The sequence below is a fragment of the Curtobacterium sp. PhB142 genome, from assembly GCF_004341255.1.
Taxonomy (GTDB): domain Bacteria; phylum Actinomycetota; class Actinomycetes; order Actinomycetales; family Microbacteriaceae; genus Curtobacterium.
This window is the reverse complement of sequence record NZ_SLUT01000002.1, coordinates 457933-515096: the sequence shown is the minus strand read 5'-3', so window position 1 is coordinate 515096 and position 57164 is coordinate 457933. Positions and strand designations below refer to the sequence as shown.

At 71.9% G+C, this 57164-nt stretch carries 52 protein-coding genes and 1 tRNA gene (2 of these 53 only partly in view); 17 read left to right on the top strand and 36 right to left on the bottom strand.

The genetic code is table 11. The features are described 5' to 3' along the window. The 5 genes from EDF31_RS05790 to EDF31_RS05775 form a co-directional block, all read right to left on the bottom strand. Positions 1–225 carry the start of an FAD:protein FMN transferase gene (locus EDF31_RS05790; RefSeq protein WP_207896041.1) on the bottom strand. It extends 735 nt beyond the left edge of the window, so the window shows 225 of its 960 coding nt (coding positions 1–225); the start codon lies at positions 223–225; its stop codon lies beyond the left edge, outside the window. Beyond that, positions 222–581 carry a hypothetical protein gene (locus EDF31_RS20150; protein ID WP_207896042.1) on the bottom strand — a complete coding sequence of 120 codons (360 nt, stop codon included), beginning with the start codon at positions 579–581 and terminating at the stop codon, positions 222–224. The genes EDF31_RS05790 and EDF31_RS20150 overlap by 4 nt, the downstream gene beginning before the upstream one ends. A 126-nt stretch (positions 582–707) precedes the next feature. After that, a complete protein-coding gene (locus tag EDF31_RS05785) occupies positions 708–1325 on the bottom strand; it encodes a CE1759 family FMN reductase (RefSeq protein ID WP_131845474.1) in 618 nt (205 codons plus the stop codon). A 137-nt stretch (positions 1326–1462) separates the two neighbouring features. Further along, complete coding sequence (rpsO, locus tag EDF31_RS05780; protein ID WP_070416523.1) at positions 1463–1732, bottom strand: 30S ribosomal protein S15; 270 nt, start codon at positions 1730–1732, stop codon at positions 1463–1465. A 102-nt stretch (positions 1733–1834) separates the two neighbouring features. Continuing rightward, positions 1835–2281, bottom strand: coding sequence for a VanZ family protein (locus EDF31_RS05775; protein ID WP_123293926.1), 447 nt, complete (start codon positions 2279–2281; stop codon positions 1835–1837). A gap of 143 nt (positions 2282–2424) precedes the next feature. On the opposite strand from EDF31_RS05775, the gene EDF31_RS05770 reads away from it, so the two are divergent. The 3 genes from EDF31_RS05770 to EDF31_RS05760 are packed head-to-tail and all read left to right on the top strand — an operon-like array spanning position 2425 to position 4885. After that, positions 2425–3480, top strand: a complete 1056-nt coding sequence (locus EDF31_RS05770) for a glycoside hydrolase family 6 protein (protein ID WP_165901336.1) — start codon at positions 2425–2427, stop codon at positions 3478–3480. A 41-nt stretch (positions 3481–3521) separates the two neighbouring features. After that, positions 3522–4571 carry a M4 family metallopeptidase gene (locus EDF31_RS05765; RefSeq protein WP_131845472.1) on the top strand — a complete coding sequence of 350 codons (1050 nt, stop codon included), beginning with the start codon at positions 3522–3524 and terminating at the stop codon, positions 4569–4571. A gap of 38 nt (positions 4572–4609) precedes the next feature. Further along, positions 4610–4885: a protealysin inhibitor emfourin gene (locus EDF31_RS05760; RefSeq protein WP_111084572.1), complete on the top strand. Its 276-nt coding sequence runs from the start codon at positions 4610–4612 to the stop codon at positions 4883–4885. A 155-nt stretch (positions 4886–5040) separates the two neighbouring features. On the opposite strand, the gene EDF31_RS05755 is transcribed toward EDF31_RS05760, so the two are convergent. The 3 genes from EDF31_RS05755 to EDF31_RS05745 form a co-directional block, all read right to left on the bottom strand. Continuing rightward, a complete protein-coding gene (locus EDF31_RS05755; RefSeq protein ID WP_243649878.1) occupies positions 5041–7284 on the bottom strand; it encodes an AAA family ATPase in 2244 nt (747 codons plus the stop codon). 89 nt (positions 7285–7373) lie between these two features. Next, positions 7374–8210: an aldo/keto reductase gene (locus EDF31_RS05750; protein ID WP_123341052.1), complete on the bottom strand. Its 837-nt coding sequence runs from the start codon at positions 8208–8210 to the stop codon at positions 7374–7376. Then, the gene (locus tag EDF31_RS05745; protein ID WP_123293932.1) at positions 8210–8581 is read right to left on the bottom strand and encodes an FKBP-type peptidyl-prolyl cis-trans isomerase; all 372 of its coding nucleotides are present in this window, start codon (positions 8579–8581) and stop codon (positions 8210–8212) included. The genes EDF31_RS05750 and EDF31_RS05745 overlap by 1 nt, the downstream gene beginning before the upstream one ends. Before the next feature lie 69 nt (positions 8582–8650). Here EDF31_RS05745 and EDF31_RS05740 point away from each other — a divergent pair, with 69 nt between their 5' ends. Both EDF31_RS05740 and EDF31_RS05735 read left to right on the top strand, forming a co-directional pair. Next, entirely contained in the window at positions 8651–9970 is a 1320-nt protein-coding gene (locus EDF31_RS05740) for an MFS transporter (RefSeq protein WP_123293933.1), read from the top strand. A gap of 237 nt (positions 9971–10207) precedes the next feature. Further along, complete coding sequence (locus tag EDF31_RS05735) at positions 10208–11293, top strand: YihY/virulence factor BrkB family protein (RefSeq protein ID WP_131845471.1); 1086 nt, start codon at positions 10208–10210, stop codon at positions 11291–11293. Positions 11294–11320: 27 nt separating this feature from the next. Here EDF31_RS05735 and EDF31_RS05730 read toward each other — a convergent pair whose 3' ends face one another. From EDF31_RS05730 to EDF31_RS05720, 3 genes are all read right to left on the bottom strand, one after another. After that, a complete protein-coding gene (locus EDF31_RS05730; protein ID WP_131845470.1) occupies positions 11321–12811 on the bottom strand; it encodes an aspartate ammonia-lyase in 1491 nt (496 codons plus the stop codon). A 314-nt stretch (positions 12812–13125) separates the two neighbouring features. Then, positions 13126–13422, bottom strand: coding sequence for a hypothetical protein (locus tag EDF31_RS05725; protein ID WP_123293936.1), 297 nt, complete (start codon positions 13420–13422; stop codon positions 13126–13128). Beyond that, positions 13422–14678, bottom strand: a complete 1257-nt coding sequence (locus EDF31_RS05720) for an inorganic phosphate transporter (RefSeq protein WP_123938824.1) — start codon at positions 14676–14678, stop codon at positions 13422–13424. Before EDF31_RS05720 ends, EDF31_RS05725 begins: the two co-directional genes overlap by 1 nt. Positions 14679–14795: 117 nt before the next feature. Between EDF31_RS05720 and EDF31_RS05715 the strand changes: the two genes are divergently transcribed. From EDF31_RS05715 to EDF31_RS05705, 3 genes are all read left to right on the top strand, one after another. Further along, positions 14796–16484: a sodium:proton antiporter gene (locus EDF31_RS05715; protein WP_131845469.1), complete on the top strand. Its 1689-nt coding sequence runs from the start codon at positions 14796–14798 to the stop codon at positions 16482–16484. Positions 16485–16715: 231 nt separating this feature from the next. Next, a complete protein-coding gene (locus tag EDF31_RS05710) occupies positions 16716–18122 on the top strand; it encodes an ABC transporter permease (protein ID WP_131845468.1) in 1407 nt (468 codons plus the stop codon). A gap of 158 nt (positions 18123–18280) precedes the next feature. Then, on the top strand, positions 18281–18568 hold the full coding sequence (locus EDF31_RS05705) for a hypothetical protein (protein ID WP_111084562.1): 288 nt from the start codon (positions 18281–18283) through the stop codon (positions 18566–18568). A 30-nt stretch (positions 18569–18598) separates the two neighbouring features. On the opposite strand, the gene EDF31_RS05700 is transcribed toward EDF31_RS05705, so the two are convergent. Then, the gene (locus EDF31_RS05700; protein WP_159573127.1) at positions 18599–19117 is read right to left on the bottom strand and encodes an 8-oxo-dGTP diphosphatase; all 519 of its coding nucleotides are present in this window, start codon (positions 19115–19117) and stop codon (positions 18599–18601) included. 64 nt (positions 19118–19181) lie between these two features. Between EDF31_RS05700 and EDF31_RS05695 the strand changes: the two genes are divergently transcribed. Both EDF31_RS05695 and EDF31_RS05690 read left to right on the top strand, forming a co-directional pair. After that, the gene (locus EDF31_RS05695) at positions 19182–19532 is read left to right on the top strand and encodes a tryptophan synthase subunit alpha (protein WP_131845467.1); all 351 of its coding nucleotides are present in this window, start codon (positions 19182–19184) and stop codon (positions 19530–19532) included. Positions 19533–19595: 63 nt separating this feature from the next. Next, positions 19596–20486 carry an aminodeoxychorismate lyase gene (locus EDF31_RS05690; protein WP_131845466.1) on the top strand — a complete coding sequence of 297 codons (891 nt, stop codon included), beginning with the start codon at positions 19596–19598 and terminating at the stop codon, positions 20484–20486. Positions 20487–20597: 111 nt separating this feature from the next. On the opposite strand, the gene EDF31_RS05685 is transcribed toward EDF31_RS05690, so the two are convergent. Beyond that, on the bottom strand, positions 20598–21797 hold the full coding sequence (locus tag EDF31_RS05685; protein WP_131845465.1) for an amidohydrolase: 1200 nt from the start codon (positions 21795–21797) through the stop codon (positions 20598–20600). 74 nt (positions 21798–21871) lie between these two features. Here EDF31_RS05685 and EDF31_RS05680 point away from each other — a divergent pair, with 74 nt between their 5' ends. After that, positions 21872–23179: a Fic family protein gene (locus EDF31_RS05680; RefSeq protein WP_131845464.1), complete on the top strand. Its 1308-nt coding sequence runs from the start codon at positions 21872–21874 to the stop codon at positions 23177–23179. Positions 23180–23219: 40 nt separating this feature from the next. Beyond that, complete coding sequence (locus EDF31_RS05675) at positions 23220–25364, top strand: S9 family peptidase (RefSeq protein ID WP_131845463.1); 2145 nt, start codon at positions 23220–23222, stop codon at positions 25362–25364. Positions 25365–25454: 90 nt separating this feature from the next. Here EDF31_RS05675 and EDF31_RS05670 read toward each other — a convergent pair whose 3' ends face one another. Genes EDF31_RS05670 through EDF31_RS05665 form a run of 3 tightly spaced genes read right to left on the bottom strand, consistent with a single transcriptional unit; the run spans position 25455 to position 28143 of the window. Beyond that, positions 25455–26984 carry a CYTH domain-containing protein gene (locus tag EDF31_RS05670; RefSeq protein WP_165901335.1) on the bottom strand — a complete coding sequence of 510 codons (1530 nt, stop codon included), beginning with the start codon at positions 26982–26984 and terminating at the stop codon, positions 25455–25457. Next, positions 26981–27820, bottom strand: a complete 840-nt coding sequence (locus EDF31_RS19875; protein WP_165901334.1) for a hypothetical protein — start codon at positions 27818–27820, stop codon at positions 26981–26983. Before EDF31_RS19875 ends, EDF31_RS05670 begins: the two co-directional genes overlap by 4 nt. Further along, positions 27817–28143: a helix-turn-helix transcriptional regulator gene (locus EDF31_RS05665; RefSeq protein ID WP_131845461.1), complete on the bottom strand. Its 327-nt coding sequence runs from the start codon at positions 28141–28143 to the stop codon at positions 27817–27819. The genes EDF31_RS19875 and EDF31_RS05665 overlap by 4 nt, the downstream gene beginning before the upstream one ends. Before the next feature lie 68 nt (positions 28144–28211). Here EDF31_RS05665 and EDF31_RS05660 point away from each other — a divergent pair, with 68 nt between their 5' ends. Next, complete coding sequence (locus EDF31_RS05660) at positions 28212–28484, top strand: mycoredoxin (RefSeq protein ID WP_123293947.1); 273 nt, start codon at positions 28212–28214, stop codon at positions 28482–28484. Positions 28485–28606: 122 nt separating this feature from the next. Here EDF31_RS05660 and EDF31_RS05655 read toward each other — a convergent pair whose 3' ends face one another. Both EDF31_RS05655 and EDF31_RS05650 read right to left on the bottom strand, forming a co-directional pair. Continuing rightward, positions 28607–30733 (bottom strand): DEAD/DEAH box helicase, encoded by a 2127-nt coding sequence (locus EDF31_RS05655; RefSeq protein ID WP_165901102.1) that lies wholly within the window; start codon positions 30731–30733, stop codon positions 28607–28609. Positions 30734–31354: 621 nt separating this feature from the next. Next, entirely contained in the window at positions 31355–32599 is a 1245-nt protein-coding gene (locus EDF31_RS05650) for an aminoglycoside phosphotransferase family protein (protein WP_111084551.1), read from the bottom strand. 80 nt (positions 32600–32679) lie between these two features. On the opposite strand from EDF31_RS05650, the gene EDF31_RS05645 reads away from it, so the two are divergent. After that, on the top strand, positions 32680–33753 hold the full coding sequence (locus tag EDF31_RS05645) for an aromatic acid exporter family protein (RefSeq protein ID WP_123938833.1): 1074 nt from the start codon (positions 32680–32682) through the stop codon (positions 33751–33753). Between the two features lie 68 nt (positions 33754–33821). Here the strand turns inward: EDF31_RS05645 and EDF31_RS05640 are convergent, their stop codons facing one another. Continuing rightward, positions 33822–34160 (bottom strand): hypothetical protein, encoded by a 339-nt coding sequence (locus tag EDF31_RS05640; RefSeq protein ID WP_131845460.1) that lies wholly within the window; start codon positions 34158–34160, stop codon positions 33822–33824. A gap of 225 nt (positions 34161–34385) precedes the next feature. Here EDF31_RS05640 and EDF31_RS05635 point away from each other — a divergent pair, with 225 nt between their 5' ends. Further along, entirely contained in the window at positions 34386–35063 is a 678-nt protein-coding gene (locus tag EDF31_RS05635) for a response regulator transcription factor (protein ID WP_131845459.1), read from the top strand. Beyond that, positions 35060–36571 (top strand): HAMP domain-containing sensor histidine kinase, encoded by a 1512-nt coding sequence (locus EDF31_RS05630; protein ID WP_123293948.1) that lies wholly within the window; start codon positions 35060–35062, stop codon positions 36569–36571. The genes EDF31_RS05635 and EDF31_RS05630 overlap by 4 nt, the downstream gene beginning before the upstream one ends. A 56-nt stretch (positions 36572–36627) precedes the next feature. On the opposite strand, the gene EDF31_RS05625 is transcribed toward EDF31_RS05630, so the two are convergent. From EDF31_RS05625 to rplU, 15 genes are all read right to left on the bottom strand, one after another. After that, a complete protein-coding gene (locus EDF31_RS05625) occupies positions 36628–40053 on the bottom strand; it encodes an error-prone DNA polymerase (RefSeq protein ID WP_131845458.1) in 3426 nt (1141 codons plus the stop codon). Positions 40054–40075: 22 nt separating this feature from the next. Continuing rightward, on the bottom strand, positions 40076–41704 hold the full coding sequence (locus EDF31_RS05620; RefSeq protein WP_131845457.1) for a DNA polymerase Y family protein: 1629 nt from the start codon (positions 41702–41704) through the stop codon (positions 40076–40078). Positions 41705–41738: 34 nt separating this feature from the next. Further along, positions 41739–42599 (bottom strand): hypothetical protein, encoded by an 861-nt coding sequence (locus EDF31_RS05615; RefSeq protein ID WP_131973728.1) that lies wholly within the window; start codon positions 42597–42599, stop codon positions 41739–41741. A gap of 66 nt (positions 42600–42665) precedes the next feature. Beyond that, a complete protein-coding gene (locus tag EDF31_RS05610) occupies positions 42666–44225 on the bottom strand; it encodes an anthranilate synthase component I family protein (protein WP_131845455.1) in 1560 nt (519 codons plus the stop codon). Next, entirely contained in the window at positions 44204–45127 is a 924-nt protein-coding gene (locus EDF31_RS05605; protein WP_131845454.1) for an aldose 1-epimerase family protein, read from the bottom strand. The genes EDF31_RS05610 and EDF31_RS05605 overlap by 22 nt, the downstream gene beginning before the upstream one ends. A 78-nt stretch (positions 45128–45205) precedes the next feature. Continuing rightward, positions 45206–45281: transfer RNA gene (locus EDF31_RS05600), tRNA-Ala, on the bottom strand. Between the two features lie 108 nt (positions 45282–45389). Beyond that, the gene (gene rsfS / locus EDF31_RS05595) at positions 45390–45764 is read right to left on the bottom strand and encodes a ribosome silencing factor (protein WP_111084542.1); all 375 of its coding nucleotides are present in this window, start codon (positions 45762–45764) and stop codon (positions 45390–45392) included. A gap of 131 nt (positions 45765–45895) precedes the next feature. Beyond that, a complete protein-coding gene (locus tag EDF31_RS05590; RefSeq protein ID WP_131845453.1) occupies positions 45896–47440 on the bottom strand; it encodes a hypothetical protein in 1545 nt (514 codons plus the stop codon). After that, on the bottom strand, positions 47437–48036 hold the full coding sequence (nadD, locus tag EDF31_RS05585) for a nicotinate-nucleotide adenylyltransferase (protein WP_111084540.1): 600 nt from the start codon (positions 48034–48036) through the stop codon (positions 47437–47439). The genes EDF31_RS05590 and nadD overlap by 4 nt, the downstream gene beginning before the upstream one ends. Before the next feature lie 10 nt (positions 48037–48046). Then, entirely contained in the window at positions 48047–48247 is a 201-nt protein-coding gene (locus tag EDF31_RS05580; protein ID WP_123293955.1) for a hypothetical protein, read from the bottom strand. Positions 48248–48288: 41 nt separating this feature from the next. Beyond that, entirely contained in the window at positions 48289–49554 is a 1266-nt protein-coding gene (locus EDF31_RS05575) for a glutamate-5-semialdehyde dehydrogenase (RefSeq protein ID WP_123293956.1), read from the bottom strand. Positions 49555–49930: 376 nt separating this feature from the next. Then, entirely contained in the window at positions 49931–50749 is an 819-nt protein-coding gene (proB, locus tag EDF31_RS05570; RefSeq protein WP_131845452.1) for a glutamate 5-kinase, read from the bottom strand. A gap of 7 nt (positions 50750–50756) precedes the next feature. Then, the gene (gene obgE, locus EDF31_RS05565) at positions 50757–52343 is read right to left on the bottom strand and encodes a GTPase ObgE (RefSeq protein ID WP_123293957.1); all 1587 of its coding nucleotides are present in this window, start codon (positions 52341–52343) and stop codon (positions 50757–50759) included. 132 nt (positions 52344–52475) lie between these two features. After that, positions 52476–52727 (bottom strand): 50S ribosomal protein L27, encoded by a 252-nt coding sequence (rpmA, locus tag EDF31_RS05560; RefSeq protein WP_071257351.1) that lies wholly within the window; start codon positions 52725–52727, stop codon positions 52476–52478. A gap of 12 nt (positions 52728–52739) precedes the next feature. Beyond that, positions 52740–53048: a 50S ribosomal protein L21 gene (rplU, locus tag EDF31_RS05555; protein ID WP_111084536.1), complete on the bottom strand. Its 309-nt coding sequence runs from the start codon at positions 53046–53048 to the stop codon at positions 52740–52742. A gap of 179 nt (positions 53049–53227) precedes the next feature. Here rplU and EDF31_RS05550 point away from each other — a divergent pair, with 179 nt between their 5' ends. Continuing rightward, a complete protein-coding gene (locus EDF31_RS05550; RefSeq protein WP_131845451.1) occupies positions 53228–53500 on the top strand; it encodes a DUF4031 domain-containing protein in 273 nt (90 codons plus the stop codon). Between the two features lie 484 nt (positions 53501–53984). Here EDF31_RS05550 and EDF31_RS05545 read toward each other — a convergent pair whose 3' ends face one another. Continuing rightward, positions 53985–54674, bottom strand: a complete 690-nt coding sequence (locus EDF31_RS05545; RefSeq protein ID WP_131845450.1) for a hypothetical protein — start codon at positions 54672–54674, stop codon at positions 53985–53987. Between the two features lie 275 nt (positions 54675–54949). Further along, positions 54950–57164, bottom strand: partial view of an Rne/Rng family ribonuclease gene (locus EDF31_RS05540; RefSeq protein WP_131845449.1) — the 3' portion only. The gene runs 653 nt beyond the window's last position; the window shows 2215 of its 2868 coding nt (coding positions 654–2868); its start codon lies off the right edge, out of view; the stop codon is at positions 54950–54952.

Here is a 57164-nt window from a genome sequence, read left to right as displayed (position 1 = left end):
GAGCGTCGCCAGCAACGGCGAGACCTCGGTGCCGCGCACCAGCTCGTCGGCGCGGGACAGGAGCTCGGAATCGTCGCGGAACCGGCTGCACGCGGCGTCGACGGCGGCCGTGACCTCGCGGACGCAGGACTCGGCGGCGGCGAGGTGGCGGCGGTCGCGGTGGTCGAGGACGACCCGGGCTGTGGTGGTCCAGAGGTCCCACTCGGCGGCGGCGCGCACGGTCACGATCCCGTCGTCGTCGTGTCGGACGACCCACCGGTGCTGCCCTGCGAGACGCCGGTGTCGCTGCTGCTCGTGCCGCTGTCGGTCGACGTGTCGTTCGACGAGTCGTTCGACGTGTCGTTCGACGACGAGGAGGACGAGGACCCGGAGTCGGTGGTGGAGTCGCTCGACGTCCCGGTACCCGAACCGGAGTCCGTCGTGGTGCTCGTGCTCGTGGACGTGTCGGTCGTCGTCGTGCTGGCCTGCTCGTGCCCGAACCACAGCCCCGCACCCGTGACCGTCGCGACCGCGAGTCCGCCCAGGCTCACGAGCGCACTCGTGATCCGTGCGGATCGCTTGCCGTTGCCTCTGGTGTCCATCGGTCCTCCTCGTCGTCATGACGAGGTTCCCGAGCGCACCGATGAGCGAGCCGCCAGCCGGCCGCACTCCGACCCCACGAACCCTGTGGTCCGCCTAAGAGCGGGCCGCGGGGTCAGCGGTCCGGGTCAGTGCCCGAGGCCGCCGAGCAGGCTCGCGAAGTCCGCGGTCCCGGGGAGCGCGTCGGCTTCCTGCGGGGCCCGCCGGGAGGCCCGGATCGCCCAGGCCAGGTCCGCTCCGGCCCGGCGGATGCGTCCGTCCAGGGCCGCGGCGTCGCCGTCGCTCCCCCAGTCGTCGGTCGCGGCGAACACGCCGGTCGGCACCACCGCTGCACGGAGGTAGGCGAACACCGGACGCAGGGCGTGGTCGATGGCGAGCGAGTGCCGCGAGGTCCCGCCCGTGGCGCCGAGCAGGACGGGCAGGTCGGCGAGCGCGTCCTTGTCGAGGACGTCGAGGAACGACTTCGCGAGACCGCTGACGCCGGCCGTGAAGATCGGCGTGACGAAGACGACGGCGTCGGCCTCGACCACCGCGGCCGTGGCGGCGGACAGCGCGGGCGCCGCGAAGCCGGTGAGCATCGCGTCGGTGATCTCGTGCGCGAGCGGCCGGAGCTCGACGTGCAGGACGTGCGCGGGCGTGCCCTCGGCGACGAGCGCGGCGACGGCGGCCTCGCCCAGGCGGTCGGCGAGCAGGCGGGTGGAGCTGGGCTCGGAGAGTCCGGCGGAGACGACGGCGATGGTGGTCATGGTGGTTCCCGACTTTCGATGCGTTTGCATGAACATCGTACCGAACCGCACGCAGCGCGCAACCATTCCCGGGAACGGAGAACGCCCCGGTCCTCGCGAGGAGGACCGGGGCGTTCAGTCAAGCCGTGAGGCGTCGACTAGCGGCGCAGGCCGAGGCGCTCGATGAGCGCACGGTAGCGGGCGATGTCGACGTCGGAGAGGTAACCGAGGAGACGGCGACGCTGACCGACCATGAGCAGCAGACCACGACGCGAGTGGTGGTCGTGCTTGTGCTCCTTGAGGTGCTCGTTCAGGTCGTTGATACGACGCGTCAGAACGGCGACCTGGACCTCGGGGGAACCGGTGTCGCCCGGGTGGGTCGCGTACTCTTCGATGATCTCCTGCTTGACCTTCGCGTCAAGTGCCATGCGTAGATCCCCTTTCAGTCCGTTGCGCGGTGCCCGTGCCTGATGCACGAGCGCTCTTTGTCCGCGGCCGTTCGACGGCAACCGCGCAAGACTACCAGAGTCCTAGGCGGTCCTGGCGCGCAGGCGGCGACGACGGGGCGCCGGCAGCAGACTGCGGACGAGTCCGACGAGCGTCGCGCCGAGCAGTCCACCGAGGCCGTTCGACAGCACGTCGCGGGGGTCGGCGACGCGGTAGGGCAGGTAGGTGGCCTGCGCGAACTCGATGCCGGTCGACAGGGCGACCGCGACCAGGGCCCCGAGGATCCACCAGCGCCGCGGCAGCCAGAGCGCGGCGAGCATGCCGACCGGCACGAACATCGCGATGTTGGCCAGGAACTCGGTGCGCTCGTACGTGAACCAGGTGCCGTGCGGCAGCTGCTGCACCCAGGCGATCGCGTGCAGCACGAACGAGTTCTGTGCCGAGGTGAAGACCTGCGGGGTCAGCGTCATCCGCCAGATCACCCAGGCGTACGCCGCGGTCACGGCGAGGAGGAGGAGTCGACGGAACATCCCGGTATTCTGCAACACCGTCCTGCGGGGTCGCTGGGGCGCTCCTGGCAGAAGCCGTCGGCCGACCTGAACGAACACCCCGGGGTCCTGGTCAGGACTCCCCCGCACCTGTCAGCATGGGTGCGAACAGGGAGGACCGCCGGATGCCGGAGCACCAGGGGAAGCGTGCGTCCGCGCGACGTCAGTGGCTGTGGATCGCGGCCGCGGTCGTCGGTGTCGCGGCGGTCGTGACGACGCTCGTGGTCGTCGTGCCGCACGGCAGTGGGCCGGATGCCGACCCGACGGCGAGCGGACGGGACGTCGTGACGCGGAAGACCGCGGAGCAGGCGTTCCCCGGCGGCCTCGCGCACCAACCGTCGGACGTGAACCAGCCGGGCATCCGCGAGCGCCAGGCCCGCGCCGCCGGACACGACGACACCGCGGCGCAGATCGCCCGCATCGCCGACCAGCCGATCGCGACCTGGCTCACGAACGCCTCGCGGTCCGAGACGCGCACGACGATCCGCACCGTCGTCCGGAACGCCGAGCAGCAGCGGGCCACCCCGGTGTTCGTGCTGTACACCGTGCCGGACCGCGACTGTGGCAGCTACTCGAAGGGCGGCACCACCGACGACGCGTACCTGCCGTGGGTCCGGTCCGCCGTCCGCGCGATGGCTGGCTCGAAGGCCGTCGTGCTCGTCGAGCCGGACGCGATCGCACAGATCCAGAACTGCGAACGCCTCCGCGACTCCCGACTCCCCCTGCTCCGCGAGGCCGTGGACGCGCTGACCGGGCACGGACTGACGGTGTACCTCGACGGCGGCAACGAGAACCGTGTCCCGACCGCGACGATGGCCGACTGGCTGCGGCAGGCGGACGTCGACGAGGTGCAGGGCTTCTTCACGAACGTGTCGAACTTCTACCGGGTCGACCAGGAACGCGCCTACGCCGACGAACTCGCCGACGCGATCGGTGGTGATCCGCACTTCGTCATCGACGTCTCCCGGAACGGTCAGGGCTGGCGCGGGACGTGGTGCAACCCCGAAGGTGCGGGTCTCGGCCAGGCCCCGCACGTCACCGGCGGATCGAGCCGGCTCGACGCCCTGCTCTGGGTCAAGACGCCGGGTCTCAGCGACGGCACGTGCAACGGTGGACCGGCCGCCGGGCAGTGGTGGGAGTCCTACGCGCTCGGTCTCGTCGAGAACCGCAAGCGCGACTGACCCGCGGCCGGGGTGTCGGTGCCCGGTGGTTGCATGAGCGCATGACCCCGACCGACAGCCGGCGCTCCGTCGTCCCGCCCTACCTGCTCCACGCCGTGGCCCAGGCGGCCGAGTTCCCCCGGGCGGCCTCGGCCGCGCGCACCGCACTGGCGTCGCTCGAGCTCGTGCAGAGCCCGAAGCACCAGCACCTGGTCGCCCCGCGCCGTGTCAGCGGCACGGTCGACCGGTCGCCCCAGCGCACGATCGCCGACGCCCGCGGCACGACGACCCTGCCCGGCACGGTGGTCCGGAGCGAGGGCGCCCCCGACACCGGCGACGCGGCCGTCGACGAGGCGTACGCGGGCCTCGGTGCGACCCACGCCTTCTGGCTCGACGTCTTCGGCCGGGTGTCGATCGACGGTGCCGGACTCCCCCTCGACGCCACGGTCCACTTCGGGCAGGACTACGACAACGCCTACTGGGACGGCAGCCGGATGGTGTTCGGCGACGGCGACGACGAGGTCTTCCGGCGCTTCACCATCGCGCTCGACGTCATCGGGCACGAACTGGCGCACGGCGTCACGCAGTACACCGCCGACCTGACCTACCAAGGGCAGTCCGGGGCGCTCAACGAGTCGATCAGCGACGTGTTCGGCTCCCTCGTCGCCCAGTACGCGGCCGGGCAGACCGCCGAGCAGGCGAGCTGGCTCATCGGCGAGGGGCTCTTCACCGATGCCGTGCACGGCGACGCTCTGCGCTCGATGCGGGCCCCGGGTACCGCCTACGACGACCCGGTGCTCGGCAAGGACCCGCAGCCCGCGACGATGGCCGACTTCGTCGTGACGACCGACGACGCCGGTGGGGTGCACACGAACTCCGGCATCCCGAACCACGCGTTTTTCCTGGCGGCGACCGCGATCGGCGGGTACGCCTGGCAGGGCGCCGGTGCCGTGTGGTGGGACGCCCTGACCTCGGACGCCGTCACCGCCTCGATCGACTTCGCTGGCTTCGCCGCCGTGACGATCGACGCCGCTGGGTCCCGGTTCGGCGCCGGTTCCGCGGAGCACACCGCGGTGCAGGACGCCTGGCGGACGGTGAGCGTCCTCGTCTGAGACGATCGAGCGCCACGCACCGGCGTACGGTCGGGAGCATGCGCATCGAGGTCCGTCGTTCCGGGGGCTTCGCCGGTACCACGCGGCACTGGCGGGTCGACACCGACACGAGCGCCGACCCCGCGGCGTGGTCCGAGGTCGTCGACGCGCTCCCCCGGACCCCCGCGACGGCGACGGCCGGGCCGCCGGTCCCCGACGACTTCACGTGGACGATCACCGTCGAGCGCACGACCGTGACGATCCCTGGACGCCGCCTCGACGGCGCGTGGGCCGACCTCGTCGCGCGCGTCCGCTCTGCAGGCGACCCGTCCTGAGACGGCGGGCCCGTGCCGGAGCCGCCACGGTCCTCCCGTCCGCCCCGCGCCGGCCGGACCGCCGCGGATCGTGAGCAGCATTGGTCGCCTCCGCGCGGCGAACTCGACCATTTCTGCTCACGAAGTGGCCGCGCGCGATGCGCGAACGCGACCCCTCAGTCGACGTCGATGACCGTCAGGCGCCGCGTCGGACGGGTCATCGCGACGTAGACCGCGGCCGCCGGGCGCGCAGCGTCGGCACCGACCCGGTCGGGGTCGACGAGCAGCACGCCGTCGAACTCGAGGCCCTTGGCGTCCGCCCCGGTCAGCACCGTGAGCGACCCGGCGTGCGGCGAGGCGAGCCCGCGCACGTCGGCCTCGGTGCGCGTGAGCCGCTGCCGGACGGCGTCGACCTCGGACTCCGGGACGATCACGCCGATGGTGCCGGCACCGATCCGCGACCGTTCGGCGTCGGCGACCGACACGACCGTGTCGAGCAGGTCGGCGCGGGCGACGCGGACGCGCTCGACGGGGTCGCCGTCGCGCACGGCCTCGTTGCGGGTCACGGTCAGGCCGGCACCGTCGGCGAACACGCCGGCGGCCTCGACGATCGACCGCGGGGTGCGGTAGTTCACGGTGAGCTGCTCGATGCGGTGGTCGAGCGGCACGAGCGGTGCCCGGCCACGGCGCCGGCGGGCGAGCGCGCCGAGCACGTCGTCCCAGGTGCGCGCGGCCCCGGGCGAGGAGCCCTGCGCCATGTCGCCGACGATCGTGAAGGAGCGCAGCGGGTTGCGGCGTGCGAGCACGCGCCACTGCATCGGCGAGAGCTCCTGCGCCTCGTCGACCACGATGTGCCCGTAGGTCCACTCGCGGTCGTCGGCGGCGCGCTCCGCGGTCGAGCGGGGGTCGCCGCCCTCGGCGAACGAGCCGGCGACCTGCTCGGCGGTGACGATGCCCTCGACGCCCATGTTCTCGATCGCCTGACGGGCGTTCTCGATGTCACGGTTGCGGCTGGCCTTCGCCGCGCGCTTGGCGGCGCCGCCGGTCGGGTCGAACGGGCCGAGCAGTTCGGCTGCCTCGTCGAGCAGGGGGACGTCCTCGACCGTCCAGGCAGCACCGCGTGCGCGCTGCAGCAGGGCACGGCGTTCCGGGGTCCAGTCCGGGGTCAGCGAGGCGAGCCAGTTCGGACGGGCGTACAGGTCCTCGAGGAACTTCTCCGGCGGCAGCGGCAGCCACGCGGTGTTGAGCAGCACCCGGGCGTCGTAGGAGCTCCGGATGTCCTCGCGCAGGACCTTCTCGTCGGCCTCGTCCACCGTCGTGCCGCGCTCGCGCAGCTGTTCGGCGAGCAGCCGGGTCATCGCATCGAGCGCGAGCTTGTTGAACGTCACGCGCGCGGCGTTGTGGGGCTTGCCGCGGTCCTGGGCGCGCTTCATCGCGTCGGCCACGAGCTGCGGCGTCACGACGAGCCGCTCGCCCTCGACGTCGAGCGTCACCGACTCGGTCGGCACCACCTGGCGGGACCGCACGGCGCGGCGCAGGAGTGCGGCCGTCTGCGCGGAGCCCTTCACGGCGGCGACGTCGCGGGCGTCGTGCGTCGTCGCGTGCACCCCCGGGTAGAGCGAACCGAGCGAGGCCATCACGACGCCGGTCTCACCGAGCGACGGCAGGACCTGTTCGATGTACGTCAGGAACGCCGGCGACGGGCCGACCATCAGGACGCCGGAGCCCCGCAGCCGCTCGCGGTACGAGTACAGCAGGTACGCCGCACGGTGTAGCGCCACGGCGGTCTTGCCGGTGCCGGGGCCGCCCTGCACGATCAGGACGCCCTCGAGCGGGGAGCGGATGATGCGGTCCTGCTCGCCCTGGATGGTGGCGACGATGTCGGTCATCCGGCCGGTGCGCTCGGCGGTCACCGCGGCCAGCAGCGCCCCCTCGCCCTGCAGGTGGGTGCGCTCGTCGTCGTAGAGCGAGGCGTCGAACACCTCGTCCTCGACGCCGACGACCCGACGGCCCTCGAGCGACAGGTGGCGACGCGAGCGCATGCCCATCGGGTGCGCCGCGGTGGCCTGGTAGAACGCGCTGGCACCGGGCACACGCCAGTCGAGCAGCAGTGGGCGGTGGTCGGCGTCACGCAGGCCCACACGGCCGATGTAGCGGAAGGCGTCCTCCGAGCTGTCGGGCTCGGAGACCTCGAGGCGGCCGAAGACCAGACGGTCCCCCACGCGCTCGAGCGTCGCCACGGTGTCTTCGTAGAGTCGGGCGTACGCGTCGCGCTCGCTGCGGCTCTGGTGGTTCCCGCCGACCGCCTGACGACGGGTCTCGGCGAGACGCTGCTCGGCCTCGGCGGTCAGCTCGTCGAGACGGCGGAAGAGGCCGTCCACGTAGCCGCGCTCGCGGTCGATCTCGGTCGGTTCGGACACACGCAACCCTTCGGGAAGAGGGGAATCCAGTGTACTGCCCGCTGGAGGCCCGCAGTTCCCGAAGGGTCGTGCCGATCAGGACCGGCTGGTCACATCTCTTCGTGCGTGTCCGGGTCCGCGTCCCAGAGCCGGCCGCGCTCGAGGCCGGAGATGGCCTGCACCTCGGCGTCGGTCAGCTCGAAGCCGAACACGTCGAGGTTCTCGCGCTGCCGGGTGGCGTCGGCCGACTTCGGCACCGGCACGGCACCGAGCTGGACGTGCCACCGCAGGACGACCTGGCCGGGGGTCACGCCGTGGGCCGCTGCGGCGTCGGTGATCGGCTGCTCGGTGAGGAGCTCCGACCGCACGGCGAGCGGGCTCCAGCTCTCGGTCACGATGCCGAGCTCCTGGTGCACCTTCCGCAGTTCTGCCTGCGGGAAGTACGGGTGCAGCTCGACCTGGTTCACGGCCGGGGCGACACCGGTCGCGTCGATGATGCGGCGCAGGTGCTCCGGAGTGAAGTTCGAGACACCGATCGAGCGGACCTTGCCGCTGTCGCGCAGGTCGACGAACGCCTTCCACGTGTCGACGAACTTGTCCACCGACGGGTTCGGCCAGTGGATCAGGTACAGGTCGACGTGGTCGAGCCCGAGGTTGCCCAGGGTCTCGTCGATCGAACGGTGCGCCTCGTCGTAGCCGTGGTGGCGGCCGGGGAGCTTCGACGTGACGACGAGGTCCTCACGTGCCACGTCGGACTCGCGGACGGCACGGCCGACGGCGTCCTCGTTGCCGTAGTTCAGCGCCGTGTCGAGCAGCCGGTAGCCGCTCGCGATGGCGGTGCCGACGGCGGCCGCACCCTCGTCGCCGTTCAGGCCGTAGGTGCCGAGGCCGAGCTCCGGGAACCGGTGGCCGTCATTGAGCTCGATGGTCGGGGCACCGACCTGCATCAGCGCACCCCGAGCAGGTCGATCACGAAGATCAGGGTCTTGCCGGACAGGAAGTGGCCACCGCCGGCGGGACCGTAGGCGAGCTCCGGCGGGACGACGAGCTTGCGGCGACCGCCGACCTTCATGCCGGGGATGCCCTCCTGCCAGCCGCGCACGAGCGCCGCGAGCGGGAAGTCGATGGGCTCACCGCGGTTCCACGAGCTGTCGAACTCCTCGCCGGTCTCGTACTCGACGCCGGCGTAGTGCACCTTGACGGTCGAGCCGGCGGACGCTTCCTCGCCGGAGCCCTCGACGATGTCGGTGATGACGAGATCGGTGGGGGCCGGGCCCTCGGGCGCGTCGAACTCGGGCTTGCTGTTGAGGTCAGTCATGCGATCCAGTCAACCAGAGCGCGGCAACGGCAGACGCAACGGCCACCCAGGCCGCAGAATGGTTCCACCGTGACACGACCCACTCCCGCACCGCCGCGCCGCCGCCTGCTCGCCGACCTCACCCCGCTCCGCCGATCCCCCGCCTTCGCCCGGCTCTGGGCGGGCACCGCGATCGCCGGCATCGGCACGCAGATGACCACGGTGGCGGTCGGGCTCGAGGTGTACGAGATCACGCACTCCACCTTCGCCGTGGCGCTCGTGGGGGTCATCGCCCTGCTGCCGATGGTGGTCGCCGGCCTGTACGGCGGCATGCTCGCCGACGCCTTCGACCGGCGCACCGTCGCGCTCGTGTCGTCGATCATCGCCTGGGTCGCGGTCGCCCTCATCGCCACGCACTCGTGGCTCGGACTGCACAGCGTCCCACTGCTCTACGTCCTGGCGACCGTGAACGCCGTCGCCGCGACCGTCAGCAACGCGTCGCGCTCGGCGATCGTCCCGCGACTCGTCGGCACCGACCTGCTGCCCGCGGCGAGCGCCCTGGGCGGGATCGCCTCCGGGTTCCAGGTCACCGTCGGACCGGCCGTCGCCGGCGTCCTGATCGCGAGCGTCGGGTTCGCGCCGACCTACACGATCGACGTCGTCCTGTTCACCTTCGCGTTCCTCGGGGTGTTCACGCTGCCGCGGATGGCGGCCGACCACGGTGCCCTCCGTCCGGGGCTGAGCTCCCTGGTGGAGGGCGCGCGGTTCCTGCGGAGGTCGCGCAACATCACCATGACGTTCGTGCTCGACATCGTCGCGATGACGTTCGGTCAGCCCCGCGTCCTGTTCCCCGCGATCGGGGCGCTCGTGATCGGCGGCGGATCGATCACCGTGGGCACCCTCACGGCCGCCTACGCGATCGGCGCGCTGCTGTCGAGCGTCTTCTCCGGGCCGCTCGGGCACGTGCGCCGCCAGGGCGAGGCGGTCGGCTGGGCCATCACCGCGTACGGCGCAGCGATCGCGGCGTTCGGCGTCGTCATCGCGCTCGCGCACGTGCTCGGCGGACGCTCGGGCGAGTCGTTCTCCGTCGGGATCCTGCCCGCGCTCGGGTTGGCGGCGCTGTTCCTGGCGGCGGCCGGCGGTGCGGACAACGTCAGCTCGGTGTTCCGGAACACGATCCTGCAAGCGGCGTCGCCGGACGGCATGCGCGGCCGGCTGCAGGGCATCTTCATCGTGGTCGTCACGGGAGGCCCGCGGCTCGGCGACCTCTACGCGGGCCTGGTCGTCGCGGCCGGCATCGCGTACCCGCCGATCATCGGCGGCGTGCTCATCGTGGCGCTCGTCGCGCTGCTCCTCCGCCTGGTCCCCTCCTTCCGCCGCTACGACGCCCTGCACCCCCACGCCAACTGACCGGCGAGCGGCCGCAGGGCCTCCCGCGAAAGCGACAGATCTGCGCGAACCTTCCGCGGGCGTCTGTCGCTTTCGCGAGACGGACGGCAGACCGTGGCGGGATCGTGTCGCTCTGACGGGGTCGACGCGACCAAGGGCAGACGGGAGGCGCGGGGCGGGCCCGCCACGGGCCTCCCGTCCGCCCCGCTGCGCGACCACGGAACGGCGTGACGTCACGTGTCGGGTACCGTACAACGCATGCCGGACAGCGCATCGCGCGACCTCCAGCGGACGGGAGTCCGCGCCGTCGTCCGGCGCACCTACCACTCGGTCATCCGGCACCGCGTTGTCGACGCGGCCGCGTCGCTGACGTTCTTCGCGCTCCTGACCGTGTTCCCCACCGCGCTGACCGTGGTGTCCGCACTGTCGATCGTCGACCGCAAGGGCGACAGCCTGGCCGACATCATCGGTGTGCTCGGGTTCATCCTGCGCCCGGAGACGGCGGAGCACCTCGAGACCCCGCTGCGTCAGCTGCTGACCCTCGACAACCCGTGGCTCGGCTTCGCGACCGGCGTCGTGCTGACGCTATGGTCGCTGTCCGGCTATGCGACGGCGTTCGGGCGGGCGATGAACACCTCGTACGAGGTCGAGGAGGGTCGGCGGATCTGGAAGTTCCGCAGCATGATGCTCCTCGTCACGCTGCTCGTGATGGCGGGCGGGGCGATCGCGATCGTGATCCTGCTCGGCACCCCGACGATCTCGGCGGCGATCGTCGCGTCGTTCGGGTGGGCACCGTGGATCGACGACGTGTGGAACGTCGTGAAGTGGCCCGTGCTCGCCGCCGACCTCGTCGTGATGGTCGCGGTCCTGTACTACGCGACCCCGAACGTGAAGACGCCGCAGCTGCGGTGGGTGTCCGCCGGTGCCGCGTTCGCCATCGTCACCTGGGCGCTCGCGACCCTCGGCTTCGCCGTCTACGTCGAGACGATCGGCGCCGGGAACCGTGCGTACGGGTGGCTCGGCGGCGGGATCCTGCTGCTCGTCTACCTGTACATCTCGAACTTCGTGCTCGTGGTCGGCGGTGAGCTCGACTCCGAGGTGATCCGGATGCGGCAGCTCCTGGCCGGCATCGAGGCCGACGAGTCGATCCGGTTGCCGCTGCGCGACGTCACGCGCAACTTCACGCTCGCCCGCTGGCGGGACGCCGACATCGCCGCGGCGCGGAACGTCCGGACCACCGCGGCCCAGGTCGCCGCCGACGAGGACGCCGAGCCGACTCCGGCGCAGGAACACCTGCGCGACGTGGCCAAGCAGGTGCGCGTCGGCGAGGCGCCGATGCCCTGAGGTGGTCGCGCTGGTTGCGCGTGGGCGTCAGCGCTCGCGCGCCGCTTGGTCCAGCATCTCCTCGGTGACCACCGGGATCGCACCGGTCGCGAGCTCGATGCCGGACAGCCGCGCCGGGCTCAGCACGCGCTGCACCTGGTCCTCGTCCATCAGGCCGGCGGCCACGACGAGCGTCGAGATCGGCGTCGACGTGGTCAGCGCCGTGTGCGCGATCGACGCCGCAGCCGCGTAGCCGATGTACGGGGTCAGTGCCGTGACCACGCCGACGTTCGTGTCGACCTGCGCCGCGAGCTTCGCCTCGTTCGCCTCGATGCCCGTCACGCAGTGCTCGCGCAACGTCGCACAGCCCCGTGACATCCACTGCAGCGACTGCAGGATCGAGTGCGCGATGATCGGCTCGAACGCGTTGAGCTGGAGCTGACCGCCCTCGGCCGCCATCGTCACGGTGGTGTCAGCGCCGACCACGGCGAACGCGATCTGGTTCACGACCTCGGGGATCACCGGGTTCACCTTGCCCGGCATGATCGACGAGCCCGCCTGGCGCGCCGGCAGGGTGATCTCGCCGAGTCCCGCCTGCGGCCCCGACGCGAGCAGCCGCAGGTCGTTGCAGATCTTCGAGAGCTTCGCAGCACTGCGCTTCACTGTGCCGGACAGCGTCATGAAGGCGCCGGCGTCACTCGTCGCCTCGATCAGGTCCGGTGCCGTCACGACGTCGATGCCGCTGGCGTCCTGCAGCTGCCGGCGGACCTCGTCGCGGTAGAGCGGGTCCGCGGTGATCCCGGTGCCGATCGCCGTCGCGCCGAGGTTCATCTCGGCCAGCAGCGGCAGGACCTTGCGGAGCAGGTCGGCGTCCTCCTGGATCGTGTGCGAGAAGCCGGTGAACTCCTGCCCGAGGGTCATCGGCACGGCGTCCTGCAGCTGCGTGCGGCCGACCTTGAGCACGTCGGAGAAGGCGTTCCCCCGCTCGGCGAACGCCGCAGAAAGCTGCTCGAGCTGCTCGATGAGCCGCCGGGCGGAGAAGATCATCGCGATCTTGATGCTCGTCGGGTACGTGTCGTTCGTCGACTGGCTGCGGTTCACGTGGTCGATCGGGTGCAGGTACCCGTAGTCGCCCCGTTCGCGGCCGAGGAGCTCGAGTGCCCGGTTCGCCAGGACCTCGTTCGTGTTCATGTTCGTGCTCGTACCGGCACCGCCCTGCACGATGTCGACGACGAACTGCTCACGCAGGGCGCCGTCCCGCACCTCCTGCGCAGCGCGGTCGATGGCGTCGGCGCGCTCGTCGTCGAGGACCCCGATCGCCCGGTTTGCCCGCGCTGCCGCCTGCTTCACGGTGGCGAGCGCCTCGATGAGGTCCGGGTACACCGAGATCGGCACCGACGTGATCGGGAAGTTCTCCAGGGCCCGCAGGGTGTTGATGCCCCAGTAGGCGTCGATCGGGACCTCGCGCGACCCCAGCGAGTCGCTCTCGGTACGGGTCTGCGCCCCGGTGGGGGCCTGTGCTGCTTCGTTGCCGGTCACACGTCGAGGCTAGCCCAGTCCGTCCGGCCGGTCCGGGAGCGAGCTCGGGGTGTGCCGGGCGGGGGCGCGCACATGGTGAGCAGGAATGGTCGGGTCGCCGGAACGCACCCGACCATTTCTGCTCACGAAGCGCGCGTCGCGTCAGCGCCGCCCACACCCAGCCGGACGGGAGGCGCGGTGCCAGGCCGCCTCGGGCCTCCCGTCCGGTGGACGCGAGCGTGCACAGACCTCCGCATGGTGAGCAGGAATGGTCGGGTCGCCGGAACGCACCCGACCATTTCTGCTCACGAAGCGCGCGTCGCGCGCGCCCCGCGTCAGTGGAACTGGGGGACGATGAGGTAGATGCCGTACAGCACGACAGCGCCGCAGACCGCGTAGCAGAGGATCGCGAGCGCACGGAAGGCACGCACCGCGGTCGTCGCTCCGGCGGGGTTCGGGAACCCGGCGGTCGCCGGACCGATCGTGCCGTCGTCCTTCACGGTGAACTTGCCCGCGCGGGTGTCCGCGGCGCTCCAGAACCGGAGACCGACGGAGTACACGGCGACGACGAAGCACGACGAGACCACGGCGACCAGCGCCACGGTGACGAACGCGAACCAGTCGATTCCCATCAGCGACGGCCTCCCTTGCGTGCGGCCATGCGGCGGAGCGTGCGCTCGCGGCTCAGTGCGGCGCGGCGGTCGGCAACGGCGTCGGCGCGCTTCTTGCGCTGCAGGTCGCGCAGTTCCTTGCGGGTGTACACGGCGTTCGCGGCGACGTCGACCTCGATGGCCGAGGCACCCTCGTGCGGCTTCCGGAGCGACCACAGGTACAGGCCGAGGATCACGGCGGCGCCGACGATGGCATCGATGACGAGCCCCATGACGCCCAGACGTGCGATGCCCGAGGCCACCGCGCCCACGGCTGCGGCGGCGGGCAGCGTGATGAACCAGGCGATGACGATCTTGCCGGCGGTGGACCACTGGATCTTCGAGCCGCGGCGGCCGAGCCCGGCGCCGATGATCGAGCCGGAGGACACCTGCGTGGTCGAGAGCGCGAAGCCGAGGTGGCTGGACGCCAGGATCGTCGCGGCGGTCGAGGCCTCGGCGGCGAAGCCCTGGGTGGCCCGGATCTCGGTGATGCCGGACCCGAGCGTGCGGATGATGCGCCACCCGCCCGTGTAGGTGCCGAGCGCGATCGCCAGGGCACAGGCGACGACGACCCAGAACTGCACGCCCTGGTTCGACGACTGCGCCCCCGAGGCGATCAGCGTCAGCGTGATGACACCCATCGTCTTCTGGGCGTCGTTCGTGCCGTGGGCGAGCGACACCATCGACGAGGTGAAGATCTGCCCGACACGGAAGCCACCGCGCTCGTTCGGGAACACCGGGCGCTTCGTGATCCGGTACGCGATGCGGGTCGACAGGAACGACACGAGCGACGCGATCACCGGGGACGCGAAGGCCGGGATGATGACGACCGTCAGCAGCGCGACGTAGTTGACGGACTGGAACCCGGCGCCGACGATCGCAGCTCCGATCAGTCCGCCGAACAGCGCGTGCGACGACGACGACGGCAGCCCGCGGAGCCACGTGATCATGTTCCACACGACCGCTCCGATGAGCCCCGCGAAGATCATCTCCGGTGAGATCGCGACGCCGCCCGGGCCCTCGTTGATGAGGCCGTGCGAGATCGAGGTCGCCACCGCGGTGCTGAGGAACGCACCGACGAGGTTGAGCACCGCGGCGACCGTGACCGCGACCTTGGGCTTCATGGCCCCGGTCGCGATCGGAGTCGCCATCGCGTTGGCGGTGTCGTGAAAACCGTTTGTGAAGTCGAAGAAGAGGGCCAACGCGATGACCAGGACGACTATGAGTGTGATGTCCACCGCGGGCCAGTGTTCCCCATCGACGGCCTCCGGAGCAAACCTGATCGGCAACCTGCTGTTCACCGGAGCTTCAGACTCGTTCAGATTCGGAACCATGCCGATGCGAGAATGAGTCCCATGGACACCGTCGAGCTCCTCATCCTGTTGGTCGGATCGCTCGCGGTGACCGGGTTCGCACGGGCGAAGGGACTCCCCGCTCCCCTGCTCGTGACGGCGGTCGCGCTCGCAGCGTCGTTCCTGCCGGGGCTGCCCGCGATGGAGATCGACTCCGAGGTGATCCTGACGGTGATCCTGCCGCCGCTGCTCTACTCGGCGGCGCTCGACGTGTCATGGCAGAGCTTCCGGACGTCGATCAAGCAGATCCGGCGTCTCGGCATCTTCCTGGTCATCGTGACGGCACTCGTGGTCGGCGCGGTGGCGTACTTCCTGATCCCGGACATGACCCTGCCCGCGGCGATCCTGCTCGGTGCGATCGTCGCCCCGCCGGACGCCGTGTCCGCCGCCGCGATCGGTCGCAAGCTCGGGCTCCCCCGCCGGGTGATGACGGTGCTGTCCGGCGAGAGCCTGATCAACGACGCCGCGTCCCTGACCCTGGTGCGCGTGTTCACCCTGATCATCGCCGGGACGTCGCTCACCGTCTGGCAGGACCTCGGCATCTTCGGCCTGGCGATCGGCGTCGGCCTGGCCGTCGGCATCGTGCTCGGCGTCGTCGTGCACTGGATCCGGATGCGGCTCAACGACCCCGTGGTCGAGACGATCATGAGCATCCTGCTGCCCTTCGTCGCGTACATCCTGGCCGAGGACCTCTCCGGCTCGGGCGTCATCGCGGTCGTCACGGCCGGCCTGTACATCGGCTACAACTCGCCGAAGGAGGGCTACGCCACCCGCCTGCAGGAGCGCCCGCTCTGGACCAGCATCGACGTCATCCTCGAGGGCTTCGTCTTCGCCCTGATCGGCCTGCAGCTCAACACCGTGGTGCAGGACCTGGTCGAGAGCGAACGGAGTCTCGGCCAGACGCTCACCGCCGCGGCCGTGGTGCTCGGCGTCGTGATCCTGGTGCGGCCCCTCTTCGTCTTCGAGTCGTACGTGCGCAACCGCTTCAACGGGCGATGGCTCCGTCCGCTGCGCATCAAGCTCTCCCGCGGCCACCCGTCACTGCGGTGGATGCGCGGGACGGCCGAGCCGAAGCTCAACTGGCGCGAGCTCACCGTCATCTCGTGGACCGGCATGCGCGGCGTGGTGACCCTCGCCGCCGCGGTGTCCGTGGTCGCGAGCCCGACGCAGATCCCCGCGCAGGACACGATCTTCATCATCGCGTTCTTCGTCACCGTCGGCACGCTGCTGCTGCAGGGCCTGACCCTGCCCTTCGTCATCCGTGCACTCAAGGTGCAGGACCCGGCCGAGGGCGAAGAGGACGTCCGGAGCGAGATGCGGCTGAACCAGCGCACGACCGAGGCCGCCATCGAGCTGCTCGAGAAGCGACGTCCGGTCTGGTCGAAGCAGTACGGCGACGTCGCCGTCGACTCCGTGGTGAACCGGCTGAAGGCACGACTCGAGCGGCAGGTCGAGACCTTCCGGCAGGACGCCGAGGAAGAAGAGGTCGAGGAGCGCAACGCCCCGATGCGCCTGCGCGGCTCGCAGATCCAGGACATCCGGCGCGAGCTGCTCGACCGACGACGCGAGATCGTGCTCGAGGAGCGCGAGAAGGGTAACCTCGACGAAGAGGTCATGCGCCGCGTGCTCGTGACCCTCGACGCCGAAGAACTCGCGATGGACTCGGCGCAGGCGTCACGCAGCCGCTCCTGAGGGCCTCGGCGTATCCTGGCGCTCCGTCCGAGAACAGGAGCACAGCGCCGAGTGAGCACGCCGCGGAACGACGTCAACAGGAACGACGACACCCCGGAACGTCCCGGAGGGTCCCGGCCGACGTCGGCGCCGAAGCCACGCAGCACCCGGCCCTCGGCCCGCGGGACCAAGCCCCGTCGCGGCGCGAAGGTCGCCGGTTCCACCCGACCGGCTCCGCGCCGACAGGCACCCGTGCCGGCACCGCAGCAGCACAGTGCGTACCGCCGCTGGTACTCGACGTTGCACCCCTCGCTCCAGCTCATCGGCCTGCAGCTCTGGATGCCGCTGTTCTTCATCGTCGGCTTCTGCCTCTGCTACGTCTTCGCGTTCCACGCACCGCACCCGCACGACGTCCCGATCGCCCTGGTCGGCAGCGACCCGACACTCGTCGCCGCGGTGCAGAAGGCCTTGCCGGGCGAGTTCGTGTTCCACACCTACGACTCCCTGGCCGCGGCGAAGCGGGACGTCATCGCCGGCTCGATGGCGGTCGCCTACGACCCCGCGACGAACGAGTTCTTCAAGGCGAGCGCCCACCAGTTCCAGGTCGCGAGCCTCGTACCGGCGACGCTGAGCGCGGTGCTCACGGGGATCGGGGTCGCGACCCCGAAGATCACCGAGCTCGCTCCCCTGCCCGCGTGGGACGAGTACGGCACCGTCCCGATGTACGTGATGCTCGCCTGGTGCATCGGCGGCTACATGGTCGCGATGTTCATCGGGATCATGGGCGGCCCGCTCCGGCACCGCACCCGCATGACCGTCATCGTCGTCGGCGGGCTCGTCATCTCACTCATCACGAACACGCTCGCCGGTCCGGTCGTCGGCGCCATCCACGGCCACTGGATCCAGCTCGTGCTCATCGCGTGGGGGTGGATCGTCGCGATCGGCCTCGCCGTCAACGGGCTGAGCTACTTCGTCGGCCGGTTCATCGCCGCGCCCGCCATGATCTGCTTCGTGTTCCTGTCGATGCCGTCGTCCGGCGGGGCGTACCCGAAGTGGTTCATGCCGGAGCCGTTCGCCTGGCTCAACAACGTCGTCGTCGGTTCCAGCATGGTCGACATGATCAAGCACCAGATCTACGGCGTCGGCCCCGGCCCGGCCCGCGGCCTGATCACGATGGGCTGCTACGCCGCGGTCGGCCTCGTGCTCATGTACTTCGGCAAGAAGTGGTGGGAACGCCGACGCATCCGCGCCATCGTCACGGGCCGGACCACGATGTTCCAGGACGCCAACACCGCGAACCGTGAGTTCCTCGGCAAGGAACGCGACGCCGAGCTCGAGCGCCACGGCCTCGAGTCCACCGAGACGGGCACCCTGAGCGTCCTGAGTGACGACGACTGGGAGGACGCCCGCGTCGGCGGCGACGTCTTCACCGGCGGCCGCGACGGCCTCGAGACCGAGACCACCCCCACCGGCCGCATCCCCGTGCAGCGGACCGGGGACCGCACCGGCCCGGTGCAGCGACCGGGAGGCGCGGGGACCGGACCACGCACGCGTCCCGTCCCACGCGCCGAGGGCTCCAGGGCGCCGGCTCGGTCCGACACGTCGGCTCGCGTCGACGCCGGGGACGAGCCGCCGCACGGCCGGCACGCGGACTGGTAGCTCGTTCCTGACGATCGCGCCGCTCGCGCAGACCGAATGCGTGCGCAAGTTCCGACGATGCACCAGTCGATCGACGCGTGCACTGTCGCATGATGCGCGTGCATCGTCCGTGCCGGCACGCGGACCGGTGAGGCGTCGGCGGCGCGTATCCTGGGGGCATGAACCCCCGCATCACCTGGCACCGCGTCCTCGTCACCGTCGTCGTCGTGCTCCTCGTGCTGACGGTCGGCTTCTACGTCGCGAGCATCGTGCTCGCACCCGCCGACGGCCGGAACACCGCCGGGCTCTTCGTCGGCTGGGCGATGTTCGCCATGGTCGGCGCGATCGTGTTCGGGATCATCGACTTCTTCGTCCGGCCCCTCGGTGGTCGCAGCGGGGACGCCGAGGTCATCGCCGCCGCCGAGGAAGCACGCACCGGCAGCACCCGCACCCAGCAGACCCGCTGATCCGCTGATCCGCAGACCCGCTGATCCGCTCTACGCGGGCGTCTCGACACCCGTCCCGGTGAAGCCCGCGACCGTCGCGTCGTCGTCGGCGAACGTGAAGCGTGCACGCACCGCACCCCCACGGAGCACCGCCGGTAGCCAGTACTTCGCGTCGTCCCACATCGCCTCGTAGGGGACGTCGGCGACCGGGATCCACCGCGGCTCGAGCTCGTCGGAGCCCGACGGGCTGCCCTGCCAGCGGCGGCACACGAAGACGTCCGAGACCTGGGACCAGGACGGCCGGTACGGGAACCGGTAGTCCAACGTGCCACGGGCCTCCAGGTCGACCGTCTCGAGACGCAGGCCGACCTCTTCGCGCACCTCGCGCACGGCGGTCTCGACCGCCGTCTCACCGGGCTCCCGCTTCCCGCCCGGGCCGACCAGCCGGCCGGTGCCGAGGCCGCGGCGCTTCTCCCCGAGCAGGACCTCGGGCCCGCTCGCGCCGTCGCGCAGCAGGTAGACGACGACCACTCGGGGGTGTTGGGACTTGCTCTCGTCGCGCGGGGTCACCCGTCCAGTCTGGCCGAAGATGTGTCGTACGCTCTTCCCATGGCAGGCGTGCTGCGGGGGCACCATGGCTGAGCCCCGCAAGACCGGGCGCAGCCTCGAAGTGCTGCGCGCCGAGGCGGCGGAGGAGATCTCGATGCTCGTCGAGCACCGGAGCCGTCAGGGCGAGGACCCGTGGGAGTTCATGCCGACGCTCCCCACGGTGGACGAGCAGGTCGTGCTCATCCTCCGGGCCGACGCGGTCGACCTCGACGCCGCGATCGGCAAGCGGCACGCCCAGTGGTCGATGCACCCCGCGTCCGGCCAGGGCACCGCGCTCGGCGAGGAGTACCACCGGTTGCGCCGGATCGCGCTGCAGCACCCCGAGCTCACCCAGGCGGTGTGGAAGCTCATGGGAGCCCTGCCCGACGCGAGCTGACGCGCACGTACAAAGCGCGTCTACGCACAACGTGCGCGGACGCGCGTGCGGTTGGATGGGCGCATGACCGAAACCGTGCTCGCGATCCTCAACCAGCCCTCCCGCGACGCCGCGCCGCACGACCCCGCAGCGGACGCCTTCACCTGGGCGAAGCCGCTCGAGGAGCACCTGCAGGTGCAGGACCTCGGCATCACCCGGGGCGACGGCGTGTTCGAGACGATCACGGTGGTCGACGGTCGTCCGCAGGCCCTCGAGGCGCACCTCGACCGGTTCGGCCGCTCCGCCGCGATGCTCGACCTGCCCGCGCCGGACCCCGACGCCTGGCGGCAGGCGATCGAGGCCGTCTGCGCCCGGCTCGACCCGGTCCGCGAGGCCTTCGCGAAGACCGTCCTGACCCGTGGCGTCGAGGGCACCGACCGACCCACCGGCTGGGTCTACGCCGCACCGTCCGTCGACTCGACCGCCGCGCGCACCGAGGGCATCTCCGTCGTCGTGCTGGACCGCGGCTACCGACACGACGTCGAGCGCACCTCGCCGTGGCTGCTGCAGGGCGCGAAGACCCTGTCGTACGCCGTCAACATGGCCGCCCTGCGCGAGGCCGCCCGGCGCGGTGCCGACGACGCCCTGTTCGTGTCGAGCGACGGCTACGTGCTCGAGGGCACGCGCGCGAACCTGCTCCTGAAGGTCGGCGACCGGCTCGTCACACCGCGCACCGACATCGGGATCCTGGCCGGCACCACGCAGGCCGACGTCTTCCGCTTCGCCGAGCAGGAGGGCATCGAGACCGCCTACGAACTCGTCACACTCGCCGACCTGCATGCCGCTGACGCACTCTGGCTCGTGTCGAGCGTGCGGCAGGCGGCGCCGATCCGCTCCGTGAACGGCGACGCCCGCGCGATCGACGCGGACCTGACGGACCGCATCAACGAGTTCCTGCTGGCGCGCGAGGTCTGAGCCGGCCGGGTCCGCCGGCCGTCACCACCCAGCGCCCCCGGCGCCACGGACGGGAGGCCCGGATCGCGACGTGCGGGCACGTCGCGATCCGGGCCTCCCGGCTCTCCCCCGCTACCAGCGCGGGGTGGTGACGCCGACGCCGTCCGCCCACTCGAAGACCTGGCGGCCGTCGATCCAGACACGTGTCGCGCGACTGGTCGCGTCGAGGGGGTCGCCGTCCCAGAGGACGAGGTCGGCGTCGTGGCCCACGGCCAGCCGACCGACACGGTCACCGAAGCCCAGGAACTCGGCTGGGTTGACGGTGAGCGCCTCGAGCGCGGTCTGGGCGGGCAGTCCCTCCTTCACCGCGGCGGTGGCCTGGTCGACGAGCATGCCGATCGGCACGACGGGGGCGTCGGTGGTGATCGCGACCCGGACGCCAGCGGCGGCGATGGTGGCGAGGTTCGGGATCCCCCGGTCACGGAGCTCCACCTTCGAGCGGCTCGTGAACAGCGGGCCGTAGATGACCGGGATGTCCTTCTCGGCGAGCAGGCTGGCGATCTTGTGCGCCTCGGTGCCGTGGTTCACGACGAGTCGGTACCCGAACTCCTCGGACAGCCGGATGGCGGTCGCGATGTCGTCGTGGCGGTGGGTGTGCTGGTCCCAGACGAGTTCGCCGTCGAGGACGCGGACGAGTGCCTCCTTCGTCAGGTCACGCGCGAACGGCTCACCCTTCGCGGCGGCGGCGTCACGGGCGGCACGGTAGTTCTGGGCCTCGACGAAGGCGTCACGGATGATCTTCGCGACGCCGAGGCGCGTCGACGTCGTCTGGCCCTTGCCGCCGTACACCCGCTTCGGGTTCTCGCCGAGCGCGCTCTTGATGCTCACCGAGTCCGAGATGAGCTGTTCGTCGACGGTGCGCCCGCCCCAGGTCTTGATGGCGACGGTCTGGCCGCCGATCGGGTTGCCGGACCCCGGCTTCACGACGATGCTCGTGATTCCCCCGGCGAGCGCGTCACGGAAGCCCTCGTCGTCGATGTCGATCGCGTCGATCGCACGGACCCCGGCCATGTTCGGGCCGGTCATCTCGTTCGTGTCGTTTCCGGCTTCGCCGTTCGCCTCCTCGTGGATGCCGACGTGGCCGTGCGACTCGACGAACCCGGGGACGAGCCACGCTCCGGCGGCGTCCACGACGGTGATCCCCGGGGGCGGTGTGACGTCCGGGCCGATCGCGGTGATGCGGCCGTCCTCGACGACGACCGCGCCGCCGTCGAAGGCGGGGGCGGAGACGGGGACGACGTGGGCACCGGTGATCGCGAAGGAGTTGCTCATGCCACCAACGCTACGCGGGCCGGCGAAATACGAATTCCTGGCGTCGGGCGTCCGGGGGTCCCTACGCTCCCGGCATGGTGCATCGGAACGAGACCCCGGACGTCCACGACGGCTCGACCGCGCTCGGGGGCCAGGCCGTGCACAGCGGCGTGCTCGTGCACTGCGGATGGCCCGCGCACGGCAGCGCGGAGCGTCCGTGGCGCAGCGCGCGCCGGGGTTCCCGCGCCGATCGGATGACCACGTCCGTCCGGGTGTCGCTCCCGCCACGGATCGCTCGTGCTCGGTGGGAGCCCGATGCCCAGACCGAGGCGCTGCTCGACCGCGCAGCCGCGGCGCTCCGGTCGCTCGACGTCCACCACGGGTCCCGGCTCGCCCCGCTCGGGTCGGTGATCGGTCGGACCGAGGCCGTCGCCTCGTCGCGGATCGAGGACGAGTCCGCGTCGCTCGACGACTGCGCCCGAGCCCTCGTGGGCATCCGCGCGAACCCGAGTGCGACCGTCGTCGTCCGCGCCGCCGGAGCGATCGAGGGGTTGGTCGCGGCAGCGGACACGGGCGTGATCACCGAGGCCGCGCTGCTCGAGGCGCACCGGCTGCTCATGCGCGACGACCCGGTCGACGGGCGGTACGCCGGGCGCTACCGCAGCGTCCAGAACTGGATCGGTGGCGGTGACACCCCGCGGCTGGCGACGTACGTCCCGCCGCCGCCGGAGCTCGTCGCGCCCCTGATGGCCGACCTGTTCGCGTTCCTGCACCGGACGGACCTGCACCCGATCGCCCAGGCCGCGATCGGGCACGCCCAGTTCGAGTCGATCCACCCGTTCACCGACGGCAACGGCCGGATCGGACGTGCGCTGATCAGCGCCGTGCTGCGACGCCGGGGCGTCACGACGACGGTGACCGCGCCGATCGCCACCGCGCTCGCAGCGGATCGGGGCCGGTACTTCCGGCACCTCGAGCGGTACCGCGACGGGGTCGTGGACGCCCTCGTGTCAGACGTCGCGATCACCATCGGCACCGTGTGCGACGAGGCGACCGTGACCGCCCTGCTGCTCGACGAGCACGCGGCCGACCGGATGGCGGGTCCGTGTGCCACGAGTACCCACGCCGTCGTCGGGCGGGCGCTCTCCGACGACCCGGTCCTGACCGAGGCCCGACTGCAGGACCTCCTCGCCGGTGTCGACGGCGGACCGGTCGACGAGGACCTGGCCGGCTCCGTGGCCGCAGACCTCGTGCGCGCCGGAGTGCTGCGTCCGGTCACCGAGCGGCGGCGTGACCGTGCCTGGGTCGCACCGGCCGTCGTGGACGAGCTCGAGGCCTTCGAGCAGCGGGTCCGGGCGGGGGTGGCCGGGCGGACGCGGCGCGACCGGTTCCGGGCGGGGTGACGCCCGGCTCGCCACGGGGCCGTGCGCATAGGGTGGGACGGTGAGCACCGAGCACTCCCAGGCCACCCCGCCCACCGCCGCCAAGCGGCCCGTGACGCGGACCCACCACGGCATCGACTTCGTCGACGACTACGAGTGGCTGCGTGACAAGGAGTCGCCGGACACCCTGGCCTACCTCGAGGCTGAGAACGCCTACACCGACGCCGCCACCGACCACCTCGCCCCGCTGCGCGACCGCGTCTTCGCCGAGGTCAAGAACCGTGTCCAGGAGACCGACCTCTCAGTGCCGGTGCGCATGGGCGACTGGTGGTACTTCACCCGCACGGCCGAGGGCAGCCAGTACGGCGTGCACTGCCGCGCGCCGATCGCCGGTCCGGACGACTGGACCCCGCCGGCCGTCGTCGAGGGCGAGTCGACCCTCCCCGGCGAGCAGGTCGTCCTCGACGGCAACGCGCTGGCCGACGGCCACGAGTTCTTCTCCCTCGGCACCTACGACATCAGCGACGACGGCACACGCCTGGTTTACGGCATCGACGTCGAGGGCGACGAGCGGTACACCCTGCACGTGCGCGACCTGGCCTCCGGCACCGACCTGGGCGACGCCATCCCGAACACCGGGGCGGGCGCGACCTTCGACCCGGCCGGCCGGTACGTCTTCTACCCGACCGTCGACGAGTCGTGGCGTCCGGACAAGATCTGGCGGCACGCCGTCGGCACGGCAGCGTCCGACGACGTCCTGGTCTTCGAGGAACCCGACGACCGCTACTGGGTCGGCGTCGGCGTCACCCGGTCGTCGCAGTACATCGTCATCGAGCTCGGCTCGAAGATCACGTCCGAGGCCCTGGTGCTCGACGCCGCCGACCCGACCGGCGAGTTCCAGGTCGTGTGGCCGCGACGCGACGGCGTCGAGTACGAGATCGAGCACGCCATCGTCGGCGGCAGCGACCGGTTCCTGGTGCTGCACAACGACGGTGCCGAGAACTTCGAGCTCGTCGACGTCCCCGCCGACGACCCCACGTCCGAGCGCGACCGCCGGGTCGTCGTGGCGCACCACACCGAGCGCCGCATCGAGTCCGTTGACGCCTTCGCCGGGCACCTCGCGCTCGAGTACCGCTCCGAGGCGCTCCCCCGCATCGCGATCATCCCCATCGAGGGTGATGGGTACGGCGACGCGCACGAGGTCCCCTTCGACGAAGCACTGTTCTCGGCCGGGCTCGGCGGCAACCCCGAGTGGGACCAGCCGACGCTCCGCATCGGGTTCACCTCGTTCGTCACCCCGTCCGAGGTCAGCGACCTGGACCTGGCGACCGGCCAGGTGACGGTCCTGAAGCGCCAGCCGGTGCTCGGCGGCTACGACCCCGCCGACTACGCGCAGGAGCGCGACTGGGCCACCGCGTCGGACGGCACCCGCGTGCCGATCTCGCTCGTCTGGCGCCGCGACACCGTCGACGCGGACACCCCCTCGCCGCTCCACCTGTACGGCTACGGCTCGTACGAGCACTCGATCGACCCGGGCTTCAGCGTCATGCGCCTGTCGATGCTCGACCGCGGCGTCGTCTTCGCGGTCGCCCACGTGCGCGGTGGCGGCGAGATGGGTCGCCACTGGTACGAGAACGGCAAGACGCTGACGAAGAAGAACACGTTCACCGACTTCGTCGCGGTCGCCGACCACCTGATCGAGTCCGGCCGCACCACCGCGGACCGGCTCGTGGCCGAGGGCGGCAGCGCCGGCGGGCTCCTGATGGGTGCGGTGGCGAACATCGCACCGGACCGGTTCGCCGGGATCGTCGCCGCGGTGCCGTTCGTCGACGCGCTCACGAGCATCCTCGACCCCGACCTGCCCCTGACCGTCATCGAGTGGGACGAGTGGGGCGACCCGCTGCACGACGCCGAGGTCTACCGCTACATGAGCGAGTACACCCCGTACGAGAACGTCCGCGACGACGTGCAGTACCCGCGGATCCTCGCCGTGACGTCGATCAACGACACCCGTGTGCTCTACGTCGAGCCGGCGAAGTGGACCGCGAAGCTGCGCGAGGTCGGGGCGCCGGTGCTGCTGAAGACCGAGATGTCAGCGGGCCACGGTGGCGTGAGCGGTCGGTACGCCTCGTGGAAGGAGCGGGCGTTCGAGCTCGCTTGGCTGCTCGACGTGCTCGGGCTGGCCGACGAGGCGCCCGCCGCCTGATGACTTCGTGAGCAGAAATGGTCGGGTTGCCCGCGTGCACCCGACCATTTCTGCTCACGAAGCGAACGACCGCGGCCCGCGGCGTGCGGCTCACACGCGGTTGAGCGCGTGCACCGCCTCGTCGTAGGACTCCTCGGCCAGGCGCACCCGGTCCCCCGCGAGCACGCCGTACCCGAACGTCCCCTCGCCACCGCGTTCGGCGATCGCCGCGTTGGTCCGCAGCGCGTCGAGGGCGTGCAGCGATCGGACCCGCTCGGTCAGCACGTCGGCTGCGCTGCCGATCCGCTTCCAGAGCGCGTGCGGGAACGCGTCGTCGCCGAGGACGTCCATCGCCATCCGTGCCCGCATCGTGCCCTGCCAGGCGGCTTCGGTGGTCGCTCGGTCGGCGGCCTCGCGCTCGGCGGCGGTGTCCGAGGTGTCGTCGGCGACCGCGGCCCGGACGAGCTCGCGGATGTGCGGCTTCACGACGGCACCGACGTCTTGCGCGACCTTCTTCGGGGAACGGAGCGACCACTCGGTCGGGGTCGGTCGTTCGACGGCATCGTCGAGCGCGTCGAGTAGTTCGAGGAACGGCTCGCCGTGCACGAACGCCACGACGTCCCGCACCGACTGATCCCGACGCTCACGGGTCGAGGCCAGGATGCGTTCGCGGGTCATGGAGTCGACCAGGTCGTCCTGCGCCGGGGTCGACGCGCGCGGCAACCGGTCGATCAGGTACTCGTTGAGTGCTGCGCGCGCGGTCACGGCAGCCAGGCCGTCGGCCCCCTCGGCGGCGCGGTCGACGGTGTCGCCGGCGGCGAACGCCGGACGGTAGGCGCCGAGGATCGACGCGATCTCGAGGGCGGTCTCAGCCGTCTGCCGGAGGTCGGCCGCATCGCCGGAGCGGAGGCGCGATTCCTGGCCGAGCAGCGCAGCGCGCAGCTTCCGCAGCCGCTTCGCGAGGACGCGTGCGGTCGTGCCCTTGTCCGGCTTCTCCTCGGTCTGGAGGCGCGGTGCCGGTGCTCCTGCCAGCCCGCGTGCCAGCTTGGACGCGACGGCGGCGGGGCCGGCGCCCACGGCCGCGAAGCGCGCGTCGAGGGCCGCGAAGAGCTCGTGCGCCACCTGCGGGTCGACGTCGGCGACGGCCTCGATCTCGACCTCACGCCAGGTGCGCGGCGTTTCGGGAGCGTCGTCGTCGAGGCGCTGCGCGGTCACCTGGTCGTCGGCGAGCTCGGCGACCTGATCGCCGTCCTCGTCGAGCAGGCGGGTGACGGTGCGGGTGGTCGTGATGCGGACCACGGGGCGCAGGCCACGGCCGCGGCGCTCGGTGAAGAGCGCCGCGAAGACCTCGGTCGGCACCGTGTCGGCGTCGTCGGTCAGCGGGAAGTGCTGCTCGTGGCGGACCGTGTCCGACTCGGACCGCTTGATGTGCCACCCGGCGTCCGGGCCACCGGTCCTACGACGGACCGTGACCCGCGCCGCCACCAGGTCGTACCGCTCGGTGTCCCAGTACGTCGCATCGAGCTCGAACGGCTCCTGGCGCTCGGTTCGGATGATGCCACCGGCGCCGACGAGGTCGGGCAGGGCACCTCCCTCTGGCAGGTCGTAGGTGCGCTCGATCTCGAGGTGGGTGTCACTCACACGGTCTTGTCTACCAGGGCTTCGCCGTGCGCCTCGACCACCGCGGGCGCATCGGTGGAGAACCGTGACGCCACCACGGCTCCGACGACGGCGACCAGGAACGGGACGAGCTGCCCGATCCACGACACCAGCGCCATCGCGGAGTACGGGATCCCCGAGCCGTTCGCTGCTTCTGCGAGCGGGAACACCAGCACGGCAGCGACGACGGGCAGGACGAGGAGCGAGTACGTCCACACCGGTCGGCGGAGCACCACGAGCCAGACCGCGAGCAGCCCAGCCGCGATGACGCCGACCTGGACCGGGACGTACACGGGGACGTTGAGCGAACCGCTCGTGATCGCCCACCACACTGCGGCGATGGCGAACACGGCAACGGCACCGAGGACCCGGCGGCGGCGCGCGACGTCCGACACCAGCAGGACGCTCGTTGCGACAGCGGCGCCCGGCACCACCGCGAGCCCGATCCCGACCATGTCGAAGACGAGGCGCGCCTCGGGCAGGCCGTTGTACCGCTGCAGGAGCGCGAGGACGCCCACCGAGACGACGTAGGACAGCACCGCGAGCGCGATGAGGACCGGGATCGTGCGGATGGTGTGCGGTGCAGAACGGACGGGTGTCGGCAGTGCGGTCATGGTGTCCCCCCAGGTGGAACGGTGGCCGGCGCGTCGGTGGAACAGCGCCGTGGTGAAGGCGCCGAACGCGAGTGCGGTCGGCGAGAGGTCGAGTTCGTGGGCATCGCGCACGTCGGCGAGCCACTGCTCCCGGCGGGCGGCGCGGTGTGCTGCGGGCGAGACCGCGACCGCGACCCCCACGAGCACCCGGTCGAGCGCGCTCACGCGGTCACCGGCCGGTGGGCCGAGCGAGCCGGACGAGCAGGCGTCGCGGCGGACGGACGCGCCGCGACGAGGTCGCGTGCGGCGTCGACCCCGTCGGGCGTGAACTCGTAGAGCCGACGGCGCGGCCCGGGGCGGTCGGTCTCGTCGTCCCACGACGACGTGATCCACCCCTGCCGCTCGAGTCGTTCGAGGATCGGGTAGACGGTGCCGGCCTGGCGCCCGGTGGCCTTGATGACGAGCAGCCCCCATGCCGGACCGTCGACGGTCAGCAGTGCGTCGAGCACGTCGAGCGTCGGGGCGGTGATGCGTTGGATCGGATCCATGCGGCTTAACCTAGCTATATCGGATAAGCACGTCAAAGGCGTCCAGAAAGCGGGGTTAGCCTGACGCCATGAGCGACACGATCACCCGCGAGCAGTTCACCCCCGAAGCCGGCGGCGTCACGATGTTCACGACCACGTGGTGCGGCTACTGCGCCCGGTTGAAGAACCAGATGACGAAGGCCGGCGTGCCCTTCACCGAGGTCGACATCGAGCAGACCCCGGGCACGGCGGAACTCGTCGCCGAGGTCAACGGCGGCAACCAGACCGTTCCGACGCTCGTGTTCCCCGACGGCAGCACGGCGACGAACCCGTCGCTGGCCGAGGTGCAGTCCCGCATCTGAGCGACGCCCTCTGGCGCGAAGCCCCGCACAACCGAAGTCCGTCCGAACCGCGTGATCACGTGGTTCGGACGGACTTTGGTTGTGCTGAACGGGTGCGCGCCGCGCGCCGCGCGACGCGGTCCCTAGCCCCCGAGCGCCTCGGTCAGCAGCGCAGCCATGGCGTCGAGCTGGATGTCGCCGGAGTCGACGAGTTCCTCGTCCGAACCGTCGAGCGCGCGAGCGGCCAGGGACGCCTTCGAGTCGATGAGCTCGGCGATCTTGGTGTCGATCGTCTGCGCGGCGATGATGCGCCACGCGGTGACGGGCTCTTCCTGCCCGATGCGGTGCACGCGGTCGATCGCCTGGGTCTGCTCAGCGCTCGTCCACGACAGCTCGGCGAGCACGACGTTGGACGCCACCTGCAGGTTCAGGCCCACGCCGGCCGCGGTGAGCGAGCAGACGATCACGGCGACGTCGGGGTCGTTCACGAACGAGTCGATCTGCGCCGTGCGCTGCGTGGCCGTTTGGTCGCCGCGGATCGTGGCGGTGCGCAGGCCACGTCGAGCGAAGACCTCTTCCGCCTGGTCCATCACGTCGAGGTGCTTCGCGAAGAACACGACCTTGCCGACGTTCGACGCGAGTTGCGCGGCGTAGTCCGCTGCGAGCTGGGCCTTGGCGCGGCCGATGCGTCGGACCATCGAGAACACGTTCTCACCGGTCGACGAGGCGTCCTGGTCCTCGAGCTCCCAGCGGGCGACCTGCCGGACGAGCTTGTGGTCGATGCCGACGACCGGGTCCTGCCCGGTACGGGCGTCGAGCGCCTGGTGGTACCGGCGGACGAGCTTCGCGGTGAGCTCGCGCTCGGCGTCGCGGATGGAGCGGCCCTCGTCGCCGTCGAGCTCGACGGGGATGTCGGCGATCCGGCGGGCCGGGATGTCCGCGGCGACGTCGACCTTGCGGCGTCGGACGATGCCCTGGTCGATGACGGCACGACGGGCCTCGACGAAGAAGCCCTGGTCGGCGGGGGTCAGCCCGATCTCCTCGAGCTCGTTCATGAGCTTCGCGCGGGGCTTCTTGTCGTCGATCCAGCCGAGGTACTCCCAGATGGTGCGGAAGTCCTCGACCGAGTTGATGAGCGGGGTGCCCGTCAGCGCCATGAGCAGTGGTGCTGCGGTGCGCTGCCGGATGCGGTCGGCGATCTGCAGCACGAACCGTGCCCGCTGCGAGTCCTTGTTCTTGATGAAGTGCGCCTCGTCGACGACCATGCCCTTGAAGCCGAAGCCACCGAGCCAGCCGGCGTGCCGGTCGAGGATCTCGTAGTTCACGATGATGATGTCGGCGAACCCGTCGAGGTCGTTGCCGTCTCCGTGGATGACGGTGGCGCGGTGGTTCGGCACCCAGCGTTCGGCTTCGCGCGCCCAGTTCGTCTTGACGACGTTCGGCACGACGACGAGCAGCGGGAACGCGTTCGCGGCGTCGGCGGCGAGCAGCGACTGCGCCGTCTTGCCGAGGCCCGGCTCGTCGGCGAGCAGGAACGTGCGGTGCCCCTGCGACGCGGCGGCGACCAGTTCGGCCTGGTGCTTCATCAGCGTGGTGCCGGAGCGGGAGTGCAGCGAGGTCGGCTCGGGCAGCGGCATCGTCGCCGCTCCCCCGCCTGCGCCGTACTCGAACGACTTGAACAGCGGCCCGAAGAGCTCCCAGTTCGCCAGGCGACGCGGGTGCGCGACCGGCTGGTCGGCGAGTGCGAAGTCCGGCGGCAGGAACGGGTTGGCGAGCTGACGCTGCACGACCGCCTGCGGGGTGACCGCGCGCACCGGGGTCTCGGCGACCGGGGTGGGCTCGGCCGCGATGACGAGGTCCTCCGGCTGCAGCTCCATGCCGCCGGCGATCATCATGTCGCGCTTGACGGCGCGGGTCGCCTCGGAGACCTGCACCTCTTCCGCGAGCAGCTGGATGACGCTGGTGTCGCGGGCCGCGGTCTTCGCGAGGATCGTCGCCACGCCGTCGAGCCGCTTGAGCTGCTCCGCGCGCTGCGAGTCGGTGAGGTCGGTGTCGCCCTTCACCCGTGCGCGCTCTTCGCGCATGAGCAGTGCGACGGCCTGGAACTTCGTCCGGTTCGTCGCCTTGAGCGGTCCGCGCTGCGCCGCCGCCTCGACCTCGCGCACCGCGCGGGCGAGGACGGGGATCACGCCGTCGTTGTCCAGCGGCCTCGTCCGACGTGACGCGGTCCGCGTCCCGCCGGCAGCTCGCCGGGTGCCTGATCGAGCCAACGCTCCTCCTGTTCCGCCCACGCATCGGGGCGAGCCGCCCGTGGGGCGGAAGTCCTGCACCGGGGCCTGACACGGCTCCGGTTCGGCTGCGGGCCACCGTGGCCCACCGCATCGCCGGTCCCCGCTTCGGGACGTCCGGTGGAGTCCCGCGGACCGTTCCACCGCGAGCGCCTGCTCGGCGCCGGGTGCGACGGTCCGCGCCGGGATCCGGCGTCGTCACACGCACGTGACGCCCCCGCGGGGCGGTCACGGCCCGGTTCCCGCGTCGATCAAGTGATCGACGGCTGCGTCCGGAATCGACGCGGCACGCGGGAACGCGGTGCGTGCGCTCAGTTTACTCCCCGACCCCCGACAGAGGCGACTCCTCGTCACCCGCGCGCGTCGCGCCTCCTGGAATGCCCCGCGCGACTGCCGGGAGGCACGGTGCGGGCCCGCCACGCGCCTCCCGTCCGACGCCGGTCGCGTCCACCCCGCCGACGCGACAGATCCCGGGTCCACACGCCGACCACCTCGCCGAACCGACAGTTCCCGGATCCCCACGCCGTCCACCCCGCCGAAGCGACAGATTGCCGCCAACGTTCCGCGCAGATCTGTCGTTTTCGCGACGGGGGCCGCGAGCCGTCAGACGCGGGGCGCGGACCGCGGGCGGACCAGGCCGGCCGCCGGCAGGACCGGAGCAGCCTCGGCCAACGCGGCCCGCGTCGCCGCGAGGAGCTGCTCGGCGGTCTGGATGCCGTTCGCGGAGCCGGTGGTCGCCTGGCCGCCGGCGTGGGCGAGCAGCTGGGCACCGATGGCGGGCCCGATGCGGTCGGCCTCGCGCGGGTTGCGGGCGACCCAGTCGCGAGCGATCGCGTCGGCGAGGCGCTCGGCCGCGGCTCCGCGGTCGGCGTCTCCGCGCGATCGGTGCCAGAGGCCGGTGACGACCAGGTGCGCGACGACCGCCCCGATGTCGCGGACCGGGAAGCCCCACCCCGCGGTGTCGATGTCCAGCAGGCCGGAGATGCGCCAGGGCTCGTCCTCGTCGACGAAGACCTGCTCGAGGTGCAGGTCGCCGTGCACGACCTGCTTCGTCGCGCTCGTCCAGCCGATCGACCGGCGGCCGATGGCGTCGTACAGGCGGTCGATCTCGTCGGCGTCCTGCGGCAACGCGGCGATGAGCGTGCGGCGGTGCCAGTCGGCGTGGTCCATCGCGTCGGCACGGGCCTGCTGGGTCATCGGGACGGTCGCGACCCGACCGCTCAGGGCGGCCAGTGACGCGACGAACCGCGGGTCGTCGGCGATGTCGAGGATGCGGCTGCCGGCCGGCACGCCGCGGATCCGCTCGAGCACGAGGAGTCCGTCGCCGCGGCTGGACAGCACACGCGGCACCGGCAGGCCCGCCGCCACGAACTGCTCGTGCGACTTCACGATCGGCGCGACCCGGTGCGGACGGACGATCTTCAGGAACAGGGTGCGCTCGGGGGCGTCCACCCGCACCACCGCACGCTTGCCCGGTCGGTACGCGGCCACCGTGAGCACCGGGTCGGTGACCGGCATGCCGAGCGTCGTCAGGAGCTCGGCGACCGCGTCGCGGTAGGTCACCTGCGGCAGCACCGGCAGACCCGGGTCGTTCGGGTACGCCCACACCGAGACGGGTTCGCCGGTCGCGGGGTCGGTGACGATCGCACTGTTCTGGTCGTGCGCGCCGCCGGTGTCGACGTACGTCAGGACGGTGGCGCGCTGGCCGTTCCGGTCGACGGTGTCGACCTCGTAGCCGTACAGGTAGCCGTTGCCCGACGGCTCGACGGAGTGCGCCCGTGCGGCCACGACGGAGGTCCCGGAGCCGGCGAAGGCCTGCGGGATGACGCGCTCATGGTTGGGCCACACGACATCAGTCAACCGTGTCCGGACGTTTTCGTCGCGTTCGTGCACGGCTCGGCGTGCGGGCGGTGGCTAGCGTGGTCGAGGTGAACCCGGTCGCGCGTCTCCGCAGCTCCAGTCGCACGCCGTTCCTGCAGGTCGTGAAGACCGCGGTCGCGGTCGTCGCGGCGGTGCTGCTGTGCCGGCTGCTGATCCAGGGACCGTTCCCGACCTTCGCCGCGATCGCCGCGCTGCTCGTCGTGCAGCCGAGCATCAACCAGTCGTTCGTCAAGGGCCTCGAGCGGAGCGCCGGTGTCGTGCTCGGCGTGCTGCTCGCCACCGGGTTCCACCTGCTGCTCGGCGATTCGGTGTGGGTCGTCCTGCTCGTGGTCGTGCTCGCCATCCTCATCGCCTGGGTGCTCCGGCTGACCCCGACCTCGGCAACCCAGGTCAGCATCAGCGGGATGCTCGTGCTCACCGCGGGGGTCGTCACACCGAACTACTCGGCCGACCGGATCCTCGAGACCGTGATCGGTGCGGTCGTCGCCCTCGTCGTGAACGCCCTGATCATCCCGCCGGTCCTGCTCGAGCCGGCGCACCTCGCCGTCGCCCGACTCGCCCGCGACACCGCCGTGGCCTTCGAACGCGTCGCGATCGGACTGACCGAGGGGTGGGACCGCGACCGGTGGCAGGACGCCCTGGTGCGGGCCCGCGCGCTCCGGCAGCAGCACGCGAAGACCGAGGCATCACTGAACGCGGCCCGCGAGTCCCTGACGATGAACCCGCGTGGCGGCCGGCACCGCACGATCCTCGACCGCGACGTCGCCATCACCGAGCACCTGCGCGTCCTGGTCACGCGCGTCACCGGCATGACCCGGGCGATCCACGACAACACCGCACCAGACCTGCGCGCCGACCCGGTGGTCGGCGGCATCGCGACCGAGGTGGCCCGGATCGGCTCGGACGTCCGCGCGCTGAGCGCCCGGGTCGAGTCGACACGGCTGGACCCGTCGTTCGCTGCGGGCGCCGGTCGGGACGATGCCGGGGTGGCGACCGCGGAACCCGCGCTGACGGCACCGATGGAGATCGTCCGACCGAACTCACGGCACTGGGTGCTCATCGGCGCCCTGCTCGAAGACGTCCGGCGCGTGCGCGAGGAGCTGCTCGGCGAGGACGACTGACGCCGGTCAGTCGGTCGGTCGCGGCGTGCCAGTGCCGGCGCCGCTCGGGCGCGGCGTGCCGGTGCCGGTCAGCGCGTGGCGCGTGCGGCTTCGGCCGCCGTCTGCACGACGTCGCCCCAGATCACCGCGGCCGGCACGGCGGGATCGGTGCCGGGCACGCCGACGTCGGCGAACCGGCTGATCTCCGCGACGACGGCCTCGGTGCCGACCTCGCGAGCCGCGCGGCTCGCCACGTCGGGGACGGCCGTCCGCAGTTCGGCCACCACGCGGTCGCGGCGGACGCCCTCCATCTGGCCGAGTGCGCCGATGCCCTTCCACGCGGCGTCGAGCTCCGCGCGGAGACGGACGATGGCCGGGTGGTCGACGGACGGGTGGTCGACGGACGCGTGGTCGATCGGGTCGTTCATGGTGCCCCCTGGTGCAACGGACCGCCCTTCGGGTAAGCGCTGTCCGCCAGGTGATCCTACCAATGAAGCAAGAAGTCCTCATGTCCCTAGAACGCGGGACAGACCGTTCTGCCCGGTGGCCTGGCAGCCACGGTACCCGCTCCTGTGACGAGATTCAGTGAGTTCGGCCCGGGCATCGACCCTCCGCGCCCGTTCGATGCCACGATGGGTCCGAGGAGGTCCACTATGCGGCTGTTGGTGGTCGAGGACGACGACGAGATGCGTGCCCTGATGGAGCGCGGTCTCGCTGCCGAGGGGTACCGCGTGACGGCGGTGGAGAACGGGGTCGAGGCGCTCATCGCCCTCGGCGAGCAGGCGTTCGACCTGGCCGTCGTGGACGTGATGATGCCCGGCATGTCCGGGTTCGAGCTCGCTCGACGCATCCGCGAGCGCGAGGACCCCGTGCGGATCCTGCTCGTCACCGCGCGCGATGCCGTGGACGACCGCGTGTTCGGCCTCGACGCCGGCGCGGACGACTACCTCACCAAGCCGTTCGCGTTCGCCGAGCTCACCGCCCGGCTCCGCGCCCTCGGTCGCCGCGAGTCCGCCGGGGCACCCCGCACGATCGAGGTCGGCGACGTCTCGATCGACTCCGAGGCCCGTCGCATCTCGATCAAGGGCCAGCGCGTCGCCGTCAGCCCGACCGAGTTCGCGCTGCTCCGCCTGCTGGCGCGCTCCGCCGGCAACGTGGTCGACCGGCCGAAGATCCTCGAAGAGGTCTGGGACGGCTCGCAGCACGTCGACCCGAACGTCGTCGAGCAGTACATCTCGTACCTCCGCAAGAAACTCGTCGCCCACGAGGCCACCGTCGCGATCGCCACCGTGCGCGGCCGCGGGTACCGCCTGGATCTGCTCGGGGCGTGAGCGGGGCCTCCGCTCGCCCGGGTCCGGACCGCCCACGACGCGGTCTGGTCCGCCCCCTGCGCCTGCTGTCGCTGCGGGCACGGATCACGATCGGCTCGACGGCGATCGCCGCGGTCGTGATCGTGCTGCTCGTGCTGGTGATGCGGTTCCAGGTAGTCAGCGTCGTCGCGAGTGCGACCCGCACCCTGTTGGACGCCGACGCCGACCCGTACGTCGCCACGCTCGAGGTGGACAGCGATCCCGACCTGTCCCCGCCGGGCAACGCGCAGCTCGTCGCCGTGGTCTCACCGTCCGGCGACATCGTGCTCTCGACGATGCCCACGCGGGTGGAGAGCGCCCTCGGCAGCCTGACCTCCACACCGGCAGGCACCTCGATCATCCGGGTGTCCGGGTCCGAGTACCGCGTGGTCGTCGAACACCCCGTGAACCAGGCCGGCCGGTGGACGGTCGTCGCCGCCCGGAACTCGCAGGCCGAGGCGATCGTGGTCGACGACCTCACCTCGACCCTGTCGCTCACCGGCGTCGCGATCCTGCTCGCCTTCGGCGTCGCTTCGTGGATCCTGGCGACCGCGGCACTCCGTCCCGTCAACCGCATGCGCCGAGAGGCCGAGCGGCTGTCCGTCGCGCCCGAACGGGCCGAGCTGCCCGTCGGCCCCGCGCAGGACGAACTCGCGTCCCTCGCCACGACCCTCAACGCCTTCCTCGCCCGTACGCGCCAGGCCACCGAGCGGGAACGGCAGATGGTGTCCGACGCCAGTCACGAGCTCCGCACACCGCTCGCGATCCTGACCACCCAGCTCGACCTGGCGTCGCTCGACGGTGACGACGCCGCTGCCCTGGCCGCCCACATCGAGCGCGCCAAGCACAGCGTCGCCCGGCTCTCCCGGTTGGCGAACGACCTGCTCGCGTTGTCCCGGATCGAGGAGTCCGAACGGCGGGAACAGGACGGCGACCAGCGCCCGGAGACCGCCTGGTCCGACCTCGGCGACGAGGTCATGGCGGCCGTCGACCGGGTCCGGCTCATCGCATCGGCCAAGGACGTCACCGTCGACTTCGACCTCGAGGCCCCGGTGGCCGTCGGTGGCTCCGGGCCCGGCATCGGCGGTGGTACCCACGAGCCTCGCTACCGGCTCGACACCGGTGGCATGGCGCAGCTCGTCACGAACATCGCGGGCAACGCGGTGTCGGCGCTCCCTCGCGGTGGCGGCATCTTCGTGTCCTGGCGCAGCACCGGTGGCGAAGGCGTCCTGCAGGTCACCGACGACGGCCCCGGTGTCCCCGAGTCGTTCATCCCGGTGGCGTTCGACCGGTTCACCCGACCGGACGAGGCCCGGAAGTCGCGCCCGAACCCCGATCCGGCCACCGGTGCGATCGCCCTGCCGGGTGGATCCGGGCTGGGGCTCGCGATCGTCCGTGCGGTGGCCGAACGCGCCGGCGGGACGGCGTCGCTGCGGAACGTGCGCTCCGGCGGACTCGAGGTCACGGTGCGACTGCCCGAGGTCGAGTAACCGCGCGCCTCCTCCGCGCCCGTCGCCCGCGCGCGCGGACCGTCGCCCGCGACCACTCACTGGAAGTCCCGCGACCGCGTGCGCACGGACAGCGACAGGTGCTCGATCCGGTCCGCCACCAGGTTGACCACGCCGTCGGGCGACCGCTCGAGGATGCCGCGGACGATCACCGCCGGGGATTCCCGGGCGACCCGGCGGTAGCGTCCCCACACCCCGACGCTGCAGATGACGTTGACCAGCCCGGTCTCGTCCTCGACGTTCATGAACGTGATCCCCGACGCCGTCGCCGGACGCTGCCGGTGCGTGACGATCCCGCCGATCTCGACCCGCCGCCCGGTCTCGGCCGTCGCGGTGTCCTGCACGCTGAGCACCCGACGGGCGGCGAGCCGGTCGCGCACGTGCCGGACGGGGTGGTCGTCGGTCGTCATGCCCGTCGACCACATGTCGGCGATCAGGACGTCGCCGCTCGTCATCTGCCCGAACAGCGGCGGTTGGACGACGACCTGCGTGTCCGGCAGCTGGTCGGCGCGCTCCGCAGCGGCCTGGGCCGCCGACCACATCGCACCGCGGCGGTCGATGTCGAACGGGGCGAAGGCGTCGGCAGCGGCGAGCGCCTCGAGCTGCGCCGTCGTCAGCCCCACCCGGCGGGCCAGGTCGGACATGTCGACGAAGGGGCCGTTCGCGTCACGCTCGGCGACGATCTTCTCGGCGCTCCTCCGGCTGAGCGAGGCGACCTCGGCGAGTCCGAGCCGGACCGCGAACGCGCCGTCGCGGCGGTGCCGTGCGGTGTCGTCGGGCAGTGCCTTGTCGAAGGGCAGCACCGGCGGCTGCTCGGTGTGCAGGCAGGCGTCGTCACCGCACGGGGGCACCACCTGGTCGTCGCCGAGCGGTTCGAGCGTCGCGTCGACACCCGAGCGCAGGATGTCCGGTCGGAGCACCTGGACGCCGTGCCGACGGGCGTCGGCGACCAGGGTCTGCGGTGAGTAGAACCCCATCGGCTGCGCGCGGAGCAGCGCGGCCAGGAACGCCCCCGGGTAGTGCAGGCGCATCCAGGCGCTCGCGTAGACGATCAGGGCGAAGCTGATCGAGTGGCTCTCCGCGAAGCCGAAGTTCGCGAACGCCTGGATCTTCGCGTAGATCGCGTCGGCGTCCTCGCCGTGGATGCCGTTGTCCGACATGCCCGCGTAGAGCTTGTCGCGCAGCCGGTCGATCTTCTCGTGGCCGCGCTTCGACCCCATCGCGCGCCGCAGCAGGTCGGCGTCGTCGCCCGAGCAGTTGCCGACCGCGATCGCCATCTGCATGAGCTGCTCCTGGAACAGCGGCACCCCGAGGGTGCGTTCGAGCACCGGTTCGAGCGACGGGTGGATGTACGTGATCGGTTCCTCGCCGGTCCGACGCCGGATGTAGGGGTGCACGGCACCGCCCTGGATCGGGCCGGGGCGGACGAGGGCGACCTCGATCACCAGGTCGTAGAACCGCCGTGGGAGCAGCCGGGGCAGGGTGCCCATCTGCGCGCGGGACTCCACCTGGAACACCCCGATGGTGTCGGCTCGGCAGAGCTGGTCGTAGACGCCCTGTTCCTCCTTCGGCATGGAGTGCATCTCCCAGCGTTCCCCGCAGTGCTCCGCCGCCAGGTCGAACGAGTACTGCAGCGCCGCGAGCATGCCGAGGCCGAGCATGTCGAACTTGACGAGCCCCATGAAGGCGCAGTCGTCCTTGTCCCACTGCAGCACCGTGCGGCCGTCCATCCGCGCGTGCTCGATCGGCACGACCTCACCCACCGGCCGGTCGGTGAGCACCATGCCGCCCGAGTGGATGCCGAGGTGGCGCGGGAAGCCCAGGACGTCGCTCGCCAGCCCGACGACCGCCGGCGGGATGTCGTGGTCCTGGCTCTCGGTCACCGAGCCCCACCGTTCGACCTGCTTCGACCAGGCGTCCTGCTGCCCCGGGCTGTGGCCGAGGGCCTTCGCCATGTCGCGGACGGCACCCTTCGGGCGGTACGTGATGACGTTCGCGACCTGGGCGGCGTTGTACCGGCCGTACTTCTCGTAGACGTACTGGATCACCTCTTCGCGGCGGTCCGAGTCGAAGTCGACGTCGATGTCGGGCTCTTCGTCGCGCATCGCCGACAGGAACCGCTCGAACGGCAGGCCGTAGCGGATCGAGTCCACCGCGGTGATCTCGAGCAGGTAGCAGACCGCGGAGTTCGCGGCGGAACCCCGCCCCTGGCAGAGGATCCCCCGGCCGCGGGCGTACTGCACCATGTCGCGCACGATCAGGAAGTAGCCGGGGAAGTTCTTGTCCTCGATCACCGCGAGCTCGCGTTCGATGCGCTCGCGCTTCTGCGGGTCCACGCCGTCGGCGCTGCCGGGGTAGAGCCGACGTGCACCCGTCCAGGTGAGCTCCCGCAACCAGGACATCGCGGTGTGGCCGTCCGGCACGTCGAGGTCGGGCAGCCCGGGCTTGACCGTGCGCAGCCGGAACCCGAGTTCGTCGGCCAGCGTGACGGTGTTCTCGATCGCCCCCGGGTACCGCCCGAACCGCCGGGTCATCTCGGCGCCCGAGCGCAGGTGCGCGGTGTCGGCGGCGGGCAGCCACCCGTCGATCTCGTCGAGGCTGCGCCGGGCCCGGACCGCGGCCAGCGCCGTCGCCACCGGGAACCGGTCCGGGGTGGCGTAGTGGACGTTGCCGGTCGCGACCAGGGGCAGCGTGTACCGCTCGGCGAGGGTCGCGAGCACGTCGTTCCGCGCACTGTCGAGCGGGTCGCCGTGGTCGAGGAGCTCCACCACGACGTTGCTGCGCCCGAAACGGTCGAGCAGCACGCGCAGCGCGGTCTCCGCCGCGGACTCCCCGCCCTGCTCGAGCGCCTGCCGGACGGTGCCCTTCCGGCACCCGGTGAGCACCCGCCAGTGTCCGTCGGCCCGCCCCGCGAGCTCGTCGAGGTCGTAGCGCGGGCTGCCCTTCTCGGACCCGGCCGCGAGGTGCGCACTCGTCACCGCGCCCGCGAGCCGGTGGTAGCCGTCCTGCCCGTCGGCGAGCAGGAGCAGGTGGGAGCCCTCGGGATCGGGGACGCCGTTCTGCGGTTCGGTCAGGCCCAGCGAGAGCTCGGTGCCGTAGACGGTGCCGACCTGCGGGTACGCCTCGGCGACCTCGGCCATCCGGGCGGCACCGTAGAAGCCGTCGTGGTCGGTGAGGGCGAGGGCGTGCAGGCGCAGCCGTGCGGCTTCCTCGAACAGCTGCTCGGGCTGGCTGGCGCCGTCGAGGAAGCTGAAGGCCGAGTGCGCGTGCAGCTCGGCGTACGGCACGACCGGAGGGCCGTCGTCCGCAGCCGCCGGCTGGTCCGTGGGCACGTACGGCTCGCGCTTCCGCGACCACGCCGGGCTGTCCCCGCCGTCGCCGGCCTTCGCCGTCCCCGGACTGCGCTTGTCCGACAGGGCGCGTTCGAACTGCGACCACGGCACGGGTGGGTTGCTGTAGCCCATCAGGTCCTGCTCCTGGATCGGTTCACGTGGCGATCGCCTCCGCCCACCACCGGTGGTCCGCCAGCACCAGGTACCAGGCACGGCCCTCGGCGTCGACGAGCTGCAGCCGGTGCAGTCGTCGGCCGCCGGACTCCCACCACCGCACGACGAGCGGCCAGGGGCCCGCCCAGGCCGTGACGGGTGCGAACCCGCCGCCCCGGTCCCCCTCGGCGCGGAACCGTTCGGGTGCGCCGGACAGCACGCCGCGGTCGTCGACGTCGACGCTCGCGCCGTCGCCGGAGACCACGTCGACCGGCCGGGGACGCTCGAGGACGGTGGCGGGCGGCGGCCCGGGCAGTTTGCCGGGCCACGGGCGGTCGCGCACGGTGGCCAGGGCACGCTCGCCGCCGGGCGGGGCGTCGCCCCACGGCACGAGCACCACCCGCTCGGACAGGGTCCGGCCACCACCGACCCGCGGGCTCACCACCCCGTCGTGCCCGACCATGCCCTGGATCCGGGCCAGCCCGTGGTGCACGCGCTCGTCCGGTCCGGAGCCCCAGAGTCCGCGTTCGTGGTTCGCCATGTCGTCGACGGCGACCGGCTCGAGCACGACCGAGGTGACGGGGGCCTCGAGCCCGGTCGGGTCGACCCCGCCGGCGAGCTGCCACCGCACCCGGTCGACGACGTCGGCGGCGTCGAACCACCGGGGGTGCGCCCACGTGCGTTCGAGCAGGATGTCCCGCTCGTCGACGATCCCCACCCGGATGGTCGTCGCGACCAGCCCCGCGGCGCGGAGGCGTGCGGCGAAGTCGTCGGCGGAGCGCCGGAACGCGAACGCGATCTGGTCGGCACGGTCGAGCGGGGGCTCGAAGGCGGCCTCGATCCGGAGCTCGGGCGGGATCGCGCGCGCCGAGATCTCCCGTGGGTCGCGTCCGCCGGCCAGCCGGTGCAGGAACGCCCCGGCGACCCCGAACCGGTCGCGGACCTGCTCGTCACTGAGCGACGCGAAATCGCCCAGCGTGGTGATGCCGAGCCGGTCGAGCACCGTCGCGAGCTCGGGGTCGCCGAGCACACCGAGGGGCAGGGCCGCCAGGAAGTCCGACGAGCCGGAGACCGGCACGATCCGTACCCGTTCGCCGGGACGCACCGGCCGGGCCCTGGCCGCCTGCTCCGCTGCGAACGGGGTGTCCGCCACACCGGCCCGCACCGCCGGGGCACCGTGGTCGGCCGCGATCCCCGCCAGGGTCGCCGCGGCCGCCCGCTCGCCGCCGTAGTACCGCGCCGGTCCCCGGGCACGCAGGGCGAGGGTGCCGGGCCGCAGTACCTCGACCCCGGGGACGGCCGCCTCGACCGCGCGGATGACGGGTTCGAACGCGCGGTGGTCGAGGGCGTCGTCGTAGGGGTGCACGACGAGCTCCGGACAGCGCGCCTGTGCCTCGCGTACCCGGAGGCCCCGGACGACGCCGTGCTGCCGTGCGGACGCGGAGCTCGCGAACACCAGGCCCTTCGCGACCACGGCGAAGGGCTGCTCCGGCGGTGCCCCGTCCGCGCGGGCCGCCGCGATCACCGGCCAGTCCGGGCACCAGAGCACGATGGTGCGGGTCGGCGGCGGCTCGGGCAGCGCCCCGCCGCGGGCGATCGCGTCGGCACGGACACGCCCCGGCGCGATCACGACGCCACCGCCACGCACAGCAGTACCCCGGCGATCACGACGCCACCGCCACGGGTCGCAGCACCCGGGTGTCGCCGGACCCCACCGACGGCACGGGGGTCGCCGTCCGGACCGTGCCGTCGGCCGCGGGCAGGAGCAGTTCGGCGCTGGTGGGGCGCACCGCACCCGCACGACCGGTCGCCGTCACGGTGGCGCGACGCTCGGTCAGGTGCCCGTGGCCCTGACCGATGCCGCTCCACACCGACGACGTGATCCGCAGCGTGACGTCGGCACCGGGCCAGGACCCGAGCGCGACGAGAGCACCGCCGCGTTGCCGGAGCCGGGCCGACAGGCGGGCGACGTCCCCGGGCACCACCCGGCCGAGCGGTCGGGTGAGGACGATCTGGGCGACATCGGCCATCGCCGCGGTCACCGCGAGCCACTGGTCGCCCGGATCGGGGACGAGCACGAGCCGCTCGAGGTCGATCCCCGCGGCGGCCGCGGCCTCGATCCCGAAGGACGGCACCCCGACGACCGCGCACCACGCACCGGACGCCGAGGCCGCCTGCAGCATGGTGATCGCGAGCAGCACCGACTCGGGGACGGCGTAGGTGCCGCCGACCCGGATCGCACCGCCGGGCAGCAGGGGTTCGAGAGCGGAGGCGGTCGGGAGCCCAGCGGTGTCGACACGGGTGGACTCCATGTCGGTGACCCGGGACCGCAGGGACGTGATGCGGTCGAGCGCCGCCCGGGCGTCACCGAGGTGGTCCGCAGCGCCCGCGCCGCCCCCACGCGCAGCACCCGTGCCCGCGCGCGCAGCACCCGGACCCCCGCGCGCAGCACCGCCCCGCCCGACCCGTTCCGGGCCGGGCGACCGGAGTGCCGCCGCCGTCTGCATGCCCTCATATTCGAACATGTGTTCGATGATGTCAATCGCGTCCGACATCCGTGGACAATCGGGTCGAACGCGTGTTCGGTCAGCTCACCACGTCGCCACCGCTCCGACCGCGCCGAGCACGGACCGCGTCTTCGTCACGACCTCGTCCGCCTCGTCCGCCGCCACCGACGACCACGTCACCGCTCCCCCGGCCCCGAGCGTCCGCGACCGGACCTCGACCGCACCCACCCCGCCGCCCGAGGCGTCCACCACCGTCACCAGTGTCCGGATGACCACCGACAGGTCGACCGCCCCGCTCGCCGAGAAGTACCCGATCACCCCCGAGTACACCCCGCGCGGCGCGCCCTCGAGCCGGTCGGCGATCGCCATCGCGCTGATCTTCGGCGCGCCGGTCATCGACCCCGGTGGGAACGCCGCCCGCACCACGTCCGCCGGCGACGTCCCCGACGGCAGCACGGCACCGATCGTCGACACCATCTGGTGCACGCTCGCGTAGGTCTCGACCGCGCACAGCCGTTCGACGTGCACCGACCCGGGGATCGCCGTCCGCAGCAGGTCGTTCCGCAGCAGGTCCACGATCATCACGTTCTCGGCACGGTCCTTGGCGCTCACCGCGAGTTCGTCCCGCACGGCCGCGTCGGCGGCAGCGTCGGCGAGTCGTCGCCGCGTGCCCTTGATCGGTTCCGCCAGCACGGTGCGGTCCGCGGCGATCCGCAGGAACCGCTCCGGCGACCGGCTCGCCACGCGCAGCGGGCCGAGCCGCAGGTACGCACCGAACGGGACGGGGTCCGCCGCCCGCATCCGGAAGTAGTCGTACAGGTGCGGGTCGTCCAGGTGCGGGTCCGCGCCGGGGCCGACCCGGGCCTCCCGGTCCCCGCCCGGCACGGAGAAGGAGGTGGTGAGACAGACCTGGAACGCGTTGCCCTCGCGGATCTCGGCGCGGCACGCGTCGACGGCGCGTTCGTGGTCGGCTCGCGACGTGCGTCCGACCGCTGACGACACCCCGGCCGGGAGGCCCGTGGCTGCGTCCGCCACGTCGGCCGGCGACGGCGACCCGGTCACCGTCTCGAGCCACGCCCGGTTCTGCGCGCTGGCCGCCGGTTCCGCGTCGGCGACGAGCGTCAGCGCCCAGGCGCCACCGGTGTGGTCGACGACCACGGCGCGGTCCACGAACCGCAGGTCGGCGTCGGCGTGGCCGTCGGCGGTGCGGTCCGGGCCGCCGGACTCGCGACCGAGCTCGTACCCGAGGAACCCGACCCAGCCGAGTGCGAAGCCGCAGCCGGCGATCGGCTCGGGCAGCTGCGGCGTCCGAGCGAGGAGGTCGGCCAGCACGGTGAAGGCCGGACGGTCGTCGGAGGACGACGAGCCGAACCAGCCGGCAGCGGGCGCGGCGACCTCGACGGACGCCTGCCGGTCCTGGTGGCGGAACCGGGCACGGAACGGCCCGTCCGCCCACGTCAGCACCGACCATCGCGCCCGTGGTCGAGCGGCGTCGGGTGCGCCGTCCGGGGGCGCGGAGTCGAGCCACACCAGGTCGCCCTCGACCGCGGCTGCCAGCGCGCCGAGGTCGGGGACCGGATCGAGCCGGCGGACCTCGATGCGGGCGCCGGCCGACGGACCGGTCAGATCGCGGAGATCGTCCATGCGGCGGCGTGGGATGCACCGGGGGCGAGCACCACGAGACCGCGGTCGACACCGTCGTTGAAGGCGTCCGGGGCGCACGTCATCGGCTCGACCGCCAGGCCGGCGCGGTGGTACTCGGGGACCACGTGGTCGGCCGTGTGCACCTGCACCCACGGGCACTCCGGACCGAAGGTCGCGCGGACACCCCGGCCGTCCGCTGCGGTCAGGGCGATGGTCGCGACCCCGTCGGCGTCGCGGTCGAAGCCGGTGAAGGCGTGGTCGATGAACCGGTCGCCGATGCGTGTGGCGGTGCGCAGGTCGAACTCGTCGTGCACGGGGACCAGGTCGGTCGGGATCAGCCGGTCCGGCGTGACCTCGAGCACCTCGGCCGCGGGCAGGGTGAGGGTCCAGTCGTCGACCGTGCCGGCGCCGGCGACCAGGTACGGGTGCGGGCCGGTCCCCCACGGGGCGTCGTCCGCGCCGGAGTTCGTGCCGGTGATCGTCGTGTGCAGCCCGGCGTCGTCCAGCCGGTACTCGACCAGGACCTCGACGCGGTACGGGTAGCCCGCCTGGGCCTGCACGGTGGTGGCGAGCACCACGCGGTCGGACTCCTGCGCCTCGACCCGGAAGTCGGTCCACGCGACCAGTCCGTGCAGGGCGTGGTGCCGTGCCGGTTCGGTGAGCGCGAGCTCGTGGTCGACACCGCCGAACGAGTACTCGCCGTCGACGACGCGGTTCGGCCACGGAGCGAGGACGGCACCGCGGAACGCCGGTCGGACCTCGTCGGCGGCGAACGGCACGATCAGGTCGCGACCCTCGTGCCGCAGGGTCCGCAGCGTCGCACCGACCGTGGCGATGTCGGCCGTGTACCCGGCGGCGGAGATCGTCAGCGGGGTTCCGGACAGCGGCGCATCGTTGCTCATGCGCTCAGCGTATCGGGCACGTGCGGCCACCCGCACCACGAGGAAACCCCCGTCGTTCCGGGGAACGACGGGGGTTGTTGGTGGATCTGAGGGGACTCGAACCCCTGACCCCCTGCATGCCATGCAGGTGCGCTACCAGCTGCGCCACAGACCCAGATTGTGTTGCATCCGTGCCGACCGGTTCCCCGGAGGCACCATAGAAGCGTACACCATGCGAACGCCGGGCAACGAAATCGAAGCCGTCACCCGGGCGCGTCGCTGATCAGGCGGTGTGGTCCACCGGGAGCTCGAGCGGGATGGTCGGGCAGTCTGCCCAGAGCCGCTCGAGCGAGTAGTACTGACGGTCCTCGTCGTGGAAGACGTGCACCACGATGTCGCCGACGTCGATGAGGACCCAGCGGCCCTCGCTCCGGCCTTCGCGGCGGAGGGTCTTGGCGCCGAGCTCGAGGAGGCGCTCCTCGACCGCATCGGCGATGGACTGCACGTTGCGCTCGTTCCGACCGGTTGCGAGCAGGAACACGTCCGTGAGCTGCAACGGCCCGGTCACATCGAGCGCGACGAGGTCCTCGGCCTGCTTGGCGTCCGCCGCGAGAGCGGCGGCCTGCACGAGTTCCAGTGCGCGAGTGGAGGCGGTCACGGATTCCTTCCGGTCGTCGACCCGGCAGGGAGCCGGATCGCTTGATGGGTCACGATCATAAGCCACCCCGCCGACGCACGGCCAGGCCGCGGCCGACGCAGGTGTCGGGATCGGTGGTTCGGGTCGGGGCGTCAGCCGCCGAAGGTGTGGGTCGTGACGAGCGCGACGATGATGACCGCGGCTGCGGCGACACCGACGGCGCCGACCATGACACCGAGGATGAGCGGCGTGCGCGACTCCTTCGGCTTCGCGGCGGCGAGGACGACCTGGCGGGTCGAGGTGTGGCTGGACACCGCGCGGCTGGCGCGCACCGGGCTGGCGTCGGTCTCCGGCTGCTCGTCGTGCTGCTCGAGCAGGCGGTCGACCTCGGCACCGTCGATCGGTCGGTGCGACCCCGTCGAGGACAGCGACGCGGGCAGGTCGATGGATCCGGTGAGGATCACCTCGCCCGTCGCGTTCAGTGCTCCGGTCGGGTCGGCCAGGGCCGAGTTCGGCAGGATGATCGCGTTGGTGTCGGTGACCGCGATCCGGCGGGTGCCGGTCGAGTCGTCGTGCACCTCGGCGTCGTTCGAGCCGTGCGCCTGCTGCGACCAGTGCCCGACGGGCGGCTCGAAGGCCGTCGTCATCGGCTTCGGCTCGGCCGGCCGTTGGAAGGACGCGGGGACCTTCGGGGGCTCGGTCCGTGCGGGCTCCGGGATCGGGACCTCGTTGGTGTCGTCGTCCTCGGGGTCGAGGGACAGCGGGAACACCGCCGGGGTCGACGGCGCGCCGTCCGGGATCCCCGGGAGCGGCGTGGCCGAGGGGTGCTCGGGTGCGGCGGCGTCGACCGATGCGTCCGCATCGGCCGGCGTCTCGTCGGTACCCGTCTCGTGAGTGCCCGTCTCGTCGGTGTTCGTCTCGTCGGTGCGCGGCTGGTCGCTGGAAGCCTCTGCGGGGCTGTCGTCCGCGGCGGGGCTGTCGTCCGCGGCCCCGGCTTCGGGCTGTGCTTCGGAAGCGTCGTCGGCGGGCGGCGACCAGGTCGACCGGTGGCGCCGGGGCTCCTCGGCGTGCGCAGCGGCTTCGTCGAGCGGCTCGAGGGCGTCGGGCGACCCGTCGGCCTCGGTGGCCTGGGCGACCGCTGCCTCGTCGAGCACCGTGGGGGTCTCGGAACCGGACGGCTCGTCCGCGGCGCGCGGCGCCGAAGTCGGTTCGATGGTGTCGACCGAGCCGAGGACGTCCTCGACCGTGCGGTCGGAGGACTGCGGCGTGGGGTTCTGCAGCGGGACCGGCAGGACCGCCTGGTTCTCGGCGGCACGCTGCTGGCGGATCTGGCGGCGGGTCAGACCACCGCTGCCGGGCACGATCTCGGTCGCCGAGGCGGGCGGGAACGGCGACACCCCGGCCGCGGGGACGGAGGTCACCGGCACGGAGGGCGCCGAGTCCGGCGTGCCCGTCGGTGCCGGCGTGCCCGTCGGTGCCGACGTCGCCGTCGCGGCGGACGCCGGGGCGGCGGACTGGGCCGGTCCGCCGGGAGCGGGTGCCACGTGCGAACCGGGCCGAGGACGGGGTTCCGTCGACTCGGCGGGTGCGGCGACGGTCGGCGGCGGCGTCGCGGGCTGCGAACCGGCTGCTGCGGCACGCTCCCGCTCGCGCGCCTGGCGCCGCGACAGGGGCGGCTGCGCGTCGGACGAACTCATGCAACGCTCCGATACAGGTGGTGCTTGGAGATGTACTGGACGACCCCGTCGGGGACCAGGTACCAGACGGGGGAACCACGTCTCACCCGGTCGCGGCAGTCGGTCGACGAGATGGCCAGTGCGGGGACTTCGAGCAAGCTTACGTCTCGCTCGGGGAGTCCGCTGATGCTCAGGTCGTGTCCCGGACGCGTCACGGCGACGAAGTGCGCGAGGTCCCAGAGACCATCATGGTCTTTCCAGTCGACAATCTGCTGAACGGCGTCTGCGCCCGAGATGAAGACGAGCTGCGCGTCGGGCCGCTGTTCGTGCAGGTCGCGGAGCGTGTCGACCGTGTACGTCGGGCCGGGGCGGTCGATGTCGACGCGGCTCACCGTGAACATCGGGTTCGACGCGGTCGCGATGACCGTCATCAGGTAGCGGTGCTCGGCATCCGTGACGCCGGACTTCATGTACGGCTGACCGGTGGGGACGAACACGACCTCGTCCAGGTCGAACGCCCGAGCGACCTCGGACGCCGCGACGAGGTGACCGTGGTGGATGGGGTCGAACGTGCCGCCCATCACCCCGATGCGCGGTCGTCCGGTGCTCTCGAGCATCGGGTGCAGATCAGCTCTTGGTGTGACCGAACTCGTCGACACCCGTCTCGTGGTGGCGGGTGGCCTCGAACTTCTGCGAGTGGCGGTAGGCCACGTCGCGGAAGCTCCAGGTGACGAAGCCCAGGAAGATGAAGAACAGCGCGCCGACGAGCGGGAACACGAACGCCGGGGCCCCGGAGGCGTGCTCCGCAGCTTCTGCGAGGAAGGTCATCGTTCGGTGCTCCGTTCGGTCGGGGAAAGACGCCGTTCAGTCTAGCCGCGGATCTGGCCGTTCCCGCGCACGATCCACTTGGTGCTCGTGAGCTCCGGCAGCCCCATCGGGCCACGCGCGTGCAGCTTCTGCGTCGAGATGCCCACCTCGGCGCCGAAGCCGAACTCCCCGCCGTCGGTGAAGCGCGTCGACGCGTTCACCATCACGACCGCCGAGTCGACCGTCGCCAGGAACCGCTCGGCCGTGTCGACGTCGTTCGTGACGATCGACTCGGTGTGGTGGGTGGACCAGCGCGCGATGTGCGCCATCGCGGCGTCGACGTCCGGCACGACGCGGATCGACAAGTCGAGGTCCATCGACTCGGTCGCCCAGTCCTCGTCGGTGGCGCGCAGCACGCCTGGCACGATCGCCCGCGTGGCGTCGTCGCCGCGCAGCGTGACACCGGAGGCACGGAGCCGGTCCGCGAGCACGGGCAGCAGCCGCTCGGCCGCCTGCTCGTGCACCAGGAGGGTCTCGAGGGCGTTGCAGACGCTCGGCCGCTGCACCTTGCTGTTCAGGACGATGTCGACGGCGCGCTGCTCGGGGGCCGACGCGTCGAGGAACACGTGCACCACGCCGGCACCGGTCTCGATCACGGGGACCTGCGACTCGGTGACGACGGTCTGGATGAGCGAGGCGCTGCCGCGTGGGATGAGCACGTCGACCAGGCCGCGGGCGCGCATGAGCTCGGTGGCTCCGGCACGGCCGAACTCGTCGATGGTCTGCACGAGCTCGCGCGGCAGGCCGACCGACTCGACGGCGTCCTGGATGCGCGCCACGAGCACGGCGTTCGTCCGCTGGGCCGCCGAACCCCCGCGGAGCACGACCGCGTTGCCGGACTTCAGCGCGAGCGAGGCGATGTCGACCGTGACGTTCGGTCGTGCCTCGTAGATGGCGCCGACGACCCCGAACGGCACCCGCACCTGGGTGAGCTGCAGGCCGTTCGGCAGCGACGAGCCCCGCAGGTGCTCCCCCACCGGGTCTTGCAGGCCGACGACGTCCTCGACCGCGGTGGCCAGCGCCTCGACGCGTGCGGGGTCGAGTCGGAGGCGGTCGACGAGGCCGGAGGACAGGCCGCTCTCCTCGCCCGCGACCAGGTCACCGTGGTTCGCGGCGACGATCTCGTCGGTGGCGGCGCGGACCCCGGCGGCGATCGCCACCAGGGCGGCGTCCTTGACCGCCGTCGTCGCGGTCGCCAGCGCCGACGAGGCGGTGCGGGCAGCCACGAGCGTGTCGGTCAGGGTCGGGGCGGGCGCGATCGACGACATGGACCGATTCTAGGTCCGCTCGTCGGCCCGTGACGGGCGTGACGGCGTCCCGCCGGCCGACCGGTCACGACACGTTGCACCACGACCGCCGAGCGGTCGCGCCACGTCGCTCCGCGCCGACCCCGTCGACCGGTCCCGACCGTTCGACGCAGTCCGTCGGTGCGTCGTGACCGCCTGGAGGCCCGGCACCGGTCCCCGGGACCCGTGCCGGGCCTCCAGGCGGTCGCGTTCACCACGCCGACCGGTCACGACACGTCGTCCTGCGCCGAGCGAGCGGTCGCCGATCGTCGCTCCGCGACGCTCGCGCCGACGGTCCCTGACCAGTCGGCGCCGTCCCGGCGGCGAGTCGTGACCGCTCCGGGCGGTCCGACCCGTGTCAGGGACGCGGCGCGGCGTGGAACCAGGTGCCGACGTGCGCGCCCGACAGGGCGCGGTCGACGAGGGCCGTGGCGGTCACCAGGACCGACGTGCCCGCCTCGGCCGCGAGCCGTGCGGCCGCGACCTTCGTGCCTGCTCCCCCGGTCCCCACGCCGGACTTGCCGACGGAGCCGAAGGTGACGCCGGCGAGCTCGTCGCCGAACGGCACCTCGTCGATGCGCTCGGCGCCGGGCTGCTCCGGCGGCTTCGTGTACAGGGCCTCGACGTCCGACAGCAGCACCAGTGCGTCGGCACCGAGCAACCGAGCCACCAGGGCGGCGAGCCGGTCGTTGTCGCCGAAGCGGATCTCGTGCGTGGCGACGGTGTCGTTCTCGTTCACGATCGGCAGCACCCGCAGGGCGAGCAGCCGGTCGATGGCACGCTGCGCGTTGACCCGGTGCGTGGGGTTCTGCAGGTCGCCGGCGGTCAGCAGGATCTGCGCCGCGACGACCCGGTGCCGGTCGAGTTCCTTCTGGTACCGGAACATCAGGACGTTCTGGCCGGTGGCCGCGGCGGCCTGCTGCGTGGCGAGGTCGTCGGGACGGCCCTCGAGCCCGAGGAACGGGAACCCGGTCGCGATCGCACCGGACGACACGAGCACGACCTCGGTGCCACGGCCGTAGGCGCTGGCCAGGGCGTCCACCAGCGGACCGATCTGGCCGGCGGCGTCACCGCTGACCGAGGACGAGCCGACCTTGACCACGATCCGCCGCGCACGCGCGATGTCCTCTCGCCGGGTGACGGGTCCGAGGTCGGTGCGGGCGGTCGTGTCGGTCATGCCGCGGTCAGTCCTTCTGGTCGCTGGTCTCGAAGTCGCCGGTCTCGACGCCGGTCTCGGGGTCTCCGGTCTCGAGGTCGTCGCTGGTGACGACCTCGTCGTTCACCCAGAGGCCGGACACACGCTCCTGCTCGAGCTCGGCACGGGCGGCCGCCTTGGCGTCCATCCGCTCGAAGTACTCCTCGCGACGCTCGTTGCGGGTCGGACGCGAGGTCGCACCGATGCGGGCGTCGGTCCCGCGCGCGCTCGTGATGAGCTCCGCGGTGGACGTGAGCGTCGGCTCCCAGTCGAAGACCATGCCGCCGTCGCCACCGATCACGACGGTCGAGCCGGCGACCGCGCCGGCCTTGAACAAGCCGTCCTCGACGCCGAGCTTCGCGAGCCGATCGGCCAGGAAGCCGATCGCCTCTTCGTTGGTGAAGTCGGTCTGCTGGATCCAGCGCTCCGGCTTCGCGCCGCGGACGCGGAAGAAGCGGTGCTCCTCGCCGCCCTCGGCACGGACCGTGAAGCCCTGGTCGTTGACCGCACGGGGGCGGATGACGATGCGCTCGACGACGGGCTCGGCCGCGCGCTTGGCACGACCCTGCTCGACGACCTCGGCCAACGCGAAGGTCAGCTCACGCAGACCCTTGTGCGACGCCGTGGAGATCGGGAACACGCGGTAGCCACGGCCCTCGAGCTCGGCGGTGACGAACTCGGCGAGCTCGGCGGCGTCCGGCACGTCGATCTTGTTGAGCGCGATGAGCTGCGGACGCTCGAGCAGCGGCACCTGGCCCTCGGGGACCGGGTAGCGCTCGAGCTCGCCGAGGATGACGTCGAGGTCGCTGATCGGGTCGCGGCCCGGGTCCATCGTCGCGCAGTCGATGACGTGCAGCAGGGCTTCGCAGCGCTCGACGTGCCGCAGGAACTCGAGGCCGAGGCCCTTGCCCTCGGACGCGCCCTCGATCAGCCCGGGGACGTCCGCGACCGTGAAGCGGCTCTCGCCCGACTCGACGACGCCGAGGTTCGGGGTGAGCGTGGTGAAGGGGTAGTCGGCGATCTTCGGCTTCGCGGCCGAGATCGCGGCGATGAGCGAGGACTTGCCGGCGCTCGGGAACCCGACGAGGGCGACGTCGGCGATGGTCTTCAGCTCGAGGCTGATGTCACCCGCCCAGCCCTCGGTGCCGAGGAGCGCGAAGCCGGGGGCCTTGCGCTTGGTGGTGGAGAGCGCCGCGTTGCCGAGGCCGCCCTGGCCGCCGGGGGCCACGACGACGCGCATGCCGGGCTCGGTCAGGTCGGCGATGACCTCGCCGGCCTCGTCGTACACGACGGTGCCGATCGGGAGCGGGAGCTCCTGGACCTCGCCGCTGACGCCGCTGCGGTGGTCGCCCATGCCCGGCTGACCGTTCTTGGACGAACGGTGCGGCGAGCGGTGGTAGCCGAGCAACGTGGTGACCTGCGGGTCCGCCACGAGCACGATGTCGCCGCCGTCACCGCCGTTGCCACCGTCGGGCCCGGCGAGGGGCTTGAACTTCTCACGGCGGACCGAGACGCAACCGTTGCCGCCCTTCCCCGCGCTGAGGTGCAGGGTCACGCGGTCGACGAAGGTCGCCATGGTTCCACTCCTGGAAGATCGTTGCGCCGACGAGATTCGTCAGCGCGTTGTGCCGGCGGCATCCGTCGGCGGGAAAAGCGAAGGAGGGGCGGGCACTCGGCCCGCCCCTCCCGCTGAAGCTGATCGTCGCGACTACGCGTTGACGATGTTGATGACCTTGCGGCCACCCTTGGTGCCGAACTCGACCGAACCGGCCGAGAGGGCGAACAGCGTGTCGTCGCCACCGCGGCCGACGTTGGCGCCCGGGTGGAAGTGGGTGCCACGCTGGCGGATGATGATCTCACCGGCGTTGACGACCTCGCCACCGAAGCGCTTCACGCCGAGGCGCTGAGCGTTCGAGTCACGACCGTTGCGAGTGGAACTCGCACCCTTCTTGTGTGCCATGAGCTGACTCCCTTACGCGATCTTGGTGATCTTGACGCGGGTCAGTTCAGCGCGGAAACCCTGGCGCTTCTTGTACCCGGTCTTGTTCTTGAACTTCTGGATGATGACCTTCGGACCGCGCAGGTCGTCGAGCACCTCGGCGGTGACGGTCACGTTGACGAGCTCGGAAGCCGCCGACGTGATCTTGTCACCGTCCACGAGGAGCACGGGGGCGAGGTCGATGTTGCCCTTGTCGTCCGCCTTGACACGGTCGACGGTCAGGATGGTGCCGACCTCGACCTTTTCCTGACGGCCGCCGGCGCGCACTACTGCGTAAACCACGTGGAAATCCTTACGTAACTCTGCTTGAGGGAAGTCTCGGGTGCCCACTTCTGCACGAGCGGCTCCCGGAAGGCCGGGCCCGATCGGCGACGCAGGCAGAACGGCCCGCTGACACCAGGGATCGAGAATACTCGATCCCCATGGGTCCGGTCAAACGGCGACACACGTACGATTGCACGGTGACCGTGTTGATCGACCCACCGACGTGGCCCGCTCACGACACTCTGTGGTCGCACCTCGTCAGTGATGAATCCTACGCGGAACTCCACGCGTTCGCTGCACGCGCCGGTGTGCCGCGTCGTGCGTTCGACCACGACCACTACGACGTGCCGCTCGCGAAGTACGACGAACTGGTCGCCGCAGGGGCCTCTGCGGTGTCCGGCCGGGAGCTCGTGCTGCGGCTCATCCGCAGCGGCCTGCGTGTGGCGCAGCGCGACAAGCGCACCCACTGACGCGCCGCGCGGGTGCGTCCGGCACGCACGGTGCGAGGTTCCCGACTCGGTGCGGGGCACGCCGGCTCCCACGGCGTCCGGAACCTCGCACGGTGCGGACGGGAGGCCCGGAGCACCCCCGCCACGTCCGTCCCGCCGCACGGTGCGGGGCCGCGTCTCGGGCACGTGCGCACGGTGCGAGGTTGCGTCTCGGGCATGTGCGCACCGTGCGAGGTTGCCCACTGCGTGCGAGGTCGGCAGCACGGTGCGTCGCCAGAGGCTCGCACCGTGCCGCGGCCGCTGCACCGCCCGGTGAACCTCGCACGGTGCGGCGACAGGCGGACGCCGCACCGCGCATGACCGTGCATGACCGCGGTCGCGGCTCGGGCACGTGCGCACCGTGCGAGGTTGCCCACATGGTGCGAGGTAAGAGGGCCGCACCATGTGGTCAACCTCGCACCGTGCAGCGCACGCACGACCGCACGAGCGACCTCACGACGCGAGGTCAGCGGGGCGCTGGACCGCCCCAGGGGGCTGCCGGCGGCTGCTGCTGGTCCGGACGGGGCTGTGCGCCGTACTGGCCGCCGTACTGCCCGTGGGGGTCCGGCTGGACCAGACCCTGTCCGTACGGGCCCTGCTGCGGCTGCTGCGGCCCCGGCTGCACGGTCGCGGGCGGGACGGCGTCAGCGGGCCGCACCGTCCCCGGCAGGCCGGACGTCGGCGCGGTGCCATGGTTCCGCCGCGGGCGCCCGAGCCACAGCCACGCCGCGGTCGCGCTCGCCAGGAGCATCACCGTGAACGGCACGCCGTTGCGGAGCGGGTTCGTGACGACGTCGATGACCAGTCGCGACCCGCCCGAGGTGATCGCACCGAACGCGCCCGTGAAGACACCGACGAGCGCGAGCGCGATCGTCCCGGCAGCCCCGGCGAGCACGGCGCGGAGCAGCACGGTCGGCAGCGGGCTGCGGCGGGCGATCGGCGTCAGGAACGCCAGCGCCAGGAACGCCCCCGCGTAGAACGGGAACGGCGCCAGGAACACCGAGGCGATGAAGCTGCCGACCAGGCTTGCCCCCGCGCCGTAGTGCGCGAACGGACTGACGACGAGGGACGTCCCGATGAGCCCGACGATGCCGGACACGAACTCGACCAGCACGAGGGACACCACGGCGATGAGCGCCCCGGCGGTGTTGTTCACCGAGGCGCCGGGCGCGAAGGCCCGACGCGGATCGGCCGGCGCACGGGGCGGTCGCGGCGGGGCATAGGGCACCCCGGCAGCGGGCTGGACGCCGTGCGGCGGCTGCCCACCAGGCTGCCCACCAGGTTGCCCACCGTACAGCGGCTGCCCACCAGGCTGCCCACCGTACGGCGGCGCGGAACCGCCGGCCCCCCCGGGTTCGGGCGGTGCGGGCTGCTGCCAGCCCGCACCGTAGTACCCACGATCCTGCTGCGGGTCACCGGGGTTCGTCACGCTCAGTTCCCCAGGATGACGGAGCCGTCGGCGTCCTCGCCGGACGCACCCTCGGTCGTGGCCGGGGCACTGATGCTCGGCGACGACACCCGGCGGGACCGCGAACGACCCTGACCCGGCTGCTTCGGCTCCGGCAGCGCCTGGAGCACGGAGTCCAACAGCGACTCGGCGTCCGGGGCGACCTGACGCGGCTCGCGCTTCGGGGCGGCGTTGAGCGGGATGTCCAGGATCGCGACCGTGTTGTCGGTCGGGGTCACCGTCGCGCTGGAGCTGACCCGACGGCGGGCCGGGGCCTTGGCCTTCGGCTCGGCGGCAGGAGCAGCAGCCTCGGCGACCGCCCGCTTCGGCGCAGCCTGCTTCGGCTCGTCGCGCTTCGGCTCGACAGCGGCCTCCGCCTCGACTGCGACGGGCGCCGACTCGGCGACCTCGGTGGCTTCGGTCGCGGCAGCGTTCGACTGCTCACCGCTCCGTCCACCACGGCCGCCACGGCGCCGACGCTTCGACCCGGTGGGCTGTTCGCCCGCTCCGGAGTCGTCGGACGCGGACGTCGCTGCGGGGACGTCGGCCGAGGTCGGTGCCTCCGCCGAGGTCGGCGATGCCGGTGAGTCCTCGTGCGGGATCGTCGAGGCGGCGATCCGCGACAGCGCGCTCTTCACGTCGTCGGTGATCTGGTGCGCCTGGCTCGACTGCCCGTTCGACGAACCGGAACCCGAGCCACCGCCGGAGTTGCCGCCGCCGTTGCCGTGCCCGTTGCCACCGTTGCCGTTGCTGCCGCTGCCGCCGGCACCGCTGCGTCCCTTGCGACGCCCCTTGCTCGGGCCCGGGTCGGCGTTGTTGTCGTTGACCTTCGCGTTGACCTCGTCGAGCGACTCGCGCAGGCCGACGCCGATCTTCTTGCGGGTCATCTGCACGAGGCCGAGCGAGGTGACCTCGGCGACCTGGTGCTTCGTGCGGTCGCGGCTCAGGCACTCGATCAGGCGACGGAGCACGAGGTCGCGGTTCTCCTCGAGCACCATGTCGATGAAGTCGACGACGATGATGCCGCCGATGTCGCGCAGGCGGAGCTGGCGGACGAGTTCCTCGGCGGCCTCGAGGTTGTTCTTCGTGACCGTCTCCTCGAGGTTGCCCCCGGAGCCGACGAACTTGCCTGTGTTGACGTCGACGACCGTCATGGCCTCGGTGCGGTCGATGACGAGCGAACCACCGGAGGGCAGCCAGACCTTGCGGTCGAGCGCCTTGTCGATCTGCTCGTTCAGGCGGTAATCCTCGAAGGAGTCCGGGCCCTCGTAGCGGACGACGCGGTCCTTCAGGTCGGGCGCGACGGCCGACAGGTACTCGTCGATGGTGCCGCCGGCGGCCTCGCCGTCGATGATGAGCTTCGTGAAGTCCTCGTTGAAGACGTCACGCACGATCTTGACGAGCAGGTCCGGCTCCGAGTGCAGCATCACCGGGGCCTGGCCACCGGCGACCTTCTTCTGGATGGCCTCCCACTGGCTGGTCAGGCGCTGCACGTCGCGGGTGAGCTGTTCCTCCGTCGCACCTTCGGCAGCAGTGCGCACGATGACGCCCGCGTGCTCCGGCAGGACCTCCTTGAGGATCTTCTTCAGGCGCGCACGCTCGGTGTCGGGCAGCTTGCGCGAGATCCCGTTCATCGAGCCGTTCGGCACGTAGACCAGGTAGCGACCGGGCAGCGAGACCTGGCTGGTCAGGCGGGCCCCCTTGTGGCCGACGGGGTCCTTCGTGACCTGGACCAGGACCTTGTCGCCCGGCTTGAGCGCGGCCTCGATGCGACGGCCGTGGCTGGTATCGACCGAGTTCCAATCGACCTCGCCGGCGTACAGCACGGCGTTGCGGCCGCGACCGATGTCGACGAAGGCGGCCTCCATCGAGGGCAGGACGTTCTGCACCTTGCCGAGGTAGACGTTGCCGATCAGCGACACGTTCTCGGACTTGGTGATGTAGTGCTCGGCGAGGATGCCGTCCTCGAGCACGCCGATCTCGATGGTCGACGAGCTGGAGCGCACGATCATCTGGCGGTCGACGCTCTCGCGGCGGGCGAGGAACTCGTCCTCGCTCACGACCTGGCGTCGGCGTCCGGCGTCACGGCCGTCGCGGCGACGCTGCTTCTTCGCCTCGAGCCGGGTCGAGCCCTTGATGCGCTGCGGCTCGGTGATGAGCTCGGGCTCGCGGCGGCGGGGCTCCTGGTGGTCGCGCGGC

Bases quoted from the DNA above. Each gene is read 5' to 3' on its own strand.
- EDF31_RS05690 (WP_131845466.1), top strand. From the start codon at position 19,596: ATGACCGAAACCGTGCTCGCGATCCTCAACCAGCCCTCCCGCGACGCC.
- EDF31_RS05745 (WP_123293932.1), bottom strand. From the start codon at position 8,581: ATGACTGACCTCAACAGCAAGCCCGAGTTCGACGCGCCCGAGGGCCCG.
- EDF31_RS05610 (WP_131845455.1), bottom strand. From the start codon at position 44,225: ATGGACGATCTCCGCGATCTGACCGGTCCGTCGGCCGGCGCCCGCATC.
- EDF31_RS05680 (WP_131845464.1), top strand. From the start codon at position 21,872: ATGGTGCATCGGAACGAGACCCCGGACGTCCACGACGGCTCGACCGCG.
- EDF31_RS05760 (WP_111084572.1), top strand. From the start codon at position 4,610: ATGCGCATCGAGGTCCGTCGTTCCGGGGGCTTCGCCGGTACCACGCGG.
- proB (WP_131845452.1), bottom strand. From the start codon at position 50,749: ATGACCGACACGACCGCCCGCACCGACCTCGGACCCGTCACCCGGCGA.
- EDF31_RS05705 (WP_111084562.1), top strand. From the start codon at position 18,281: ATGAACCCCCGCATCACCTGGCACCGCGTCCTCGTCACCGTCGTCGTC.
- EDF31_RS05590 (WP_131845453.1), bottom strand. From the start codon at position 47,440: ATGAGTTCGTCCGACGCGCAGCCGCCCCTGTCGCGGCGCCAGGCGCGC.
- EDF31_RS05580 (WP_123293955.1), bottom strand. From the start codon at position 48,247: ATGACCTTCCTCGCAGAAGCTGCGGAGCACGCCTCCGGGGCCCCGGCG.
- EDF31_RS05715 (WP_131845469.1), top strand. From the start codon at position 14,796: ATGGACACCGTCGAGCTCCTCATCCTGTTGGTCGGATCGCTCGCGGTG.
- EDF31_RS05735 (WP_131845471.1), top strand. From the start codon at position 10,208: ATGCCGGACAGCGCATCGCGCGACCTCCAGCGGACGGGAGTCCGCGCC.
- EDF31_RS05785 (WP_131845474.1), bottom strand. From the start codon at position 1,325: ATGACCACCATCGCCGTCGTCTCCGCCGGACTCTCCGAGCCCAGCTCC.
- EDF31_RS05765 (WP_131845472.1), top strand. From the start codon at position 3,522: ATGACCCCGACCGACAGCCGGCGCTCCGTCGTCCCGCCCTACCTGCTC.
- EDF31_RS05605 (WP_131845454.1), bottom strand. From the start codon at position 45,127: ATGAGCAACGATGCGCCGCTGTCCGGAACCCCGCTGACGATCTCCGCC.
- EDF31_RS05615 (WP_131973728.1), bottom strand. From the start codon at position 42,599: ATGTTCGAATATGAGGGCATGCAGACGGCGGCGGCACTCCGGTCGCCC.
- EDF31_RS05660 (WP_123293947.1), top strand. From the start codon at position 28,212: ATGAGCGACACGATCACCCGCGAGCAGTTCACCCCCGAAGCCGGCGGC.
- EDF31_RS05750 (WP_123341052.1), bottom strand. From the start codon at position 8,210: ATGCAGGTCGGTGCCCCGACCATCGAGCTCAATGACGGCCACCGGTTC.
- EDF31_RS05695 (WP_131845467.1), top strand. From the start codon at position 19,182: ATGGCTGAGCCCCGCAAGACCGGGCGCAGCCTCGAAGTGCTGCGCGCC.
- EDF31_RS20150 (WP_207896042.1), bottom strand. From the start codon at position 581: ATGGACACCAGAGGCAACGGCAAGCGATCCGCACGGATCACGAGTGCG.
- EDF31_RS05625 (WP_131845458.1), bottom strand. From the start codon at position 40,053: ATGGGCTACAGCAACCCACCCGTGCCGTGGTCGCAGTTCGAACGCGCC.
- EDF31_RS05665 (WP_131845461.1), bottom strand. From the start codon at position 28,143: ATGGATCCGATCCAACGCATCACCGCCCCGACGCTCGACGTGCTCGAC.
- nadD (WP_111084540.1), bottom strand. From the start codon at position 48,036: ATGCTCGAGAGCACCGGACGACCGCGCATCGGGGTGATGGGCGGCACG.
- EDF31_RS05635 (WP_131845459.1), top strand. From the start codon at position 34,386: ATGCGGCTGTTGGTGGTCGAGGACGACGACGAGATGCGTGCCCTGATG.
- EDF31_RS05685 (WP_131845465.1), bottom strand. From the start codon at position 21,797: ATGAGCAACTCCTTCGCGATCACCGGTGCCCACGTCGTCCCCGTCTCC.
- rpsO (WP_070416523.1), bottom strand. From the start codon at position 1,732: ATGGCACTTGACGCGAAGGTCAAGCAGGAGATCATCGAAGAGTACGCG.
- EDF31_RS05770 (WP_165901336.1), top strand. From the start codon at position 2,425: ATGCCGGAGCACCAGGGGAAGCGTGCGTCCGCGCGACGTCAGTGGCTG.
- EDF31_RS05575 (WP_123293956.1), bottom strand. From the start codon at position 49,554: ATGTCGTCGATCGCGCCCGCCCCGACCCTGACCGACACGCTCGTGGCT.
- obgE (WP_123293957.1), bottom strand. From the start codon at position 52,343: ATGGCGACCTTCGTCGACCGCGTGACCCTGCACCTCAGCGCGGGGAAG.
- EDF31_RS05775 (WP_123293926.1), bottom strand. From the start codon at position 2,281: ATGTTCCGTCGACTCCTCCTCCTCGCCGTGACCGCGGCGTACGCCTGG.
- EDF31_RS05725 (WP_123293936.1), bottom strand. From the start codon at position 13,422: ATGGGAATCGACTGGTTCGCGTTCGTCACCGTGGCGCTGGTCGCCGTG.
- EDF31_RS05640 (WP_131845460.1), bottom strand. From the start codon at position 34,160: ATGAACGACCCGATCGACCACGCGTCCGTCGACCACCCGTCCGTCGAC.
- rpmA (WP_071257351.1), bottom strand. From the start codon at position 52,727: ATGGCACACAAGAAGGGTGCGAGTTCCACTCGCAACGGTCGTGACTCG.